Annotated in this window: 56 protein-coding genes, 2 tRNA genes, 1 other RNA gene and 2 pseudogenes (2 of these 61 only partly in view); 33 read left to right on the top strand and 28 right to left on the bottom strand. The window is 55.4% G+C overall.

Translation table 11 applies throughout. From position 1 onward, the window contains the following. A protein-coding gene (dnaX, locus tag IPM21_02570) for a DNA polymerase III subunit gamma/tau (protein MBK9162794.1) crosses the window boundary here: on the bottom strand, window positions 1–420 show its start. The gene continues 1356 nt to the left of window position 1, outside the view; only the first 420 of its 1776 coding nucleotides appear in the window; its start codon is at window positions 418–420; its stop codon lies off the left edge, out of view. Between the two features lie 322 nt (window positions 421–742). Between dnaX and IPM21_02565 the strand changes: the two genes are divergently transcribed. Beyond that, a complete protein-coding gene (locus IPM21_02565; GenBank protein MBK9162793.1) occupies window positions 743–2104 on the top strand; it encodes a hypothetical protein in 1362 nt (453 codons plus the stop codon). An 8-nt stretch (window positions 2105–2112) separates the two neighbouring features. Beyond that, the gene (locus IPM21_02560; protein MBK9162792.1) at window positions 2113–2850 is read left to right on the top strand and encodes a hypothetical protein; all 738 of its coding nucleotides are present in this window, start codon (window positions 2113–2115) and stop codon (window positions 2848–2850) included. Between the two features lie 115 nt (window positions 2851–2965). Here the strand turns inward: IPM21_02560 and ffs are convergent. The 6 genes and pseudogenes from ffs to IPM21_02530 form a co-directional block, all read right to left on the bottom strand. Beyond that, window positions 2966–3064: signal recognition particle sRNA small type (ffs, locus tag IPM21_02555), an RNA gene on the bottom strand. Window positions 3065–3141: 77 nt separating this feature from the next. Continuing rightward, on the bottom strand, window positions 3142–3489 hold the full coding sequence (locus tag IPM21_02550; protein ID MBK9162791.1) for a four helix bundle protein: 348 nt from the start codon (window positions 3487–3489) through the stop codon (window positions 3142–3144). 112 nt (window positions 3490–3601) lie between these two features. Beyond that, a tRNA-Ser gene (locus IPM21_02545) sits at window positions 3602–3692 on the bottom strand. A 40-nt stretch (window positions 3693–3732) separates the two neighbouring features. Further along, window positions 3733–4523, bottom strand: a pseudogene (gene aqpZ / locus IPM21_02540) (aquaporin Z). Between the two features lie 175 nt (window positions 4524–4698). Beyond that, window positions 4699–4788: transfer RNA gene (locus tag IPM21_02535), tRNA-Ser, on the bottom strand. A 37-nt stretch (window positions 4789–4825) separates the two neighbouring features. Beyond that, window positions 4826–5365 (bottom strand): nucleoside deaminase, encoded by a 540-nt coding sequence (locus tag IPM21_02530; protein MBK9162790.1) that lies wholly within the window; start codon window positions 5363–5365, stop codon window positions 4826–4828. Window positions 5366–5439: 74 nt separating this feature from the next. Between IPM21_02530 and IPM21_02525 the strand changes: the two genes are divergently transcribed. The 10 genes from IPM21_02525 to IPM21_02480 all read left to right on the top strand — a co-directional run bounded on the left by IPM21_02525 (window position 5440) and on the right by IPM21_02480 (window position 13079). Next, window positions 5440–6378, top strand: a complete 939-nt coding sequence (locus tag IPM21_02525) for a DUF2270 domain-containing protein (protein ID MBK9162789.1) — start codon at window positions 5440–5442, stop codon at window positions 6376–6378. 51 nt (window positions 6379–6429) lie between these two features. Next, window positions 6430–7281, top strand: coding sequence for an esterase family protein (locus IPM21_02520; GenBank protein ID MBK9162788.1), 852 nt, complete (start codon window positions 6430–6432; stop codon window positions 7279–7281). Window positions 7282–7413: 132 nt separating this feature from the next. Then, entirely contained in the window at window positions 7414–7746 is a 333-nt protein-coding gene (locus IPM21_02515; protein ID MBK9162787.1) for a hypothetical protein, read from the top strand. Between the two features lie 17 nt (window positions 7747–7763). After that, window positions 7764–8528, top strand: a complete 765-nt coding sequence (locus tag IPM21_02510) for an inositol monophosphatase (protein ID MBK9162786.1) — start codon at window positions 7764–7766, stop codon at window positions 8526–8528. A gap of 117 nt (window positions 8529–8645) precedes the next feature. Further along, the gene (locus IPM21_02505) at window positions 8646–9512 is read left to right on the top strand and encodes an acetyl-CoA carboxylase carboxyltransferase subunit beta (GenBank protein MBK9162785.1); all 867 of its coding nucleotides are present in this window, start codon (window positions 8646–8648) and stop codon (window positions 9510–9512) included. Between the two features lie 7 nt (window positions 9513–9519). Next, entirely contained in the window at window positions 9520–9969 is a 450-nt protein-coding gene (locus IPM21_02500; GenBank protein MBK9162784.1) for a DUF1572 family protein, read from the top strand. A 3-nt stretch (window positions 9970–9972) separates the two neighbouring features. Then, window positions 9973–10809, top strand: coding sequence for a hypothetical protein (locus tag IPM21_02495; GenBank protein MBK9162783.1), 837 nt, complete (start codon window positions 9973–9975; stop codon window positions 10807–10809). Then, the gene (locus tag IPM21_02490) at window positions 10748–11233 is read left to right on the top strand and encodes a hypothetical protein (protein MBK9162782.1); all 486 of its coding nucleotides are present in this window, start codon (window positions 10748–10750) and stop codon (window positions 11231–11233) included. Before IPM21_02495 ends, IPM21_02490 begins: the two co-directional genes overlap by 62 nt. Before the next feature lie 97 nt (window positions 11234–11330). Then, the gene (gene gpmA / locus IPM21_02485) at window positions 11331–12071 is read left to right on the top strand and encodes a 2,3-diphosphoglycerate-dependent phosphoglycerate mutase (protein ID MBK9162781.1); all 741 of its coding nucleotides are present in this window, start codon (window positions 11331–11333) and stop codon (window positions 12069–12071) included. Between the two features lie 75 nt (window positions 12072–12146). Next, window positions 12147–13079, top strand: coding sequence for a putative sulfate exporter family transporter (locus tag IPM21_02480; GenBank protein MBK9162780.1), 933 nt, complete (start codon window positions 12147–12149; stop codon window positions 13077–13079). Here the strand turns inward: IPM21_02480 and IPM21_02475 are convergent. Both IPM21_02475 and IPM21_02470 read right to left on the bottom strand, forming a co-directional pair. Next, entirely contained in the window at window positions 13076–13372 is a 297-nt protein-coding gene (locus IPM21_02475; GenBank protein MBK9162779.1) for a type II toxin-antitoxin system RelE/ParE family toxin, read from the bottom strand. The two genes, IPM21_02480 and IPM21_02475, sit on opposite strands and share 4 nt — an antisense overlap. Next, complete coding sequence (locus tag IPM21_02470) at window positions 13369–13635, bottom strand: type II toxin-antitoxin system ParD family antitoxin (protein ID MBK9162778.1); 267 nt, start codon at window positions 13633–13635, stop codon at window positions 13369–13371. Before IPM21_02470 ends, IPM21_02475 begins: the two co-directional genes overlap by 4 nt. 124 nt (window positions 13636–13759) lie before the next feature. Between IPM21_02470 and IPM21_02465 the strand changes: the two genes are divergently transcribed. Both IPM21_02465 and uvrA read left to right on the top strand, forming a co-directional pair. Next, on the top strand, window positions 13760–14740 hold the full coding sequence (locus IPM21_02465) for a hypothetical protein (protein ID MBK9162777.1): 981 nt from the start codon (window positions 13760–13762) through the stop codon (window positions 14738–14740). Then, on the top strand, window positions 14646–16673 hold the full coding sequence (gene uvrA, locus IPM21_02460; protein ID MBK9162776.1) for an excinuclease ABC subunit UvrA: 2028 nt from the start codon (window positions 14646–14648) through the stop codon (window positions 16671–16673). The genes IPM21_02465 and uvrA overlap by 95 nt, the downstream gene beginning before the upstream one ends. Window positions 16674–16763: 90 nt before the next feature. On the opposite strand, the gene IPM21_02455 is transcribed toward uvrA, so the two are convergent. The 5 genes and pseudogenes from IPM21_02455 to IPM21_02435 form a co-directional block, all read right to left on the bottom strand. Continuing rightward, window positions 16764–17441 carry an energy transducer TonB gene (locus tag IPM21_02455; GenBank protein MBK9162775.1) on the bottom strand — a complete coding sequence of 226 codons (678 nt, stop codon included), beginning with the start codon at window positions 17439–17441 and terminating at the stop codon, window positions 16764–16766. A gap of 241 nt (window positions 17442–17682) precedes the next feature. Beyond that, on the bottom strand, window positions 17683–17949 hold the full coding sequence (locus tag IPM21_02450; protein ID MBK9162774.1) for a type II toxin-antitoxin system RelE/ParE family toxin: 267 nt from the start codon (window positions 17947–17949) through the stop codon (window positions 17683–17685). Next, complete coding sequence (locus IPM21_02445; GenBank protein ID MBK9162773.1) at window positions 17946–18155, bottom strand: hypothetical protein; 210 nt, start codon at window positions 18153–18155, stop codon at window positions 17946–17948. Before IPM21_02445 ends, IPM21_02450 begins: the two co-directional genes overlap by 4 nt. A 28-nt stretch (window positions 18156–18183) precedes the next feature. Next, window positions 18184–18927 (bottom strand): annotated as a pseudogene (locus IPM21_02440) (pyridoxine 5'-phosphate synthase). Window positions 18928–18992: 65 nt separating this feature from the next. Further along, window positions 18993–20192, bottom strand: coding sequence for a DUF5615 family PIN-like protein (locus IPM21_02435; GenBank protein ID MBK9162772.1), 1200 nt, complete (start codon window positions 20190–20192; stop codon window positions 18993–18995). A gap of 198 nt (window positions 20193–20390) precedes the next feature. On the opposite strand from IPM21_02435, the gene IPM21_02430 reads away from it, so the two are divergent. The 8 genes from IPM21_02430 to accC all read left to right on the top strand — a co-directional run bounded on the left by IPM21_02430 (window position 20391) and on the right by accC (window position 26641). Beyond that, the gene (locus IPM21_02430; GenBank protein ID MBK9162771.1) at window positions 20391–21554 is read left to right on the top strand and encodes a S41 family peptidase; all 1164 of its coding nucleotides are present in this window, start codon (window positions 20391–20393) and stop codon (window positions 21552–21554) included. Next, window positions 21545–22018, top strand: a complete 474-nt coding sequence (locus IPM21_02425; GenBank protein ID MBK9162770.1) for a hypothetical protein — start codon at window positions 21545–21547, stop codon at window positions 22016–22018. The genes IPM21_02430 and IPM21_02425 overlap by 10 nt, the downstream gene beginning before the upstream one ends. A gap of 137 nt (window positions 22019–22155) precedes the next feature. Then, window positions 22156–23241 (top strand): 6-phosphofructokinase, encoded by a 1086-nt coding sequence (locus IPM21_02420; GenBank protein MBK9162769.1) that lies wholly within the window; start codon window positions 22156–22158, stop codon window positions 23239–23241. Window positions 23242–23258: 17 nt separating this feature from the next. Further along, window positions 23259–23726, top strand: coding sequence for a transcription elongation factor GreA (locus IPM21_02415; protein ID MBK9162768.1), 468 nt, complete (start codon window positions 23259–23261; stop codon window positions 23724–23726). 47 nt (window positions 23727–23773) lie between these two features. Then, window positions 23774–24412, top strand: a complete 639-nt coding sequence (locus IPM21_02410; GenBank protein MBK9162767.1) for a CDP-alcohol phosphatidyltransferase family protein — start codon at window positions 23774–23776, stop codon at window positions 24410–24412. A gap of 6 nt (window positions 24413–24418) precedes the next feature. Beyond that, the gene (locus tag IPM21_02405; protein MBK9162766.1) at window positions 24419–24847 is read left to right on the top strand and encodes a hypothetical protein; all 429 of its coding nucleotides are present in this window, start codon (window positions 24419–24421) and stop codon (window positions 24845–24847) included. A 6-nt stretch (window positions 24848–24853) separates the two neighbouring features. Beyond that, entirely contained in the window at window positions 24854–25135 is a 282-nt protein-coding gene (locus tag IPM21_02400) for a hypothetical protein (GenBank protein MBK9162765.1), read from the top strand. An 18-nt stretch (window positions 25136–25153) separates the two neighbouring features. After that, window positions 25154–26641, top strand: coding sequence for an acetyl-CoA carboxylase biotin carboxylase subunit (gene accC, locus IPM21_02395; GenBank protein MBK9162764.1), 1488 nt, complete (start codon window positions 25154–25156; stop codon window positions 26639–26641). 100 nt (window positions 26642–26741) lie between these two features. Here accC and IPM21_02390 read toward each other — a convergent pair whose 3' ends face one another. From IPM21_02390 to IPM21_02380, 3 genes are all read right to left on the bottom strand, one after another. Next, window positions 26742–27494 (bottom strand): carboxypeptidase regulatory-like domain-containing protein, encoded by a 753-nt coding sequence (locus IPM21_02390; protein MBK9162763.1) that lies wholly within the window; start codon window positions 27492–27494, stop codon window positions 26742–26744. A gap of 350 nt (window positions 27495–27844) precedes the next feature. Continuing rightward, window positions 27845–28663 (bottom strand): carboxypeptidase regulatory-like domain-containing protein, encoded by an 819-nt coding sequence (locus IPM21_02385; protein MBK9162762.1) that lies wholly within the window; start codon window positions 28661–28663, stop codon window positions 27845–27847. 192 nt (window positions 28664–28855) lie between these two features. Continuing rightward, entirely contained in the window at window positions 28856–30673 is a 1818-nt protein-coding gene (locus IPM21_02380) for a S8 family serine peptidase (GenBank protein MBK9162761.1), read from the bottom strand. Window positions 30674–31000: 327 nt separating this feature from the next. Between IPM21_02380 and IPM21_02375 the strand changes: the two genes are divergently transcribed. Then, window positions 31001–31210 (top strand): hypothetical protein, encoded by a 210-nt coding sequence (locus IPM21_02375; GenBank protein ID MBK9162760.1) that lies wholly within the window; start codon window positions 31001–31003, stop codon window positions 31208–31210. Window positions 31211–31285: 75 nt separating this feature from the next. On the opposite strand, the gene IPM21_02370 is transcribed toward IPM21_02375, so the two are convergent. The 4 genes from IPM21_02370 to IPM21_02355 form a co-directional block, all read right to left on the bottom strand. Continuing rightward, the gene (locus IPM21_02370) at window positions 31286–31972 is read right to left on the bottom strand and encodes a C40 family peptidase (protein ID MBK9162759.1); all 687 of its coding nucleotides are present in this window, start codon (window positions 31970–31972) and stop codon (window positions 31286–31288) included. Window positions 31973–32263: 291 nt separating this feature from the next. Continuing rightward, window positions 32264–32620 (bottom strand): iron-sulfur cluster assembly accessory protein, encoded by a 357-nt coding sequence (locus IPM21_02365; GenBank protein ID MBK9162758.1) that lies wholly within the window; start codon window positions 32618–32620, stop codon window positions 32264–32266. A gap of 118 nt (window positions 32621–32738) precedes the next feature. Continuing rightward, complete coding sequence (locus IPM21_02360; protein MBK9162757.1) at window positions 32739–33248, bottom strand: hypothetical protein; 510 nt, start codon at window positions 33246–33248, stop codon at window positions 32739–32741. Next, on the bottom strand, window positions 33245–34330 hold the full coding sequence (locus IPM21_02355; protein ID MBK9162756.1) for an Mrp/NBP35 family ATP-binding protein: 1086 nt from the start codon (window positions 34328–34330) through the stop codon (window positions 33245–33247). The genes IPM21_02360 and IPM21_02355 overlap by 4 nt, the downstream gene beginning before the upstream one ends. A 54-nt stretch (window positions 34331–34384) precedes the next feature. Here IPM21_02355 and IPM21_02350 point away from each other — a divergent pair, with 54 nt between their 5' ends. The 6 genes from IPM21_02350 (at window position 34385) to recQ (ending at window position 40928) form a co-directional block, all read left to right on the top strand. After that, on the top strand, window positions 34385–34975 hold the full coding sequence (locus IPM21_02350) for a uracil-DNA glycosylase (GenBank protein ID MBK9162755.1): 591 nt from the start codon (window positions 34385–34387) through the stop codon (window positions 34973–34975). A 9-nt stretch (window positions 34976–34984) separates the two neighbouring features. After that, entirely contained in the window at window positions 34985–35878 is an 894-nt protein-coding gene (locus IPM21_02345) for a hypothetical protein (GenBank protein ID MBK9162754.1), read from the top strand. A 12-nt stretch (window positions 35879–35890) separates the two neighbouring features. Then, window positions 35891–36847, top strand: a complete 957-nt coding sequence (locus tag IPM21_02340; GenBank protein ID MBK9162753.1) for a hypothetical protein — start codon at window positions 35891–35893, stop codon at window positions 36845–36847. Window positions 36848–36928: 81 nt separating this feature from the next. Next, complete coding sequence (locus IPM21_02335) at window positions 36929–37201, top strand: hypothetical protein (protein MBK9162752.1); 273 nt, start codon at window positions 36929–36931, stop codon at window positions 37199–37201. 496 nt (window positions 37202–37697) lie between these two features. After that, window positions 37698–38738 (top strand): NAD(P)-binding domain-containing protein, encoded by a 1041-nt coding sequence (locus IPM21_02330; protein ID MBK9162751.1) that lies wholly within the window; start codon window positions 37698–37700, stop codon window positions 38736–38738. Between the two features lie 27 nt (window positions 38739–38765). Next, complete coding sequence (gene recQ / locus IPM21_02325) at window positions 38766–40928, top strand: DNA helicase RecQ (protein ID MBK9162750.1); 2163 nt, start codon at window positions 38766–38768, stop codon at window positions 40926–40928. 56 nt (window positions 40929–40984) lie between these two features. Here recQ and IPM21_02320 read toward each other — a convergent pair whose 3' ends face one another. Beyond that, entirely contained in the window at window positions 40985–42124 is a 1140-nt protein-coding gene (locus IPM21_02320) for a hypothetical protein (GenBank protein ID MBK9162749.1), read from the bottom strand. 263 nt (window positions 42125–42387) lie between these two features. On the opposite strand from IPM21_02320, the gene IPM21_02315 reads away from it, so the two are divergent. Both IPM21_02315 and IPM21_02310 read left to right on the top strand, forming a co-directional pair. Next, entirely contained in the window at window positions 42388–44220 is a 1833-nt protein-coding gene (locus IPM21_02315; protein ID MBK9162748.1) for a HAMP domain-containing histidine kinase, read from the top strand. Then, complete coding sequence (locus IPM21_02310) at window positions 44217–44897, top strand: response regulator transcription factor (GenBank protein MBK9162747.1); 681 nt, start codon at window positions 44217–44219, stop codon at window positions 44895–44897. Before IPM21_02315 ends, IPM21_02310 begins: the two co-directional genes overlap by 4 nt. 23 nt (window positions 44898–44920) lie before the next feature. Here the strand turns inward: IPM21_02310 and IPM21_02305 are convergent, their stop codons facing one another. From IPM21_02305 to IPM21_02295, 3 genes are all read right to left on the bottom strand, one after another. Beyond that, window positions 44921–46432 carry a CSLREA domain-containing protein gene (locus IPM21_02305; GenBank protein MBK9162746.1) on the bottom strand — a complete coding sequence of 504 codons (1512 nt, stop codon included), beginning with the start codon at window positions 46430–46432 and terminating at the stop codon, window positions 44921–44923. Window positions 46433–46621: 189 nt separating this feature from the next. After that, window positions 46622–47266 carry a hemolysin III family protein gene (locus tag IPM21_02300; GenBank protein MBK9162745.1) on the bottom strand — a complete coding sequence of 215 codons (645 nt, stop codon included), beginning with the start codon at window positions 47264–47266 and terminating at the stop codon, window positions 46622–46624. A gap of 111 nt (window positions 47267–47377) precedes the next feature. Beyond that, window positions 47378–48817 (bottom strand): ACT domain-containing protein, encoded by a 1440-nt coding sequence (locus tag IPM21_02295; protein ID MBK9162744.1) that lies wholly within the window; start codon window positions 48815–48817, stop codon window positions 47378–47380. A 122-nt stretch (window positions 48818–48939) separates the two neighbouring features. On the opposite strand from IPM21_02295, the gene hflX reads away from it, so the two are divergent. After that, complete coding sequence (gene hflX, locus IPM21_02290; protein MBK9162743.1) at window positions 48940–50637, top strand: GTPase HflX; 1698 nt, start codon at window positions 48940–48942, stop codon at window positions 50635–50637. Between the two features lie 16 nt (window positions 50638–50653). Continuing rightward, window positions 50654–53119: an HDIG domain-containing protein gene (locus IPM21_02285; protein ID MBK9162742.1), complete on the top strand. Its 2466-nt coding sequence runs from the start codon at window positions 50654–50656 to the stop codon at window positions 53117–53119. 83 nt (window positions 53120–53202) lie between these two features. On the opposite strand, the gene IPM21_02280 is transcribed toward IPM21_02285, so the two are convergent. The 3 genes from IPM21_02280 to IPM21_02270 all read right to left on the bottom strand — a co-directional run. Then, window positions 53203–53478, bottom strand: a complete 276-nt coding sequence (locus IPM21_02280; protein ID MBK9162741.1) for an HU family DNA-binding protein — start codon at window positions 53476–53478, stop codon at window positions 53203–53205. A 36-nt stretch (window positions 53479–53514) separates the two neighbouring features. Then, a complete protein-coding gene (locus IPM21_02275; GenBank protein ID MBK9162740.1) occupies window positions 53515–55671 on the bottom strand; it encodes a 30S ribosomal protein S1 in 2157 nt (718 codons plus the stop codon). 360 nt (window positions 55672–56031) lie between these two features. Next, window positions 56032–56304: the final stretch of a type IV pilus twitching motility protein PilT gene (locus tag IPM21_02270; protein MBK9162739.1), read on the bottom strand. The gene runs 879 nt beyond the window's last position; 273 of the gene's 1152 nt are visible here — the last part of the coding sequence; its start codon lies beyond the right edge, outside the window; it ends in the stop codon at window positions 56032–56034.

Raw genomic sequence — 56304 nt, 5'->3', positions numbered from 1 at the left:
CGAGAGTTGATGGACCTCGTCGATAATGAAGATCTTATAGCGGTCGCGTGCCGGGTTTACGGTGATATTCTCGAGAATGGTGTCGCGAATATCGTCGATGCCGGTGTGCGAAGCGGCGTCGATCTCAAGTACGTCTATCGAGCGGCTTTCGGAGATCTCAAGACACGAAACGCATACCTCGCCCGAGTCGGCGGAGCAGGGAATCGCGGTCGGGGCATCCGTCCGCCGGCAGTTCAATGCCTTGGCAAAGATGCGGGCCGAGGTCGTTTTGCCGACGCCGCGTGCACCCGAAAACAAATAGGCATGGTGGAGCCGATCGTGCTCGATCGCATTGCTGAGCGTACGAGTGATGTGCTCCTGGCCGGTGACTTCTTTGAAGTTTCGCGGCCTCCATTTTCGGGCGATTACCTGATAAGACATCGTGAGAACTAGATTGTAATTCGGAACGGTGGATTAGTAAATCGGCCCACGTTTCTTGTGCCCTGATCCCAGAGCCGAAAAAGCTCTCAATCGGGCCCAAGGGCGGACATCTCTGCCGATCGCAAATTCGATACGGTATGAGGTTTGCGGCAAGCCATAGCGGAATCGTTTGAGGCATTGAATTCAAAGAGTTTGCGGGAATTTTCGCATGCAGTCGCGGAAAATATCCCAAAGATTCTCGAAGATGGAGTCGGGGATAAGGGGAATGACAAAGAAGCGGCATTTTTTGAAAGCTTTTACTGGTTTCTTAGTGACGGCGTTTATGCTCGTTGTGGGAGGGTCGGCCGCGGCACAAACGATAGATTGCGAAGGAACGATCCGGGCGTGGAAACTGGCGACAGGTGACAGAGAACTGCAGAACTATCTCGCGACCCACACTTGCACGTGTCCAAGCCCGAACAGCCAGCCGCGATGTGTTCCGAGGAACCAGCCTAGCAACCCGACCGGACCGCAGCCGACCGGGCCTACTGGCGGCGGAAGTACGGCAAATTCCGATGCGATTGCCGCGGCACGTGCCGAGGCCGAACGGCGGCAACGGCAGTTGGAATTCGAGGCGAAGAAGCGTGAACTGCTTGCAACGCTGAAAAGCGGCCGTACTGGCAGCACGACCAGTGCAAGCAATACCAGTAACCTTGGGCTTAAACCCGGAACGGCGACGCAAACGGTTTGTCCGGCGGGGACCACTCTGACCAACGGTAACTGCGTTGCGGATGTGCCGATCAAGGCGTCCGAGTTTCTTTATGCACTCCAAATGAGCAGGTTTGAGCCGATGAACAGCGGCGGGAAAGTGATCGATACCAGCAAGCCACCTACGGATGGCAGAGGACTGGTAGGCGGCACGACATGGACGTACGGATTCAGACGGCCGAAGGCGGATTGCGACGAGGCTTGCTTAACGGCAATGCGTCGCGAGGCGTACCTGGATCATTTGGACTACTGCAAAGACCAGAAAGATCCGGAAGCGTGTGTAAACGAGCCGATCCCCTTCACTCCCGATCTTTATTCCTTTGCGATGTCGGCAGCCCGATACAGCACGCCGCTTGAAGACCTAGTGACAAGGGTCGTCTTTGACAGTGCCACTTTCGGTGAATTCTCCCGGCAGAACCAGGAGATGTTCAGGGAGATCAAGGGCAAGAATTTTGAAGTTCTAGATTGCCACAGCAATGGAGCGATGCTATGCCTTGCCGCCTTGCGAAGCGGCGACACGAAGACAAAAGAGGTCAGGCTTTTCGGCCCGCAGATAAACGCTGAAGCTGCAGAGATGTGGTACGCGTATTCGGTAAAAAACAACGTAAAGGTAACGGTGTTCATAAATAACGGCGACCCGGTGCCGGCTGCTTCCTGGGTATTTTCATCGCCGGAGCCGGGAACAGCCGTAACAAAGGTCGGTACATGGGTTGACAATCGAATGACCGACCCGATCGCAGTTGCGAAGGTAATGGGAGCAGTCTTCGGGGCCGGCACCTCAGAAACAGTGCCGGAAGCCCTCAGAGCAAACGGTTTACAGGTTGTCCAGTTCGAGTGTTCGAAACTACCAAGCCTCGATTGCCATTCGATGCTGCAGTACGAAAAAAACCTGCAGGCATGGGAGGCGAATAAGCTCCCGCCGATCCCGAAAAAGTGAGGTGTGAAATGGGCAGGAATCTCGCAGTGTTATTTTTCATCCCGGCCGTGCTGTTGTTTTCTTTTCCTGCATTCGGGCAATCCGATGAGGCCCGCCGGCATTTCGACAGAGGAATGGCGGCCGTCGAGATGGCAAAAGCGCCTGAGGACTTTCAGGTTGCCATCAACGAATTCAAACAGGCTACCGTTCTTGCTCCGGACTGGCCGGACGCCTTTTTCAATCTGGGAAAGATGCAGGAAGCGGCCGAGAAATTTACCGATGCGATAGCAAGCTATCGAAAGTATTTACAGCTGGCGCCGAATGCTCCGGACGCCGGTGATGTAAAGAGCCTGATAAATTGGGTGCAGTTCAAAGCGGAGAATGTGATGACCGTCGAAAAGGTCGTCCGAGTTCTCGGTCAACTATCTACATGGACTGCGAAGGATGGTACAGGTTTTCACCGTCACATCCGAAGCAAGGGCCCGACCACGGTGGAGGTGCCGTCGGCCGTTTATCTTAGAGGGAAACAGCGGGAATATGAAACTTGGCGCAGGGAACTAGCTGTGACCGGCTCGAAGGTTTCCTTTCACTATACTTTTGTTTTGTTGGACGACAAGAATGTAGCCAATTATACCGTAGATGTAGATGTCGAAATGGAAGTCGTAAGTCTCACTAAGGTAAAGGTTCGGGAACTTGGTGTTTGGAAATATTGGGCGTTAGGCGGAGATGAGGTAACACGTGTCAGGGTTTATGAGCTTGTTCCGTAACCGGTGTGGCGAAGCGACGGAAGGACGGGTTGTAAAAGCCTAATTCAAAATGGCATAGAGAGTTACCGATAGAGCCAAAAAAGGCCGGAGTCTTATCACTCCGGCTTTGTAGAGATGGCCCCAGACTTAACCGCAACACAGGGTGAAAATGCTACCGTTGCTCGATTCCTCGCCTAGCGGAGTTCACACCACAGCCCTTGTGCGGAGCCTGGGACCAAAGAAAAGGATAAAGGATAAAGGATGAAGGATAAAGTCAGGAAGGGCGAATTGTTGTCTCAGACGAATTCCTGATCATCGCATCTTCACTTTCTTCGCGATAGTAACAAATATCGCGATGAGTTCCGAAGTTTCTTTCTGGAGCGGTGCTAGTTTCTGCAGATCATAGAGTTTCATCTCGACAAGTATTTCAAGCCAATAGCTGGTTTCTTCGAGCTCCTGAAGAGCCCCTTGGATTTTACTTACGAAATCGGCGTCGGACTTCGAATACTGCGCTTCGCGGTAGTGAGCTCCGACGGATGTGCCCGAACGAAGGATCTGTTTTCCGAGTACCTGTGCCTCGGTAGTTCGCGGCAGCGATGAGTAAAGCCGTATGATCCGGACTGCGTAATCCTTGGTCCTAGTTTTAAGGTTGTTTTGCATAGGGAGCAATCAGTGCCTCTGGAAATTCGAACATGAAATGCAGAAAACGAAAAAAGGACGGGGATGGGAGTATTACCTTTATCCCTCATCCTTCATCCTTTCTCCTTTTGTATGGCGGAAAGGGTGGGATTCGAACCCACGGAACCCTTTTGAGGTTCACTACATTTCCAATGTAGCCAGTTCAACCGCTCCTGCACCTTTCCGCACAAACCTAAATTTTCAAACAAGCTGAAGATGGACTACTTAATTGCTGTGGTCATCATCATCTGAACGCGACGTTCCGGCATCTCCGCTCGAATCGCCATGTTCCGCCTTCACGGCTGCTGGTTCTTCGTCCTCTCCGGCAAGCCAAAGGTAGAAGAATCCGGCGATCGTGGCTCCGAGTATCGGAGCTACCCAGAACATCCAGAGCTGCTCGACCGCCCAGCTTCCGCCCTGAAAGGCGACTATCAACGCCGGTCCGGTGCTTCGGGCCGGATTGACCGAAGTGTTGGTTACCGGGATCGTGATCAGGTGAATGAGCGTCAGGCAAAGCCCGATCGCAAGAGGGGCGAAGCCTTTCGGCGCCCATTTGCTCGTAACCCCTAGGATCACAACGACGAAAAAGAACGTCATCACCACTTCGGCTACGAATGCCGCGTGGGCAGCATATCCGCCGGGCGAGCCGAGCGATCCGGCACCAAAGCCGTTCGAGGCGAAACCGCCGGAAACGGCCGAGAATCCGTCCTTTCCGGTAGCGATCAAGAAGAGTATTCCTGCACCGGCAATTGCTCCGAGCACCTGGGCGACGATGTAAGGCAAAAGCTCATTCGCCGGAAAACGCTTTCCTATCCAAAGTCCGATCGAAACTGCCGGGTTAAAACGTGCTCCGGAGATGTGGCCGTTAGCGCAATGCTCGGTCAAAACCGTAAGGCCGAAGGCGAGCGAAACGCCGGGCAAAACCGATCCCCGAGATTAGGTAGTTGGTCGCGAGCACCGGTTTTCCGCAAACCGCCCAGAACGAGCCAAAGAGTTCCATTGAACTCGGCCGCCAACCTCTTGCTATAGGCATACCAATTTCTCCAATTGAAATGTCAGTGAAAGTGATACTGCTGGGCCGAGTTCGAATGGTAAAGCAAGTTTTCAAATAGCCTGATCCTTAAACAGCGATCCGGCGATGACGAACCCGAAAAGAACTTCTGAACGTTTAAGAACCCTGAAAAAGAACTGTGGCGGAGAGGGTGGGATTCGAACCCACGGTACCCGTTAGGGTACAACGGTTTTCGAGACCGCCCGATTCAACCACTCTCGCACCTCTCCGCGAACTTCTAATAATACGTGTCGACGGGAAAAAATATCAAGTAGCAAGCCGTTTTTTCCTGAAAAAATCCTTCATCAGCGACCGGCATTCCTCAAACCGAACTCCGGCCGCGATCTCAAGCCGATGATTGAGAAGCGGGCTGTCGCAAACTCCAAAGTGCGTTACGACCGCTCCGTAGCGTTCATCCGGTGCGCCGAATACGAGCCGCCGGACGCGGGCATTGACCAAGGTTCCGGCACACATCACACACGGTTCAATGGTCGTATAAAGCGTCGTACCGGTGAGGCGATAGTTGCCGATCCGCTCGGCGGCAGCACGAATCGCAAGCACCTCAGCGTGTGCCGTCGGGTCGCTATCGGCGATTGTTCGGTTCGAGGCAGCGGCAAGCAACTCGCCCTCGGCGGAAACGACACATGCCCCGACCGGCACCTCGTCGAGCGAGGCGGCGATGCGTGCCTGTTCAAGAGCCAAATCCATCCAATGTTCGTCGTGTTCGGCCACGAGCGTGATTTTAGCGTCTTCTTCTCGCTTACGAAAATCGGCCGCCCGAGAGGTTAAACGATGAATTCCTTGCATCGCAAACGAATTGCGAATAATCTAAAAGTTAACACAACGCCCTTGCGCGTGGTTCACCGGCCCATTTACACGGTATGAAGGACGAAATTCGGTTTGATCTACCCCAAACCGGAGAAGACATTCACACGAGTTCGCTGCCCGAATCTTTCAAGGCATTGGCCGAGGAGGTAAAGAAGCGTAACCTCAAGAAGCAGACCTCGCCGGTCCAGGTGCCGCAAAAGCTCTCGCTTTCAGAATTTAATACCGCGATGGTCCATTTCTACCGCGGTGAGGTCGCCCGGTCGAATATCTGGCGAAATCGGCTTGACGCAACGACCAACTGGGCTGTTATTACCGCCGGTGCGACGCTTTCATTCGTCTTCAGCTCGCCGGACAACCCGCATTTTGCCATTCCGATAAACACGATTCTTGTCTCGATCTTCCTATTTATGGAAGCCCGGCGGTACCGCTATTACGAAGTTTGGGCAAACCGCGTGCGGGTGCTTGAGACAGGCTATTTCGCCCCGATGCTTTCGCACCGAACGATACCGCCGGACAAAGAATGGGCCGACCATATCTCGGCCGACCTGCTTTCGCCGCACTTCACGATAAGCATCTGGGAAGCTCTCGGGCGAAGGCTGCGGGCAAACTATTTGTGGATATTTATCCTGCTTGCACTTTCATGGGCGCTGAAGGTCTATCTCCACCCTTCGCCGATCCCATCGACGTCTCCGGCCGACCGCGAGCGGTTCTGGGATCTCTTTTTCGACCGGGCAATGGTGGGACTTGCACCTGGTTGGGTAGTGATAATGTTCGGAGCGTTGTTCAATTTCCTGATATTTTTCGTCGCGTTCAGTACCTTGCGGCTTCGCGATTCATCGTCCGAGGTGCTGCCGCTTGAAAACTTTGAATGGCATCCGCTAAAGCAGGTTTCGGACTGGGCGGGCGGCCCGTTCCGAGGCCGCGGCGGAACGCTGCGCCGGTCAAAGAAGGCTCGGCAGCGGATGAGGTCGATACATCGCTCCGAGGCTTGATCGGTAGATCAGAGAATCATGGTCAAATTAATGCATCAACGGCTGTTGCTATTGTCGGTATGTCTAGTTTTTCTGATCGGGTCGGCATCGGCTCAGTCACCGGCTCCGGCTCCGCTTGCAGCGAACGTTGCCGAACATGAGCTTGAAAGCAAGCTGATGGGGCGTCAGATGCCGTATCGGGTGGTACTGCCAAAGAGCTATGCGGCCGAAAAAGACAAAAAGTATCCGGTGGTTTATCTTCTCCATGGGCTGACTGGCCGGTATAGAAACTGGACGGACCTGACGAAACTCCCGTCCTATGCCGAAGGGCACGAATTCATTATCGTCACACCGGAAGGCGGCAACGGATGGTACACGGACAGCCACACCAAGGCCGAGGAGAAATACGAAAGCTACATCATTAAGGAGCTGATACCCGAGGTCGAAAAGCGATATCGGTCAGTCGGCACACGCGGCGGCAGGGCGATAGCGGGGCTTTCGATGGGCGGCTACGGTGCGATCAAGTTTGGCTTAAAGTATCCGGACATGTTCGCTCTGGCGGGCAGCTTTAGCGGTGCTCTGGGGGCGGCTTCGTTGAGCGGAGAAGGGCGGAGCACATCCTCGATCCGTTCGATCGGCGAGGTCTTCGGGCCGGCCGACAGCGAAACGCGGGCAGCAAACGACATATTCAAGATGGTCCGCGAGAGCACTCCGGAAAAGGTGAAGGCGATGCCTTTTCTTTACGTTGACTGCGGCACGGAAGATTTTCTTTTTCAGAACAATCGCGATTTCGTTGCCCTGCTTGCGGAGAAAAAGATCCCACACGAATATCGGCAGCTTCCGGGTGCACACAACTGGCCATACTGGGACAAACAGGTTCGCGAGTTTCTTCGCGTTGCGGAAAATTTTATAGGAACGAAATAAGAATATGAGATCAAGGATCGCGTTTTTGGCATTGGCTTTAGTTCTTTTCGGTTCATCTGCGGCGATCGCCCAGCCGCAAAACTGAGGTTCAAGACCGGGCGGCCGCACGGAAGCTCGCTGGTCGGTCGGCATATGTTCGCGCTGCAGTGGATAAGCTGGGACTATTTCGGAAGGGCAAACGTCACACTGCGAAACGGACTTTATTCGATCAAAGGCGAGCAGAAGGGCCGCGGCAATACTGATTTCGTTACCATTACCGGCGAGATCGAAACGATCAAGGCCCGCGAGTTCACAATGAACGGCACCATCACGACGCAGGTCAGTCACATCAACAATGGCGAGCCGTGCGTTCGCGAAGGAACGTTCACGTTCCGAGTCACGGGCACGCGAAAATACTGGCGGCTACAGCAGATGCAGAATCCCTGCGATGGTGTGACGGACTACGTCGATATATTCTTCCGCTAGGCGGTTCAGGAATTTTTATGCTCAATTTTGCCATCGAGACCGCCCGGGACGCCGGGCGTGTTTTGCTTGAGAAGTTCGGACGTATCGAAACCGTCACGAAAAAGGGCGACATCAACCTTGTGACCGAGGCCGATCTTGCCTCGGAGGCGTTGATCGTGGAACGGATCAAATCGCATTTTCCGCGCCACGCAATTCTCGCCGAGGAAGCCGGAAATGCGGTCGTCACCGGCGTTGACGGCGGGCACAAATGGATAATCGATCCGCTCGACGGAACGACGAACTACGCCCACGGCTATCCGTGCTTTTGCGTGACCATTGCGCTTGAACACGAAGGCGAGGTCGTGCTCGGTGTGACCTACGACCCGACCCGAGATGAGCTTTTTACGGCCGAGAAAGGCCGCGGAGCCACGCTCAACGGAAAGCCGATCCGCGTTTCGGCGACGGACGAGCTTGGGAATGCTTTGCTTGTGACCGGGTTTCCCTATGACATCAAGCATCGCGAGAAATTTGCCCGGCATCTTACCGAGTTTTTGCTGACGTCACGCGGAGTTCGCCGCGACGGCTCGGCGGCGATCGACCTTGCTTACGTGGCATGCGGGCGGTTCGACGGGTTTTGGGAAGAGGGGTTGAATCCCTGGGATGTGGCCGCTGGAAAGCTTTTGATAGAAGAGGCCGGCGGCATGGTGAGCTACTACGACGGCTCGCCGTTCAGCATCTACGCGCCGCCGATCGTGGCGAGCAATGGCACGATACACGAACAGATGCTAGCTGTGCTAAGGTGACCGGCACATACGGTTGGATTTAGAATGTGTTAATCTTTAGAGCTTATTTAGCCAAAAAGAGAAAGGCCCATGCCGCAGCATTGCGGTTAGGAATGCCTGACGTGATCGTGAGAATTTATGGCCTGGTTTAGGCGAGACAAACCGAAGATCGACGCTGCACAGCCCGAGGAAGAGCGGACGGTTAACACGTCCGGGATCTTTATTAAATGCCCGGATTGCGAAAATCCGTTGTATAAGCGTGAGCTGATCGAGTCGCAGCAGGTCTGCACGCATTGCAGTCACCATTTTCGTTACTCGGCGATCGAGCGGTTGGACGCGCTCTTTGACGACGGCAAATATGAGCGGGTTGACGACGAGGTCACCTCGACCGACCCGCTCGGGTTTGTTGACACGAAGCCTTACAAGGACCGGATCGAGGCGGCCAAGGCGTCCTCGGGGCTGCCGGAAGCTATCATTTCAGGCAGCGGAAAGGTCGGCGGGCATCTTGTTTACGCAGCGGCGATGGATATGTCGTTCATTGGCGGCTCGATGGGCTCGGCGGTCGGAGAAAAGATCACGCGGCAGATCGAGCGGGCTCTCGAGAATAAAGGAGCGGTCATCATTTTCTCTGCCTCGGGCGGAGCGAGGATGCAGGAAGGCACGCTCTCGCTGATGCAGATGGGCAAGATCTCGGCGGCTCTTTCGCTGCTCGACAAAGCCGGACTGCCGTTCATCTCCGTGCTGACAGATCCGACCACCGGCGGCGTTACGGCGAGCTTTGCAATGCTCGGCGACGTGATAATCGCCGAACCAAAAGCGCTCATCGGCTTTGCCGGCCCGCGAGTCATCGAACAAACGATCCGACAAAAACTCCCAAAAGGCTTCCAACGCAGCGAATTCCTGCTAGAACACGGAATGGTCGATTTGGTAGTTGACCGCAGAGAAATGCGAACGGCGATCATTCGCCTGCTTGGTTTTATGATGCACGACCGCAAAGCGGCCTGATCCAAAGATGCTCCAAAACGTCTTGATCGAAATTTTTGAACGCGACCTCGCGAAACTCAAAGCTGAGGTCGAGGCCTACGCGAATGAAGGCGATCTATGGCGGGTCGAGGGCGAGATCGCTAACTCGGCGGGCAATCTTTGCTTGCATCTCGCGGGGAATCTGCGGCATTTTTTCGGGGCCGTGCTAGGCGGGACGGAATATGTTCGCGACCGCGATGCTGAGTTTGGTTCAAGGTTCGTCCCGAGGGCGACGCTATTAGCGGAGGTCGATGCGGCCGCAGCCGACGTCAAAGCGGTTCTAGCAAAGATCACCGACGAGGACCTTCAGAAAACGTACCCGATCGAGGTCTTCGGCCATCCGATGTCGACCGAGTTCTTCCTGGTTCACCTCGCAACGCACCTGAATTATCACCTCGGCCAGATCAATTATCATCGTCGCCTACTGGCAATCAAATAACACGTGAATTTTCAGGAGTCTGAAAAGTATCTGTACTCGCTCGGCAACGAGGTCGAGGCGATGAAGCTTGGGCTGGAGAATATCCGTACGTTATTGGCTGAGCTTGGAAATCCGCATGAAAAGTATTTGAAGGTGCAGGTCGCGGGGACGAACGGTAAGGGGTCGGTCTGCGCTTTTCTTGATTCGATCTGCGGCCAAGCGGACATTCGGCGAGGGCTCTACACTTCACCGCATCTTGTCTCGATAACCGAACGGATCAAGATCGACGGGGCCGATATTAGCGAAGGCGATTTTGCACGGCTCGCTACCCATGTGCGAGAGACTTCTGAGCGGCTTTTGTCAGATGGACGGCTTGCGTATCGTCCGACGTTCTTTGAACAGGTGACGGCGATCGCTTTGCTTGCTTTTGCTGAGGCTAAGGTTGAACTCGCAATACTCGAAACCGGTCTCGGTGGCAGGCTCGATGCAACAACCGCCGCCAATGCAGAGATAGCCGCCATCACGCAGATCGACCTCGACCATCAGGAATACCTCGGCGATACGATCGAACAGATCGCGGCGGAAAAGGCGGCGATAATCCGCCAACAGACCGAAGCCGTGGTGATCGGCCGGCAATCGCCTGCGGTGATGAACGTTCTCGAGGGCGTGATCGGAGAGGCACATAGTAGAGGTGTTTTTGTGCGTGAGACAGCCGTGGTTTTTGACGAAAGCGCACTTGGGATGCCCCTGCGATCTCTTACAAGTAACCTGAGCCTTCTCGGTGCTCACCAGGTCGCGAATGCCGAAGTCGCGATCCTCGTGGCGGATATATTGCGAAAAGCATTTTCCGATCACGGATGAAAATATTCGTAAAGGGCTCAACACTGCGATCCATCCAGGGCGGCTTGAATACATCGACAATGTTTTGCTCGACGGAGCCCACAACATAGCCGGAGCTAGAGCGCTGGTAGCCTATCTCACGTATGTTGAAAAGCGGCCGCTCGCAATGATCTTCGGCGCGATGCGGGGCAAAGACGTTGCCGAGATCGCAGAGATACTTTGGCCGCGGGCTGAACGATTGATATTGACGCAACCCGTAAATTCACGCGCGATGACCGGCGAGGAGCTTTTGGAGTTCGTGCCTGAGGGCTTTGACGCGGAAAAGATAGTCACAACGAACTCGGTTGAAGATGCCCTGGCGGCCGCGGGATCGACAGAGCTAATTTTGGTTACCGGCTCGCTCTATCTTGTGGGTGAGGTTAGAAAAATAGCTCTAAGCCGTTAGCCGTAAGCTGTAAGCCAGGAGTTCCGATATGGGCTAAGAGCTTAAGGCTAAAAGCTTACGGCTTTTAGAAAAAATGTTTTCGGCTTAAGATTTGAGAATGCATAAATTAGTTCTAATTCGTCACGGCGAGAGCCAGTGGAACAAGGAAAATCGGTTTACCGGTTGGAAGGACGTCGATCTTTCCGAGAAGGGAATTGCCGAGGCAAAGGCGGCGGGTGAATTGCTAAAGGCCGAGGGGTTTACGTTCGATGAGGCATACACATCGGTGCTGAAGCGGGCGATCAGGACGCTTTGGCTGGTGCTCAGCGAGATGGACCTGATGTGGATCCCGGAGACGAAGTCGTGGCTGCTCAATGAGCGGCACTACGGCGGTTTGCAGGGGCTTGATAAGGCAGAGACCGCGGCGAAATATGGCGATGAACAGGTGCTGATCTGGCGAAGGAGCTACGACGTTCCGCCGCCGGAGTTGGACGAATCGGATGAGCGATATCTCGGGAATGATCCTCGTTATGCGGGGATCGAGAATTTTCCGAAGGCCGAGTGTTTGAAGGACACCGTCGAGCGTGTTGTGCCCTACTGGGAAAACGAGATCGGTCCAAAGGTGAAGGCAGGGAAGCGGCTGATCGTTGCGGCACACGGCAATAGCCTGCGAGCATTGGTAAAGCATCTGGACGGCATCTCGGACGAGGAGATCGTGAACCTAAATATCCCGACCGGCGTGCCGCTTGTTTACGAACTCGATGGCGACCTGAAGCGGTTGAACAGCTATTACTTAGGCGACCAGGAAGCGATCCGGGCCGCACAAGAGGCCGTCGCCAATCAGGGAAAAGCGAAATAGAAATTCAGTCGTTCGGCTCTGACCTGAAGCGCATTATCTTTTTCACGTAAATCAACTTATACTTGTGAGCTTTGTATGACCGCTGCAAAGCTCATTTTCGTTTTAGCCGTACTATTTTTGCTCTCGCCTTACGGGTCGCCGGCGGTGGCCTTGGCTATCGGGCTCGTGCTGGCACTTACTCTCGGCAATCCATTCCCCGATCTTTCAGGCAAGCCTGCGAAATATCTTCTGCAGGGCTCGGTCGCTATGCTCGGCTTCGGGATGAATCTCGGTGCGGTCTATCAGGCCGGCAAAAACGGAATCGTTTTCATTGTCGCAGTGGTCTTCGGAACCTTGCTCCTCGGCTATCTTGTCGGGAGGTTTTTGTCCTTGCCATCGCGGATCCGGACGCTTATCTCGTGCGGGACGGCGATCTGCGGCGGAAGTGCGGTCGCCGCGGTCGGGCCGGCGATCAAGGCTGAGAACGACGAGATGTCGGTCTCGCTCGGGACTATTTTTGTTCTCAACGCCGTTGCTCTTTTCGCTTTTCCGCTTATCGGAAGTGCGATCGGGTTGACACAAATGCAGTTCGGAATGTGGGCGGCACTTGCGATACAGGATACGAGTTCGGTGGTCGGGGCGGCGACGGTTTTTGGCAGCGAATCGCTGGCAGTCGCGACCACCGTGAAGCTCGCCCGAGCGCTTTGGATAGCCCCGCTCGCGATCGCTCTGGCATTTGCTTATCGCGATGGGGATTCAAAGACCAAGGTCGCGATTCCTTGGTTCATTTTTCTTTTTGTCGGAGCCGCTGCGGTTCGAACTTACGCACCGCTCTGGGTCCAGCCAAGCCTCTTTGATGCGGCGGTAAATCTCGCAAAGGCGGGGCTCACCATCACGCTTTTTCTAATCGGCCTCAGCCTTTCAAAAGAGATGCTCAAACGTGTCGGCTGGCGGCCCTTCGCCCTCGGGCTTGTGCTCTGGGTCGTGCTCGCCGCTGCGGTGCTCTGGGCCGTGCTTCATTTCATTTAGATGAACCTCGTGTAGTCGCGGGCGGAATGTATCACTCGCAGTATGCGGATCTCATCGGGATGATCTTCGTAAAGGATCAATACTTTCTCGAATCCATTGACGAACCAAAGCCGATAATTTACGCCCGAGAGCGACCTTCGCGGAGCTCCGATCTTTGGAGTTTTAGCGATCGCCGTTAACGTTGATTCGTAGTGATCAAAAAAGCGGGACGCGATCGCTTCATCCTCGGCACCGAGCCAGGCGGCGATCTCGACAATGTCTTCGTAAGTCTGGGAAGAGCGGAAGATCTTCATTTGCCGCTCTTTCGCTGTTTGATCCGTTTGATCGCTTCAGCCTTAGCCGCTTCGATGTCTTGTTTCGTGTGCTCAATAAATGGCCCGCTTGCGTAGGCTTCTGCGATCAGGCGGTCGTAGTATTCAGCCTCGCGTCGTTCATCGGCTCGGATCAGGTCGCGGAGATACTCGCTGATGGTCCCGTAACCATCGCGTTTGATCTTTTCTTCGATGAATGTTCGCATTGTGTCGGGCAACGAAATGCTCAGGTTGGTGACTGCCATAATATTAATCCTTGTTAAAAAATAGCATAAAATGTGATCGATTTGAAGGCTGTGAACCGTTCGCATGGCCCCATCGAATTTGCTAACATACTCGTTTCGGTTATACACGCAGTTTTACACCGTAATGAGCATTAAGCAGATCTCCGTTCGCGGGGCACGCCAGCACAATCTTCGAAACATAAACGTTGACATCCCTCGCGACAAGCTCACGGTCATAACCGGGCTTTCGGGTTCGGGGAAATCATCGTTGGCCTTCGATACCATTTATGCCGAAGGGCAGCGGCGGTATGTCGAATCGCTTTCTGCCTACGCCCGCCAGTTTTTGGATCAGCTTGAGAAGCCGGATGTTGACTCGATCGAGGGCCTTTCGCCTGCAATTTCTATCGAACAGAAGACCGTCTCTCGATCGCCGCGGTCGACCGTTGGGACGGTGACCGAGATCTACGATTACCTTCGCCTGCTTTTTTCCTCGATCGGGCAGCCGCATTGTCATCAGTGTGGCGAGCCGATAACGCGCCAGTCGGTCGATCAGATCGTGGCGGGTATTCACGACCTGCCCGTCGGCGAGCGGGTGATGATACTTGCTCCGGTCGTCCGGGGCCGCAAGGGCGAATTTAAGAAAGAGCTCGAGCGATTTCACAAGGACGGCTACGTGCGGACGAGGATCGACGGCGAGATACGGCAGCTTGATGAGGAGATCGTTCTCGACAAGCGGCGAAACCATACGATAGAGGTCGTCGTTGACCGCCTGCTGATCAAAGAAGGCGTCCGCGAGCGGCTGACGGAATCGGTGCAGACGGCGCTTAAGCTGACCAACGGCGGCGTTTTGGTTTCGGTGATCGACGGCGAAGAGAAGCTTTATTCAGAGCGAATGGCTTGCGTGAATTGCGGGATAAATATCGCCACGCTTGAGCCGCGGTCGTTCTCGTTCAACTCGGCATACGGAGCCTGCAAGCGGTGCCAGGGCATCGGCACGGTGATGGAGATCGACGTCAATAAGATCGTTCCCGATGAAAGCGTTGCCGCCGGCCGGATCGAATTTCTCGGCGGAGCGGACCGCTCCGGGTGCGGCGTTTCTTCGCTCGGCATTGCTCGCGATCATTGAACGTTTTGTTGAAGGCGACAAGCTCGAAGCGCCGAAAGCGACTACCGCAAAGGCCCGCAAGGCCCCGGCCAAAAAGAGGCGCCGAAAGAACGATGCTCCTGACGAGACGAGCGACCAAAAGGCCCTGATCGAAACGCCATTTCGCGAGCTGCCGGACGAGATCCGGAAAGCTTTTCTCTTCGGGACAAAGAAACGGCTCACTTTTCGCCAGGGCGATTATAAGTACGAGAGCGAATGGAAAGGAGCACTGACGGCGATGAAGGAGCGGCTTGAAACGCCGCCTTCCGAAAAGACTCGCGAGGCCCTGCTCGAGCTCGTCGCTCCTGTGCCGTGCCCCGGCTGCGGCGGTGCGAGGCTCCAGCCCGAAAGCCTTGCGGTAAGGGTAAATGGAATGGGCATCGGTGAATATACGGCACTCCCGATCGCCGATTCGCTGAAGCGTTTTGCCGAGGTGCGGCTGACCGAAAGGGAAGAGAAGATCGCCGGGCTTGTGCTGAAAGAGATCAACAGCCGGCTGCGTTTTCTCGACGCCGTCGGGCTCGGCTATCTTACGCTCAATCGGCCATCGGCCTCGCTTTCGGGCGGGGAAGGTCAGCGAATTCGGCTCGCGACGCAGATCGGATCGCAGCTCCGCGGCGTGCTTTACGTGCTCGATGAACCGAGCATCGGCCTTCATCCGCGGGACAACATGCGTTTGCTCCAAACGCTCCGCGAGCTTCGCGACCTCGGCAACACGGTGCTCGTCGTTGAGCACGACGAGGAGACGATCGAGCACGCCGACTATGTTGTTGACCTCGGGCCGCTGGCGGGCACGCATGGCGGCGAGGTCGTTGCCTCGGGCACGCCGAAGGAGATCGCCAAGTCCGGGACTTCGCTGACGGCAAAATACCTAAAGGGCGAGATAAAGATCGAGATCCCCGAGTTTCGCCGGCTGCCGAACGGCAATCGCATCAAGGTGCGCGGAGCCAATGCTCACAACCTAAAGAACATCGACGTCGAGTTTCCGCTCGGGCTGCTGACGGTGGTGACCGGCGTTTCGGGCTCGGGCAAATCGACGCTGGTCGAGGACATTCTCTACCCCGCACTTTATCGCCACGTTTACGGTTCGAATGTGACGCCTCTCGAGCATGGATCGATCGAAGGGCTTGATCTTGTTGACAAGATAATCGAGATCGACCAATCGCCGATCGGCCGCACGCCGCGGTCAAATCCCGCGACCTACACCGGGCTTTTCACGCCGATTCGCGAGCTTTACGCAATGCTGCCCGAATCGCGGCAGCGGGGCTACAAGGTCGGCCGTTTTTCGTTCAACGTAAAGGGTGGCCGGTGCGAGGGGTGCGAGGGCGACGGGATGAAGCGGATCGAGATGAACTTTCTGCCCGATGTTTACGTCACCTGCGACGTTTGCCGCGGACACCGCTATAACCGCGAGACTCTCGCCGTAAAATACAAGGGGCTTTCGATCGCCGACCTTCTTGAGACGACCATCGAGGACGCTCTGCCGCTGCTTGAGAACATCCCGCAGATCAGGCAAAAGCTTGAGACGCTGATCGATGTCGGCCTCGGCTATATCCAGATCGGGCAGTCCTCGACGACGCTCTCCGGCGGCGAGGCCCAACGCATAAAGCTCGCCAAGGAACTATCGAAACGAGCGACAGGAAAGACCATCTACATCCTCGACGAACCCACGACCGGGCTGCACTTTGCCGATGTCCACAAGTTGCTCGATGTGCTTCAGAAGCTGGTCGATACCGGCAATACGGTGATCGTCATTGAGCACCACCTCGACGTCATCAAATCCGCCGACTACATCATCGACCTCGGCCCCGAAGGCGGCTCCGGCGGCGGCCGCGTCGTAGCGACCGGAACCCCCGAAGAGGTCGCCCGTGTCCGCAAAAGCCACACCGGCCAGGCACTTAAGGCCGTGCTTTAGCGACCGCGATTGCTACAGGTTCAAGCCCGTTAAAGATTGGTGCCTTTGATTTTACGCATTAGGATGGCCGCGAATGCAAAGTAGCTCGAGCTATAGGCCGAGGTTATACATGCGGTTTTCAATTCTGCTCAGTCCTTCGCGGAACTCTTTCGAATCCGCAGTTTCAGCCAAAGGTGTGAGAAGTTTCATGAGTGGCGGTGAGATATCGTATGGAGAGCTTCCTATCAGTTCGAGCAATCGGTTTCTGTGTGAAAGCGAATTATCGCGTGAGAGTTCCTTTAGTGCTCTACCGGTATCAAAAAGCCAAAGGCTTCTTTGATCGGCTGAGAGCTTGTTGCGGATCAGTTCGATCACTATAGGGTTCACGCTCAGGAAAGCATTTTCCCCCTCCATATCCCCGAGTTCGGTTCGTGCCCTTTCAAAGCCTGCCGGCAGATATGAGTCCAGCATTTTCGCCGAATCGGACATGAAACCGATCTGAAGCCAGTTGGCCCTCAGTGGCTGAAAATTGTAAACGATTATTCCTTGAACCCAGATCGGTTTTCCACTGAGCGTTACGGGCGAGAAACTTGATCGAAGTGCGGCAATGACCGAACTGCTTACGAGAAACGGATGTCCGGATACCGTTTTTGCTTCGTGAACGCGTCCGCAGGGATCGATAACGATACCGATCGTCACTTTGCCGCTAACATTCATGGCCTTTCCTGCGGCCGGATAATCGGGCTTGACCAATTCGATGGCTCGGGCATTCAGAACTCCGAAAGACACAATGCTGTTTCCATTTTTCGGTTTTTGTAATTTTGAGCCTGACGGGCAATCGACCGGTCGATTCTCAGGTTGTCCTGAAACCCTATTGAGATCGCCCAGGCCGACCAATACGAACGAAATGCCGAGCAAAAGATGCAGAAATCTGTTCACAAACATTTAGACACCGATTCAACGAAAGTGTTCCCTATACCTTCTAGTTTCCTGACATCAGTCACTACTTTGAGGGCAAAAGACGGTGCGGTTAGGGGAAAAATCGATAGATCTCCTTGCGGTTCAGGATGCGGACTAGAACGATCGACTCTTCCTCGACGGCGAATCCGATTCGGTGGTCGCCTAGGCGAATACGATAAAAGTTCCTACCCCTGCGAAGCTTTTTCACGTTTCTTAGTTCGAGAATTCCTTCTGCTGCCTCAAGTTCTTCGATCGCGATGCGTACCTTCGAAAGAAGCTTCTTATCTTCAATGGAGCGAAGGTCCTTCAAAAAACTGTCGCGGAATTCGACCTTCAATTCGCGGGCTCCAGAATCTCAAATATCTGTTCGCGAGTGACGCTTGGTGAAGCTAAACCTTGCTCGATGCCTCGCACAAGGGCGGCATCTTCGATGATATCTTCGATGATGTCGCGGATAAGGTCTTTTCGCTCTTGCAGGACCTCAACTATCGCGGCCTTGAAAGCATCCTTGAGCTGATCATCATTTTCGAGAGCAGTTGCCATACGCTAACCTCGTCAAAATATTATCATACTAACGAAGAGCGGTGATCATTTCTCGGACGGCTTCGCTGAGGCCGACGAAGACGGAGCGGGAGATGATGTTGTGGCCGATGTTGAATTCGGTGATCTCGGGGATGGCGGCGAGGGCGGCGATGTTGCGATAGGTTAGGCCGTGGCCGGCGGCGACGATGAGGCCTAGCGAGCGGGCGTGGACGGCGGCGTTGCGGATGCGTTCGACCTCGGCGGCGGCTCGGCGTTCACCTCGCCATGCATAGCCCGCGAGCCGAGGGTAAGTTCGGCATATTCGCCGGTGCAGAGTTCGACCTGCTGTGCCCCGGCGTTCTTTGCTGCCTCGATCTGGTCGGCGGCCGGGTCAATGAAAATACTAACAAAAACGCCCGCCGCCTTTAGCCGCTCGACGGCGTTCTTGATCACGTCAAAGTTGCCGATAACGTCGAGCCCGCCTTCGGTCGTCACCTCGTTCGGCTTTTTCGGGTACAAGCGAGACGGCGTCCGGCCGAGTGCGTTCGGCGATGGCAAGCATCTCGTCGGTCGCGGCCATCTCGACATTAAGGTAGGTCGTGACGACGTCGCGGAGCAGCTCAATATCGCGGTCCTGTATGTGCCGGCGGTCGCCGCGGAGGTGGACCGTAATGCCGTTGGCACCGGCCTGTTCGCAGATGACGGCGGCGGTTATGATGCTCGGCTCGATGGTCTTGCGGGCCTCGCGGATCGTGGCGACGTGGTCGATGTTTACGTTAAGGCGTGCGGTCATTATAGATAGAATTTATCACAGAGAGCACAGTGGTCACAGAGGGAATTCAAAGCAGACGAGTGAAATCATTCGCCCGCAATTAAGATTGCAACCAAGTTCCTGGGAGAACTAACGTTACAAAGGTCGCTGTCGGAACTTTGTTCGGGAAATGACACTGAACGTACGAAAGTCCGACGTCCGGAAGAGGCCATTCGCCAAAGCAAGACCCCACAACTCAATCTTTCCAAGAAGGCCCCGAAATCGCTGTCATTGGTAATGACGACCAAATTTCTCTCGTTGGCTATCCGAAGAAGCTCAATATCTTTGTATGCGGCATATTCTTCGCTTACCGAAACTACGGTGAAACCGGCGTCCCTGAGTGCTCGGATCGTCGCGAACGGAATATGCTCATCGGCTAAAAATGCGATCATTGCTGGGGACTGCAGTCGTCGATGTTCCGATCCGCGGATAGTTGTCCAAAATATCCTTCTCGGTCCAACCCTCGGCAAATCGGTCAAGTATGAACTCAACCCCCGCAGGTCCCTGTGCCGGCCCTTTTCCGACCCCCGAGGTAATGCGTTTCCCAGTTCATATCTATTATACGCTCGAGGGCCTATTTTCATAGATTCCATTCGGCACTGGCGGACCTCGCAAACGCGCGCGGGACAGCCTTCCTTTAACCGGAGGCCGCGGAGACGTGCGACGTAGAGAAACTCGACGTCAAAGCCGAAGCGTTCGATCTGCATCACGTCGAGCAGCGGACGAAATTTATCGAGGTCGAACGCCTTGAATCCGCACTGTGTGTCCCAGAAGGGCATCCCGGTCATTACGCGGACGACGAGATTGAAGACCTTGCCGCCCTGCTCGCGACGCCAGGGTTGATGGGTGCCGATCAGCGAACGGTCGAGTGCCCGCGAGCCGAAGGTAACGTCAAATTCGCCGGCCTTGATCGGATCGATGAGCTTAGGCATTTCCTCGATCGGCGTGGAAAGATCGGCGTCCGAGAAAAGTGCGATCCGACCCTCAGCGGCAAGCAGGCCGGTCTTGACCGCGTAGCCTTTCCCGCGGTTCTTTTCATAACGGATTACGCGGCCGGGAACTTCGGGCAGTTCGCCGAACGCATCTTCCGCGACCTTTGCAGTGTCGTCTGAAGAGCCGTCATCGACTACTATCACCTCGGCCGAGCGGCCGGTCGAGGCAATGTACCTCAAGACCTCGCGGACGGTCGCTCCGAGCCGCTCTTCTTCGTTGTACGCCGGTATTACGATCGAGACCTCAATGCCCATAAAAAGCTCAAATAGTACCCACAGATTAACAGTTTGTAAACTGCTATCGCACGCCCGGATTCAGAACTTTCCCGTCCCGCGGGCGTATTTATCTTTGGCCGCAGCCCGCCGGGCCGCTGAGGATGGCTTTCGCGGCAACCATTGCTCGGCTTAGAGCGACTAAGTTATGCTATATTCGAGCATTACGGGACGGTATTAATGACCAGAAGTTATTTTCTTTATGCAGTACTGATCATTGCCCTTGGGGCCGTTGTCGGCGGGGTTTTTGGCAAGTTCCCGTCCGCGACGCAGGCCGATACGAGCGTAACGCCTGGCAAGGTCGCCGCAGATTTTCGCGAAGCCCTCGAGGTGATCGAGAACAATTACGTCAGCAAACCGGACAGTGAAAAGACGCTGCAGTCGGCAATTCAGGGCATGCTCTGGACGCTAGACCCGCACTCGCAGTTCTTTACCCGCGACGAATTCAGAAAGCTTTATGAGGAGCAGTCCTCGCAGTTTTACGGCATCGGCGTTTCTATTTTGCAGCACCGCGACGGTGTTTACGTCCAGTCGGTTATCCCGGGAACGCCGGCAGATAAGGCTGGCATCAGGTATGGCGACCGGTTCATAGACGTTGACGGCAAGGATGCCCGCGAATGGACAAGTGCACAGGTTTCAAACAACGTTCGCGGCGAACGCGGGACCAAAGTAAAGGTGAAGGTCGAGCGGGCCGCGTCGGCAGCTCCGGTCGAATTTGAGATAACCCGCGGCGGCGTCCCGTTGCCCTCGATCCGCAATTACTTTTTGCTATCAGATGGTGTCGGCTATATCGGCCTGACCGGAGGCTTTCAGGAAACGACCTCGGCTGAGCTGAAGGACGCCATCGAAGACCTGCAGAAACGCGGGATGACGAGCCTTGTGCTCGACGTCCGCGGAAATCCGGGCGGGCTTTTGCCGCAGGCGATCGACGTTGTAAGCAAGTTCATTCCGTCTGGGCAAACGGTCGTTTCGGTCAAGGGCCGCTCGCGTTATGCGATCAGCCAGGAGCAAAGGTCGCGCGGCGACGAGCCGAATCGGTTGCCGCTGATTGTGTTGGTCAATGGCGGATCCGCTTCTGCTTCGGAGATCGTTGCCGGTGCTGTGCAGGACTATCGCCGAGGGCTGGTTGTCGGCAGCGATAGCTTTGGGAAGGGGCTCGTCCAGCGTGTTTTCCCGCTGCCTTATGGGACGGGATTGACGCTGACTACCGCAAGGTTTTATACGCCGTTCGGCCGATCGCTCCAGCGAGATTACTCGACCGGTTCGATCTATGAGTATTTTACCAATGGCGGCCAAGCGAGGATGAGGATGCTCCGCGGCCGAAGCCGGCGGGCGTGCCGGTGACGCTTCCGGATGGCCGCGTACTGATGGGTGGCCGAGGCATCGAGCCGGACGTCGCCGTTAAGGGCCAGGCGTTCAATCAAATGCGTTTCCGCATCAATGATGCCGCGTTCTTTTTCGTCCGGCAGTTGGTTGCGGGCAAGATCAATGGCCTTGAAAGCTATAAGGTGGACAAGCAGAATCAGCAATGGTCGATCGCCAAGGACGCCTTCCCGATCACTGATAAGCTTTTCGATGCCTTCCGGGCGTATACGCTAGCGAACAAGGAAAACGCTCTGACGGCCGAGAACATTGCCGCCGAGGCCGATTATGCCCGGATGAGGCTGCGAATGGAGATCGCGACGGCGAACTATTCGAATGAGGCTGGAATCCAGGTGCTTCTCGAGAATGATCCTCAGGTGCTCAAGGCGGTCGAGGTGATGCCCGAAGCACGGCAGTACGTTGGGAACAATTTCGCCTCTAAGTAGAGTGGCCATAAAATAACGACATAGCGGACGGGCTTGGCATTCAGGTTCGTCCGTTTTCTTTGAAGGGCACGATTTCGGCTCGGCCGAATTCAGCCTTTGCGGTCCGATAGAGTAAAATATTCGAAGTTCAGCTCTTTATGTATAAAACGATCGGAGTTTTAACCGGCGGCGGAGACGCCCCGGGACTAAATGCTGTTATTCGGGCGGTCGTGCGAACGGCCGTCAATGAATACAGGATGAAGGTCATCGGCATCGAGGATAGCTTTGAAGGCATTCTCGGCGAGACGCGCACACTTCAGCTTACGCCGAAGACGGTCAGCGGCATCCTGCCCAAGGGCGGGACGATACTCGGCACCCGCAACCGCGGCAGCTTTGTGAAGATGGAGGACGGCGTTCCGGTCTTTCCGGAGATGCCGATCTCGGAAGCTCTTGCGAATCTCGACATTCTCGGGATCGAGGCGTTGATCGTCCTCGGCGGCGAAGGAACGCTGGCGATAGCAGAGCAGTTCGATAAACGCGGCTTTCCGGTCATCGGCGTCCCGAAGACCATCGATAATGACCTCGCCGCTACCGAGTTGACCTTCGGCTTCATGACGGCGATCGATATCGCGACCGAGGCGCTCGATCGGCTTCATACGACGGCCGCCTCGCATGACCGCGTGATGATCCTCGAGGTGATGGGCCGCCATACGGGATGGATCGCTTTGCACGCCGGGCTTGCCGGAAGCGCGGATATCATTTTGATACCCGAGATACCTTTCTCCTTCGACTCGGTCGTCAAGAAAGTGAAAGAGCGGGAAGCGAACGGCTCGAAATTCACAAACATCGTCGTTGCCGAAGGGGCGATGGAGGTCGGCGGCGGCGAGATGTATCTAGACGCCAAGCACACGCGGCTCGGCGGCGTCGGCGATTATGTCCGCCGCAAGGTCGAGGAACTAACGGGTAAAGAAACGCGGTGCGTCGTGCTGGGTCATCTGCAGCGGGGCGGAAGTCCGAATGCATTCGACCGAATGCTCGGGACAAACTTCGGAGCCTGTGCCGTGCGGGCACTGGCCGAGGGCGAAACCGGAAAGATGGTGGCTTTTCAGGCTTCGACCATCGTGACCGTGCCGATCTCGGAAGCGGTCGCGAACCTGAAGACGGTGCCGATCGATGGCCAGCTTGTCCGGACGGCCCGCGACATTGGCATTTCGTTCGCTTCGCCGGCCGAATCAGATAGTTAACGGAAAGATCTATTTAAATGCAAGAAATAAGAAAAAAGCTAAAGGACGAACTCGACATACTCGAGGAAGAGCTTCACTTCAAGCTTCCGAAGGAGATACAGAAGGCACGTGAGTTCGGCGATCTGCGTGAGAATGCAGAGTACAAAGCGGCCCTCGAGCGGCAGTCGTTCGTTCAGGCGCGGATCGCGCAGGTACTCACCCGGATCAACGAGGTCGATTCGATCGATCTTTCAAAGATCCCGACCGACCGGATCGCGTACGGCTCGGAGGTCGTTCTTTTTGAGATCGAGACCGAGGAGAAGATCACCTATCGGCTTGTCACCTCCGAAGAGAGCGACCCCGAGAACGGGAAGATCTCGACCGTCTCGCCGATCGGGCAGGCGTTGATCGGCCGCGAAGAGGGCGATGAGGTTCGCGTAAAGACCCCGAACGGCTGGCGCACCTTTGAGGTAACACGGCTGACGACCATTCACGAGATAGACTAGAACTGAAACGCCGGGTCTTTTCGTACCGGAATTGGGCGCATAGAGAGATGCTTGGTGCGAGCATAGGAAAGATTCCGATCCAGATATTGAACGCGATGGTCCGCGGACTCGCGTCGCTTGGCGTATCGCCAAACTTACTGACGACCGTTGGCGTGATGATCAACATCGCGTGCGGCGTTTTGTTCGGTATGGGCGAGTTCTTTTGGGCGGGCATCGTCCTCATAGTCGCAAATGTTTTTGACATGCTTGATGGCAACGTCGCCCGGCTGACCGGCAATGTCACGAAATTCGGCGGGTTTCTCGATTCGACACTCGATCGGCTTTCGGATATGGTCGCGATCCTCGGAATAATGGTCTTTTACGCCGGGAACACGCCGCAGCATTCGATCGTTAACGTGATACTCGCGGGCGTGGCGATGATCGCGTCGGTGCTTGTCAGCTACGCGACGGCGCGTTCGGAGGCTCTTGGCGTTAAGGCAAATGTCGGCTTTCTGCAGCGGCCGGAGCGGATCGTGCTATTGATAATCGGGGCACTTTCGACCTGGGACTGGAATTCGGACGTCTGGTGGTTCAACCGAATGCCGCAGGTGCTCTGGGTGCTCGCGATCGGCTCGATCTGGACGCTTGTGCATCGGATGTATTTCATTTGGAAGGAATTTAGAAAGCTAGAGGGCAGGCCGGTTTAACGTTGTATGGTCGAGTGGTTTTGGTCATTCATTGAATCGCTGACGCTGATGAATGTGCTGACCGGTGTGGGCATCTTTTTGCTCTCGCTAATGTTCAGCTTCGCCGCTATCTGTGTGGTGATGGTCAAGATACCGGCGAATTATTTCAGCACGCATTATCAGGATGATTTCATGGTCGGGAGCCCGTGGCTGGTTCGTTGGGGCGCGGTCATTGCAAAGAACGTCTTTGGCGTGTTTTTGATATTGCTCGGCTTAGCCTTGTCTTTGCCGGGCGTTCCGGGACAGGGAGTTCTGACGATACTGCTTGGGCTGATAATGCTCGATATTCCGGGAAAGCGGCCGCTGGAAGCAAGGATAATCAAACGCCCGGCCGTGCTCGCTGCGATAAATAAGATCAGAGCAAGGTGGAAAAAGCCGCCGCTGATCGTAGATTAAGGAATAATGTTCGGATTTCTAAGGAAAAAAAAGAATACGGACCTTGAGGCAGAACGGCGTCGCTTCTTGAGCGAGCACGGCCGGATCACCGATGGGCGAATACTTGACAGCGAGCAGACCGCGGCCGGCGAGGTCGTCATCTACATGTACACGCTTAACGGCGTGGATTTTGAATCCTCCGAACTACTTACGGAGGAACAACAGGCCGACCCGCTTAAATATGCCCCCGGTGCCAAGATCGGCGTCCGCTACGACCCGAGAAACCAGGGAAATTCGATGCTCGATTAGCGACGTTCCCCATCACATATGTTCAAAAAGATCCTGATCGCAAACCGCGGAGAGATCGCCTGCCGGGTGATGCGTGCCTGTCGTGAGATGGGCATCCGCACGGTGGCGGTCTATTCCGAGCCCGACCGCGACGCGCTCCATGTGAGGATGGCGGACGAGGCGTACCACATCGGCCCGGCCGCTTCGGCGGAGAGCTATCTTCGCGGCGACAAGATCATTGATGCGGCCCGGCGTTCCGGGGCGGAGGCGATACATCCCGGCTACGGTTTTCTTTCTGAAAATGCCGAGTTCGTCCGGCAGGTGACGGCCGCCGGGCTGACCTTCATCGGGCCGCCGCCGGAGGCGATGGAAGCGATGGGCGGCAAGATCTCTGCCCGGATAATTGCGACCGAGGCGGGAGTGCCCGTCGTGCCGGGGACGAATGAGCCGGTGGCGAGCCACGAACGGGCGATAGAGATAGCCAAGGCGATCGGCTTTCCGGTAATGCTCAAGGCCTCGGCCGGCGGCGGCGGAAAGGGAATGCGGCTGGTTGCGGATGAGGGCGAGCTTGGCTCGGCGCTCGATGCGGCCCGAAGCGAGGCGATGGCGAGCTTTGGCGATGAATCGGTGTTTGTCGAGAAAGCGGTCTTGCGGCCGCGGCACATCGAGATACAGGTCTTTTCGGACACGCACGGGAATCACATTTACCTTGGCGAACGCGAGTGCTCGATTCAGCGGCGGCACCAAAAGGTGATCGAAGAGGCTCCGTCGCCGATAAATTCGGCCGAGCTGAGGCAGCAGATGGGCGAATGTGCCGTTATGGTCGCCCGGGCGGTGAACTACGTCGGGGCCGGGACGGTCGAGTTTCTTGTTTCGGACGTGGACCGTTCGTTCTATTTCCTTGAGATGAACACGCGGCTGCAGGTGGAACACCCCGTAACGGAGCTTGTGACGGGCATAGACCTCGTTCGCGAGCAGATACGGGTTTCGGCAGGGTATCCGCTTTCGATCGAGCAGAAGGACGTCCAGCTTCGCGGGCACGCCATCGAGTGCCGCATTTATGCCGAGGACCCGGAGACGAACTTTATGCCCTCGCCGGGTGTGATCAAGCGGCTGAGAGTGCCGAGCGGGCCGGGCATCCGCGATGACGGCGGAGTTTACGAGGGCGGCGAGGTCTCGATCCACTACGACCCGATGATCTCGAAGTTTTGTGCATACGGCCGCGACCGCAATGAGGCGATCGACCGGATGCGGCGGGCATTGCGGGAATATGAGGTGGCGGGGATAAAGACGACGCTGCCGTTTTTCAGAGAGGTGATGGAGGACGAGGAGTTTATCAGCGGAGAGCTCGACACAGGCTTCATCGGCCGCTTTAATGAACGCCGGAAGCATCCCGAACCGGATCAGGCCGAGACCGACCTTGCCGCACTTGCCGCCGCTCTCTCTTACGCATCGACAAACACTGTACCCAAACACGCCGCTGCCCAAACGGGCATCAGCCGCTGGCGGCAAGCGATTGATTCTTAAATTGTGAACAAGATACAACGTGAAAGGCGGCCGCTTGGAAGCGGGCCGCCTTTCTTCTCCCCAGATAAGATCTTCGATGGGAGTTCTTTTCTGCTGTTTTCTACGGAGCTACGAAATCGACGCCCGCAATCTCCTCACTCACCGTTATCGTTCTCTGATTATTGAGGAAAGTGTGCCTCTTGTGTGTTGCGGTCACCATGTAGATAGCTTCGGAGACGAGTCCTTCGACCGAGTAGTACCCGAAAGGATTGGTGATGGCCGAGTGGGATTCGCCAGTCGAAATGTTCACGGCAGTTATTCTCGTTCCAGAAATTCCCATACCTTCCGCGGTCAATGCACGACCCGAGATCGCAACCGGAGCCGAGGAAGGCCCCGAGAAAGGTTCAAAGCAGAACCGAACCTCAGTGATCGGGGCCCCGCCCGGTGCCGTGAATGTGCCGTTGTCACTGGCCGCCAAATTGGGGTACGAATAGACATTCATAGCGGTTCCGCCTTGTCCCCGAACCGCAACGATCGATACAAGTCTGTCGAGATCTGCGGACGTCGTCCACGATAAATTCCAGCCTGTTATTACGGAATTACCGCTGTCGGAGATGGACACGAAAAGGTTCGGATTTTCATCCATGAAAAACACTTGCCTTTGCGGATTCGTAGCATTAACCAAGGCATTCAGTGCCGGATACGATGGACCAGAATTGATGAAAAATTCCCAGGCAGTCGATACCTGCGGAAACCGAGGATCACCAACATCTAAAATGAATTTGCACGGCTCATACGCAAACGAGATCTCGATCGGTGTTGGGGCGATCTGATCGGTGCCCATCGCTGCTTTAGTATCTTCACGTGTCAACAAGGGTTTTCCTTCCGGAGCTTGCCTTGCGAATTGTGCGAAAGACGCCTGCGATAGCAAAACCAAGCAGACGGTAAGAGCCAAGTAACGGGATAGCTGAAATCTTGCGAAACTTATCTTGGGGAAACTCATAACTCCTTAACTCCTCTTTAATGCAAAAGGGCACTCGGACCCAAATTACCGGACCGAAAGGCCGGTCCGGGGCTCTGCCAATATGTTAAACAATATGGAATGTTTAACAGATAAATTCAGACATGTCAACAAATATCAAGCTTGAGCGAGCGACATTTGTCGTCGATCAGAGCTACTACGCGTCTTATTCCGCACCCCGACTGGCTTCAAAACTCGATTGACTATGGAGCGACGAAGTCCACCCCGGCGACATCCTCGCTAGGCGTCACGGTCCTTTGATTATTGATAAACGTATGTCGCTTATGCATTGCTGTCACCATATATATCGCCTCGGCCTCGAGCCGCGGGACGGTGTAATAGCCGAAATGGTTCGTCATCGCTGATACTACCTCACCGGTCGAAAGGTTCATTACCTCAATACGGGTATAGGCGATACCAGACCCATCGGAAGTCAGAGCTCGGCCTGAGATCGAAACCGGAGCCGACGACGGCCCGCTAAATGCGTCAAAGCAAAACGAGATATGGCTAATACCGAAACGAGCACCTTGTGTGGTGAACGGCCCGGTATCACCGATCGATCCGGAAGGATATGAATATCCATTTGCGCTCGGGCCGCCCTTTACGATCACGTACACGATCAAACGGTCGATCTGGTTGACCGGACTTAGCGACCATTGGCTCATTGTTGCTCCGGACGATGACACGTTCATAAAAAGGTTCGGGTTCTGCGCCAAACCGGTTGATCCTCCAGAATACGTTCGGCCAGACCCGGCGGTGAACGGAAACGTGCCGTTCGGCGAGGAAAAATCCAGTTTGAACTCGCCCCACGCAGGGTTGATCGAGGCACAATTCGGATTGCCATCCAATGGTGTTGGGGTTGGAGCTAATTCGTTTGCCTCAATGCGTTGATCCTTGTAACTATCTTCAGTCTGCTTAAATTGAGCTGTGATACCGACAGTCATTGAAAAAACCATCGCAAGAACAGCAAAGGCCGACGTAAGTGCTGTCGGAAGATCTCTTTTTTTGGGGGTTGTAATCATTTTCTCTATTTACTCCAAAATCGAACGTGGACAAACAAACGGGGATAGCCACGTGTTTGTTTAGTTGACGAAGTTTCCTTTCGCGTTTGCTGTTCGAATACGTCCAATGCCATCGAACTTCCAGAAAATGCAAAAAACAAAAAAAGGGCCGCCAAAGTTGGCAGCCCTTTAATCTATGGCCCGAAGTTAGAACTACTCAATGCGATGGTTCGCTGTGAAATTCACCTCGGACAGGTCCTCGTTCGGTGTGATCTGAATTATCGATGGAGAAAACGTGTGGCGTTTCGATTCAGCGGCCATTATGAAATACGTTTCGCCCGCCGAAAGCCCTTCGAATACGAAGTATCCGAATGAATTTACCGTTACGATCTGGGTCTCGCCGGTAAAGGCATTTTGGGCGATCACTCTTTCGAGCCGAACTGCCATTCCCTGCGTGTCGAGAATACGGCCGCTTACGGTCACCGGTGCGGATGTAGGTGCTATCTGGCTGCCGGTGAAGGTGCAGGTAACGTTCTCGCCCTCTTCGACGATCAGGGTAGCAGTTTTTGAAGAAAGGTCCGTGGTCGAATTTTGTTGATTAGGCTGTCCGCCGCCTGCGGTCTCAGTACACTCGATGCCGGTCAGCATCCAGCCGAGTTTCGTATCTTCGGTAACCGTGATCACGCTCGAAACGTTCTGCACATAAATAGAGGGATTTACGTAGCGGTCGGCGGGCGGAGCGTCGTTATCGATAAGGGCAAACGAGTCCGAGCCGATATTGCTGGCGGAATAGATGAATTCCTCGCTTGAAGCTGTTCCGCCGTCTGCGGTAACGACCTGCTTGATGATCGTGACCGATCCGGGCGTCGGCGGTTGCGAGTCGCCGAGCCATGAGTAAAGCATCTTGTTCGGCGTAACGGTATCAAGTCCGCTAACGGTACCGGTTGTCGAGTCAGCAAGAATGCGATTCTTTACGGTCGTCGGGCTTGCGGTCGGATTTGCCTGAAGATAAAGTGCTGCGGCACCGGCGACCATCGGCGAGGACATCGATGTGCCGCTCATGCCACGAATTGCTGTGTCGCTCGAATGCCCGAGCGATGTGATGCCGGAGCCTGGAGCGAAGAGATCCACACACGTCCCCCAGTTCGAATAGGAAGCCTTCGCGTCGTCACTGCCGGTAGCGGCGACGACAAGTGCAGACGACGCGCTTGAGGGCGAATAGTTGCAAGCATCAAGGTTTCGGTTGCCGGCGGCAACAACGTGCGTTACGCCCGAAGCGACCGAACTGTTGATCGCACTGTCGAGCGTGCTCGAAACTGCGCTGACCCAGAGGCTCATGTTGACGACTGCCGGGTTTACGCGATTGTTCTTAACCCAATTGACGCCGGTGATGATGTTTGACACCAGACCCGAACCGTTGCAGGCGAGTACGCGAACGCCATAGACATTCGCATTCTTTGCCACGCCGTAGGTCGAGCTTGCGACCGTACCGGCTACGTGTGTGCCGTGGCCGTGGCAGTCAATGCCATTCTGGCCATCATTGACCGCATCAAAAGCGACTGCAGCTCGCCCGCCAAAATCAACATGGGTCGGGCGGATGCCACTGTCTATTACATATACGTTAACACCCTGCCCGGTCTCAGCATAAGAAAATGCTCCATTGAGCGGTAGTCCACGTTGGTCAATGCGGTCAAGGCCCCAGTCAGCAGAGCCCTGCACGTTGCCGGCATAGGCGATCATATCCTCTTCGACCAGCTTGACGCGCGGGTCGCGGCTGAGCATTTCGGCGTCTTTTGCGGACATTTCGGCCGAGAAGCCCTGAACGGCGCTTTCCCACACTTTATCGACAGCCGCGTTATATTCGGCGGCGATATTGTGTGCGACGGCGCTCATTTCCGCTTCGGTAGAAAACCCCTGAACCGAATCAGGATCAAAAACAACGATGTACCGCCCGGGGACGGAATTTTCGTGTTTGATCAGTTTTTCAGACTTACCCGAGGTCTGTGGTGAGAGAACCAGGAGAGCCGACATGGCGGCTATGCCTACGACAAGGACAAGAGAGAGTCTTTTCATCTTGGTTTGATCAGCTCCTAAAACTGAGATGGGGTACTGCGAGGCCTTTTTGAGAGGGGCGATAGGATCGACTCACGAACCGTGAGTCAGTTAACAATTTACAACACTGACAAACATAAGGCAACACTAATTTTTCAAAATGATCGACTGTGACGCGAAATGAGCGAAAATCGGTCAATCTGAACATTAAGGTGCAAGATTCGCATTCGATCGGCGGTGGTTTGGCGCTAAACAGAGAAGGGAATAGAATGAAACGGCAAACTATTCTGTTATCTAATTATATTTATGGAAGAGCTTTTAGCCGGAATGGAAGGAAAAGAGGTCGATCTGGTCATCGGACCGGGCGTGACACTACGCGGTAAGGTAAAGTTTGTTGGCAACGGGATCGTTGTGATAGCTGACGAGGACGGGAAGACGTTCAATGTTTCTATCGCTCATGTCGCCGCCTTCGGCGAATCGACCCATTCGAATAGCCGGCCGGGCTTTATTGCCTGACGGCTACGTTACCCAAAATCAGAAAAGCCGGAGAAGTAAATTTCCCCGGCTTTAGAAATGTTTTGTTCGTGATGGCTATTTGGCCAGAGTATCGGCGACCGGCAGATCCAGCCTGCGGAAACCGTCAATTCGTTTTTCCCAATATCCTTTGAAAGGCGAGTACGTAATGCCCTTACTGCGCGAGGCGTGGTAGAAACCGTTCTCATCGGCGACGATGCCGATGTGGCCGAGTTTGTTCAGGAATACGAGAGTGCCGAAAACGTATCGCTCGTCGCCGGTCACCGGTGTTGACATCGCCCAAAGCGAACGAGCACTCGTCCTTTCGAATTCGATGCCCGAGTCGCGGAAGACGGCCCAGACGAATCCGGAGCAATCATAGGTGTAAGGGCCCTGTGAGCCGTAGCGATAGGGGATGCCAAGACGGCTGTTGATACCCTGAAGAATTAGGCTCGAAGCGGAACCGCCATAAACCGTCCGACGGGCGGCGGCCTTGTTCATTGCTTTGACCGGGCTAGATTCGCCGGTCTTTTTTACAAGCGGCTCTGCGGGGACGACATTTATATCACTGGTAAGTGCGGGGCGTTGTGAGGTTGAGCGGGTGACTACTGGCTGGGTTTGCGGTTGGGCGGGCGGCTGATTGATCGGCCGGCTCGAGACCGGCTTTACCACCCTTGGGCGGTCTTGAGCTACAACCGTAGCAGACGCAAAAACACCCAAACATAAAACGGACAACGCTATACGAACCAATGAATTAAACTTCAAACCTTATTTCTCCTGATGATCTTTTTTGCAGAACGCGGTTGCAAATGGCTCGTTGCCAAGAAGGGGTCGCAAAGCGAAGTTGGAATCAAGATCGGTAACGATCAAATAATGCGTTCTAATTTTTTTCTTGTTTCTTTTGACGGCCGGCATGAAAGCAGGAAATGCGGGTCCCACGTTGCTAGCCAAACAATACCCTAGCATTTTCCATAGTTCGATTGCAAGAGAGCCGGCAAAAGCAAAGAAAAGCCCCGACGAAATGCCGAGGCTTCTATGTGAAAACTGTAACTTCTATTAGGCAGAGAACGACGTTCCGCAGCCGCAGCCGCCAGTGGCGTTCGGGTTCTCAAAGGTGAAGCCCGAGCCCATCATGTTCGATGTGTAGTCGACCACGACGCCATTCAAATACTGGGCCGAGAACATATCGACAAAAAGCTTGATGCCAAACTTGTCGAGGATGAAATCGCCGGCCTTCGATTCTTCTTCAATATTCAGACTGTATTGAAATCCGGAGCATCCGCCCGGTACAACGCGTACGCGAAGCCCGGCCGTTTCCGGCAGGTCGTCTTCGCCGGCCAAAAACTTTTTGATTTCGACCGAAGCTGCTTCAGTTACGCCTAAGTCAATATTTGGTGCTGCTACTGCTGACATTCGTGTTCTTCTCCTTTTGTTGAAAAGGACCCGCCCTGCGAATCCTTACTTAATTGTAATCTTAAACATTTCTTGGACAATTTACAAGCTTTGCAACCACCTCTTGAGGCAAGGCCCGCTATCCGCCATTTGACCAGACGAAGGTGACGGCGAGAAGGATGGCGTTTACGCCGCCGATGGCGGTTGAGGCGACCCAGAGCTTCCAGGTGAGCAAGGAATCGACACCCTGCTCATAGCTCGACATTACTCCGCCATCATCGCTGCTTTTCGGAACTGGCGGGAACCATGAGCGGAGAACTGAGAACGATGCCAGCATAGTGAACCCGAACGCTGGAGCGAGGAGCAATGCCGACCCCTTGGCCAGAAGAAGCTCGAGCCCCATCGCAACCGTTGAGACGACGTCGGGGATCAAGAAGATCGACAGCCAAGAAACAGCATTGACGCCGATACAAATCATCAATACTCGCCGTTTCGATCGCGAGTCTTGGAGCGTATCCTCAAGCGAATCCGGTGCTTCGAGCCGGTCTTCATCGAGAACGGCCGCGGAAAAGCGGGCCGCTTTGGTCTTGCCATACCGCGACTCGGCGATTGCCTTTGCGGCTTTCTTTTCTATGACCTCACGGATCATGCGTTACTGCGTGAAAAGATCTTGAGTTCGGGCTTCATTGCTTCGATCGAGACGTAGCGGGCGACCTCTTCGGCGACCTTTCGGATGGCGGCGGCTTGCGGCGAATCGGGTGCCGAGGCAACGACCGGCCGGCCGGTATCGCCGCCCTCGCGGACTTCGAGCCCGATCGGGATCTGCCCCAGGAAATTGAGCCCGTATTCGCCGGCGATCTTTTCGCCGCCGCCCTTGCCGAAGATCTCGTATTTCGTGCCCGTATCCGGAGCAATGAAGTACGACATATTTTCGATAACGCCGAGAACCGGAACGGCGACCTGCTCAAACATCTTGACCGCACGGCGGACGTCGGACAGCGAGACCTCCTGCGGTGTCGTGACGAGAACAGCACCTTGGACTGGAACTAACTGAGCCAGACTTAACTGAACATCGCCCGTGCCCGGCGGCATATCGACGATCAGGTAATCGAGCTCGCCCCAATTCACGTCCGTCAGAAACTGCCGCACAACACCGTGGAGCATCGGGCCGCGGAGGATCATCGGTTTATCAGGCGGAACAAGCACCGCCATCGAGATCATCTTTACGCCATATGCCTCGATAGGCTTAAGCTGGCCGCCGACGACCTCGGGTTGGTCGTAACCGGTGCCGAGCATCATCGGAACATTCGGCCCGTAAACGTCGGCGTCCATGATGCCGACCTTTGCGCCGTTCTGTGCGAGAGCGACGGCAAGGTTGACGGCCACGGTCGATTTGCCGACGCCGCCCTTGCCGGACGAGATGGCAATGATGTTCTTGACGCCGGGAATTGCGACGTTGTTTGCAATGCCGCGGCCCTGCGGAACTTCGGCATCCATCGTTACCTTAACGGAGGTTACGCCCTCAAGCCCCGAGACGATCGTGTGTGCATCGGTTTCCATCTGCTCTTTGACCGGGCAGGCCGGCGTAGTCAGCACGACACGGAACGAGACGTCTCCGCCTTCGATGGCAACATCGCGGACAAAGCCGAGCGTTACGATGTCTTTTCTGAGATCGGGGTCGATGATCTGCTTTAGCGAATCCAAAACTTGCTGTTCGGTAATTTGACTCATTGTTTATTTGGTTTCTGATACTTTTCGTAAAAAGCTATTCTATCAAATTCGGATATGGGATTGTCCAAGCGAAAACTCTTTGCATCGCTTTGCCGTGAGGCGGCGGCGTGTCGCATCTGCCCGGAGCTTGCGGATAAGACGGCGGTGCTGAGCGAATTGAACGGCACGCTCGGGCCGCGGGTAATGTTCATTGCCGAGGCTCCCGGTCGGCAAGGAGCCGACCGGACCCGGCGGCCTTTCTACGGCGACAAATCGGGCGAGAACTTTCAGAGGCTGCTCGATTCGATCGGGCTGACGCGGGAAGAAATATTTATCACCAATGCCGTTATGTGCAGTCCGCGGACCGCGACGGACGCAAACCGAAAGCCGATGCGGGCCGAGATCAAGAACTGCTCGGTATTTCTGCGGCGGACGGTCGAGTTGATCGATCCGCCAGTCATCGCAACGCTTGGCGGTGTCGCACTTGATGCGATAAAGGCAATCGAGCCGCACGGCCTAAAGCTTGCGGCCGAAGCCGGAAGGCCCGTTGATTGGTTTGGCCGCGTGCTTGTTCCGCTTTATCACCCGAGCCCGCAGGTCATTGCCGCCCAACGCGGGTTAGGTCTGCAGCTTGAGCATTTCGGACGGCTCGGCGAACTTATATAATCGAATCAAATGGACATAAATATCTACAACCACATCCGCTCTGGCGGGACAGGATTTTACGAACAGCAGCGGGGGCTGCTCGCGGTTTGGGGCAAGGAGGCCATTCCGTTTTTGGACGGGATGATCACCAACGACATGAAAACGCTCGAGGACGGGATGCAGATGCTGGCCGCGTTTGCGAATGCGCAGGGGCGGCTGCTTGCGGTGGTCCGCGTGCTGCGGCAGGGCGAGCGGTTCCTGATCGAGACCGAGGAGGCGACGCGGGAGAAGGTCTTTCAGAATCTGTTTCGGTTCACATTTGCCGGCGATTTTTTTGTCGAGGACCTGACGGCTCAGTATCGCTATTTCGAGTTTTTTGGCTACGTGCCGCCGATCGAGCTCGGCGAAGGTGGCGTTCGGTACGAAGGCGGAAGAAGTGTCGGATGTTTTGTCGGTAGCGATGCTGCAGGAGCGTTTCTAGAGACTTTAAATCAACTTGAGGTCGGGTCGATCTCGGCCGAGATGTATGAAACGCTTCGCATAGAAAACGGCATTCCGCTCTATGGCGTTGATATGGACGAGACGACGATCGTGCCGGAACTTGGGCTTGACGGCCTCATCTCTTACAACAAAGGCTGCTATATCGGGCAGGAGATCATCGCCCGCATCCACTTCCGCGGCCACGTAGCGAAGCAGCTTACCGGGCTTCTGCTCTCCGGCGAGGCCGATCCCGGTGCCGAACTTTTATCTCCCGAAGGCAAGAACGCCGGACGGATAACCTCCGTCACATTCTCGCCGAAGCTCGAAAAGCACATCGCTCTCGCATATGTCCGACACGAGTTTCTCGAGGAGGGCACCCAACTTCACCATCTGGGCGGTAACGCAATGGTGAAAAATCTTCCATTTATCGTGGGTTCGGTGTAACATGTGAGGATTATGGCGGATCGTCGTTCAAAAGGTGAACTTGCGTCCCAGCCCGCCGCGTTTGCGTTTGCGGTGTTGACGGCAGTTCTGTTCATCTCGTCAGGTTCGGCATTTGGGCAACGTTCCGATGATTCCACGAAGGCCCCGCAAGCAACTTTGGTCGATGAATTTGGAACATTGGGCGATTGCGATCTTCGGGCACGAATTGACGCATTAATGGTTGAACTTCAGAACAACTCCGGGTCGACGGGTTATGTGATCCTGTACAATGGCGTGGATGTTTTGCCGGCCTTTTACGAGTCGCCTCAGTACGAGCGGGTGATCCTAAATCACCTTTTGTTTCGAAGGTTCGACCGTTCCAGGATGACTTTTGTTCGCGGCGGTTTTATGGAAAGTGCCCAGACGCAATTCTGGCTTGTCCCGGAGGGTGCGACACCTCCAGAAACAAAGCGATCGTCCCTCGCGGCCCCGTCGATTCCGCAGGACCGGGCAGTCAAGTTCGACCATAAGTATATCGGCGATTTCGATGGGGGCGACGACGGGCGTTTCGTTTTGGATTCAGTCCTGGAGCGTGAACGAATTGAATTTGCAGAGGACCTTGATGAAGACGGGGAGGCATTTGTAATAATTGACGAATTGGTCGAGGAGATTCCGGAAATAGCAGAAGATCAGCTTGACCATTATTGGTTGAGTTCGGCGTTTGGCGGATTTCTTTCGCTGCGGCCGGAATGGAGCGGGGTCATATTCTTTTATGCTGACGATCAGCGGTATGATATTGCCAAACTCACCAATCGTATCTACTCGGCGGTCAATCGATATGAGCAAGATGGCGACCGCATCGCAGGTCGGGTCAAAGTAATGTTCGGCGGGTATCGTGATTCAATCGAGGCTGACTTTTTTGCGGTTCCGCCCGGCGTTGGCGATCCGCTGCCGTCGCCCAAGGAAAGGCAAGCTGAAGTTGATTACTAAAGGAAGTCGGCATGATTTGTTTAGAGAGAGGGGGTTCGCGTCGTGGCGAACCCTTTCTAGTTTCAGATACAATCAGACCAAATGAATGTTGCACAGATGAACAAAGGTGAGCTTGATATCGACCGGCCGAATGCGAAGTTGGCTTATACGATCATTCAGTCGCTGCTCGAGGCGAATGAGGCTTTGAGCGATCTGCTCGTGGCAGCGGCACATGCTCTGGATGAGGACGTGACGAAAGCACTGACCATGACCAGCGAATGGGAGAGGTACATGGAATCAAAACGGACGATGGAAAACACGAAGCTGCAGATTGAGAAATTTACCGAGGTGCTTCGTCAAATGGATAATGGATAGTGGACAGTGGACAATGGTTAGTGGATAGCGGACAGGGAGGGAGTCGGTAGTGAGGCGTCGGTAGCCGACGAATGCAGATATCATGGAAAATCCATTGGCGGTAAAAACCTACGCATTTGCTCGGCGATCGGTTACAGGATGTGGGAGCGATGCTTTGCCTCTGCGGATCAAACAGATTTCAGGAGAGAACAGGTGGTAAAGAACTCGAAATTGTGGGTGATCGCGGTTCTGTTTCTACTTATCCTAGTCGCAGTTGAACTGGTTCATCACTATCTTTTCAGTCAAGCTTACAGAAGCAAGTTGTTGGAATGCATAAATTCTTCACCGGAACTCGCGCAGGCGTGCGTTGATAGTGTCAGTAATGCTGGCAATGTGTTCCATTACGCTACCATTTCCCATTTTTTAACGTATTTCGCAATATTCGGAATTTTCCTGATCCTCTCGTCAAGGTTGAGCTCTCTTGATAAAAAGATCGTTAACCAACAACAAAGAAGCAATGATTGATCTGGTTATCATCGGTGCGGGACCGGCGGGGATCTCGGCGGCGTTTGAGGCTAAGAAGGCGGGGCTTGATTATGTCGTGATCGAAAAGGGCCTGATCGGCAATACGATCTACAACTACCCGGTCGGGCTGACGGTTTTTTCGACGGTGAATGAGCTTGAGTTCGGTGAGGGCGATCTGAAGCCCGCGAGGGAGAAGCCGACGCGGGAAGAGTTGCTCTCGTATTACGTGCGGTTTGTTTTGGATAATGAACTGGAGGTTCGGTCGGAGGAGACTGTTCTCGAAGTGCAACCAGGAGAGAACCACCCCGCCGACGAAGCGTCGGCACCCCTCCTTTGTAAGGAGGGGAGCTTTCTCGTCGTGACGGATAAGGGCGAGTACCTGGCTCGGAATGTGCTTTTTGCGATCGGGGCGATGGACCATCCGCGGCGGTTGAACGTGCCGGGTGAGGATCTGCCGAAGGTCCGCGATCTTTTTCGCGAGACTTATCCGTGGGTAAAGAAGAAAGCGTTGGTCGTCGGCGGGGGAAATTCGGCGGGCGAGGCGGCACTTTTTCTTGCACAGGAAGGTGCGGAGACGACGCTCGCCATCTTTCGCGACGACTGGGAAAACACCGACCCAAAGCAGGGCTGCATAAAATATTGGGTCAGGCAGCCGCTTGAAGAAGAGCTAAAACAGCATTGCCTCAGCCTCTTTTTTCTGGGCAAGGTTAATGAGATCCGCGAAAACGAGGTCGAGCTCGAAAGCGAATCCGGCGAACGTGTCGTGCTGGAGAACGATGTCGTCTTCGTGCTAATCGGGTCGGATGCGGACCTGACGATGCTCCGGTCGCTCGGCGTTGAGATCGAAACGGGAAAATACGGCGATGTCCCTGTCTATGACCCAAAGACCAACGAAACGAATGTCCCGGGGATCTACGTCGCCGGGCATTTCACCAATAAGCGGCACATCAAAGCCGCGATCGAAGCACCGCGAAAGATCATACCGGCGATCGCGGAAAAGCTTCGCGTAAGTCAGCAGGCGTCCGGTTCGTAACACTTTTCCGCCGACTCCTATTCAGCGATGACCATTGCCCAAGCTCAAGAGATACTGAAGACCCGTTTCGGTTACGACGACTTTCGGATGCATCAGCAACCGGCGATCGAGGCCGTGCTCGAGCGGCGCGATTGCTTGCTCCTGATGCCGACGGGCGGCGGCAAGTCGGTTTGTTATCAGATACCGGCGATGCTCTTTGACGGGCTTACGCTCGTCATCTCTCCGCTGATCGCATTGATGAAAGACCAGGTCGATGCCTTGCGGAGCTATGGCATCAATGCCGGGTATTTGAACTCGATGCAGACAGCCGCCGAGCAGGTCGAGGTCTTTCGAACGGTTCGGTCCGGCGAATTGAAACTGCTCTATGTCGCTCCGGAACGGTTGCTACAAAGCGGCGACCGGTTTCTCGATTTTCTTTCCTCAATAAATGTCTCGCTCTTCGCGATCGACGAGGCACATTGCATCTCAAGCTGGGGCCACGATTTTCGACCGGAGTATCAGCGGCTCTCGGTGCTGAAACTCGAGTTTCCCGGCGTGCCGTTGATCGCTCTGACGGCGACCGCCGATGACCTTGTTCGGGAGGACATTCTTCGCCATCTCTCGATACCTGATGCCAATGTGTTTGTCTCGAGCTTTAACCGGCCGAACATCAAATACACGGTCGAGCCGAAGCGGGATTCGTTTTACCGGCTGCTGGAATTTCTGCAGACGCGAAAGGACGAGAGCGGCATCGTGTATTGCCTGAGCCGTGCGTCGGTCGAACGGGTAGCCGAGGACCTTCGTGCCGAAGGCTACGCCGCATTGCCGTATCACGCGGGGCTCGAACGGAGCGTCCGCGAGCACAACCAAAATGCTTTTCTGAATGACGAAGCAAAGATCGTCGTCGCGACTATCGCGTTCGGGATGGGTATCGACAAATCGAACGTTCGGTTCGTTGTCCACATGGACCTGCCGAAAAATATTGAGAGCTACTATCAGGAAACCGGCCGAGCCGGGCGAGACGGGCTTCCGAGCGATGCGCTGCTGTTTTATTCGATCGCGGACGTGCTGAAACTGAAGGGATTCGCGGAGGTCGAAGGCGACGCGAAGCAGAGCGAAGTGATGCTCAGAAAACTCGACCAGATGGCCGAGTTTGGCGAGTTGCGGACGTGCCGGCGGCGGTTTCTTTTAGCGTATTTTTCCGAGGCGTTCGAAGGCGACTGCGGGAACTGCGATAACTGCAATACCGAGTTTGAAACGTTTGACGGGACCGTCATTGCACAGAAAGCATTGAGCGCCGCTGTAAGGACCGGTCAGGTCTTCGGAGCGGGTTATTTGGTTGATCTGCTACGCGGGTCGAAGTCGCAAAAGATGCGGCTCGAACATATGAACCTCAAGACCTACGGAGTCGGTGCCGACATTTCGAAAGACGATTGGTTTTCGTATTTCAAGGACCTGACGGAGCAGGGATTCCTGCTTAAGTCTTCGGGGCAATATCCGACGCTCTCGGTCACCGACGCGGGCATGGAGGTATTGGCCGGCTCGCGAAAGGTTGACCTGCACAAACTGACGCACGTCGATCTTCGCCGAACGGCGAGCGACGCGATGGATTTTGAGAAAGACCTTTTCGAGGAACTCCGCCGCGTTCGGATGCGGCTCGCAGACGGCGAAGGCGTTCCGCCTTATGTTATTTTCTCCGACGCAACGCTGATCGAGATGGCGGCATTTCTTCCGCAGGACATGAGCGAGATGCAAAAGCTCTCGGGGATCGGCGCATTTAAGCTTGATAAATACTGCCCGGCGTTTCTCGATGTGATCAACAGCTACTCTGAAAAGAACGGGCTCGGGTCAAAGATCAGCGAGCGACGAGGGCCTGTTCGCTCTGCGGCGAAGGCGAAGCGAAAGCCGACGGAGGGCGACACCTTTTCGACAACTTTCAATATGTTTCGCGAGGGGAAATCGATCGCCGAAATCGCAAAGGGCCGCGGCCTTGCCGTGAGCACGATCGAAAATCATTTGTGCCGATTCATTGCCGATGGGAGGGTCAAGGTCGAAGAGATCGTCGAGCCCGCGAAGATCGAGGTGATACGGCAGGCACTCATTAAACTTAAGGTCGAGAATCAGATCTCGCCGGTCAAAGAACACCTGGGTGAAGATTATAGCTACGGCGAGATCAGGGCAGTGATGGAAGACCTTATAAAGGAAGTGTAAAATCCCCGACAAAGCATTAGCGATGCCGGGGACTTTTGTTCTTAAGAGACGAACAACTAGTTCTTCCCTGCGGGCTTTGCCATTCTGAGGACCATCTTTTGGTCCTTGAAGCGCTCGGCAATGTTAGCCGGATTCACGTCAAAGGATGTGACGTCGAAGACCTCGGTCGTGCGTCCGCCGATCGTCGTCCAGCGATAGGGAAGCTGAACGCCGCCGGTCGAGCGGAAATCAGAAAGCTTGACGAGCGTTTCGGCCGTCGCGGCTACTGCCCCTTCCATTTTTTCGGCAAACACAACGATGTCCTTTTCAGTTTCGACCGCCTCGCCCTTGTTGAGGCGGACAACGTGCGGCATCGGGCCGCCTGTGTAGCCGATGGCGACCGGCAGGTTGGTGAACTTGTCGATGTGCAGGCGATAGACCGAGCCGGCAAACGAAGCGGAGACGATATTGACCTGCGTGCCGTCAACATTGCCTTCGCCCTCGAACGTGTATGAAACGTCGATGCCCTGCGGTGCACTGACGAGCAGCATCAGGCCGATGCGGAGCAGTTCATTGTTACGAACTTCGCCGGCACGGTGCAGTACATGATTCTCAGCGCCTTCGCGGGCCTTCCATTCGAAGTCGCCTGACGGCACGGCTCTAACGATCACCTTCTTGCCGTCCTCGGTGGTGAATTCGGCATTACCTTCCTCGCCTTTCTTGAAAACGAAGGTCTTGCCGTCCGGCCCCGTTACCTCGCCCGTTCCGGGTTCGGCACGGCGAACGATGATCTTCTTGCCGTCAGAGGTCGTGAATTCGCCGTTGCCACCATTGACCTTAAACTCCGCGCCTTCGCCCTTGCGGATCACGACAACGCTTTCCTCCTTCACAACATTGGCATCGCCTGTTGCGGTGGAAGGATCGCCGATCTTGATGCTCTTCTGAAGCTTATCCGGGAACTGCATTGCGATCTCGGTCTCGCCCTGCTCGGTGCGTTCCGTGTCGCCGATCTTGATGGTGTGTGTTGAGCGGCCGACGATGACCATGCTCTGGACCTGCGCGATGGCCGCCTCGCCGCCGATCGCCTGACGAGCCTTTGCGACGATCTCAAGAGCCTTTTGGTCGGACTTGAAGCTTGCCCCGGCCTTTTCAACTATCGCACCGAGCCCGGTGAAAAAGAGCGATGCGAAAGCGATGGTTGTTATGAATTTTTTCATTCGTGCCTCCAAATAATTTTGATCTTTTACGCAGGCGGCGGTTTTTCCTATAAGCATCAGGTCAGGAGGACTCAAGCTAGTATTGCCAACCGCCGCCTACGATAGAAGCTAGTCTGACACCGGCCGAGAGCGAAGTGGTTAAGACGACGCAAAGAAATTGTAAAGGATGTAAAATCTGCCGAAAACGTATTGTCCGGCCTCGCCGTATAATTGCATAATGAACTCGAAACGCGAGATCGTGCAACATCCCGCGTTCGATGGGAATGAAACGAAGCTGGCTGCCATATCTGATCTTGACCGCGGTGATCGCCGTGCTGACGCTCTTTTTCGGGCTGCAGTATCGCTGGATGCGCGAGGCGAGCGAGGCCGAACGCGAGCGGATGCAGCGGCGTGTCGCGGCGGACACGAAGGCCTTTGCTGATGATTTCAACCGTGAGATACAGTCCGTCTATTTCAACCTTCAGCTAAACGCCGAAGTTCTCAAGAGCGGAGACCTGGCGGAGTTCAATGACAGGTATGACTTTTGGCGAGGGAAAACGGCCTATCCGGAGTTGCTCCGCGACATTGTCTATCTTCCACCGGCCGCCGATGAAAGTCCGCAGCGATATGACCGTTCGGCCGGGAGTTTCGCTCCGTTTGAGGCTGATTCCGGGTTCGGTACGATAAAGGATCGTATCGCGTCCGGAGCCCCGCGGCCAGTGCCGGTTCTTGATGACCTCGATGCGTTGATAATGCCGATCGTTTCGGGCGAGCGGCATTTTCAGCGGATCGTGGTCGATCGCGTGCCGCGTGTTGCCGTTACCGGCAAAACGATCGAGGTTCCCGAGCAGCCGTTGAATAATGAAGGGCATATCGTTATTCGGCTGAACCGCAAAGTGATGACCGAGCGGATGCTTCCGGAGCTTGCGGCAAAACATTTCTCCTCGGGCGAATATAGGCTTTCGGTCGCGGGCAAAGGCGGGTCTATCGTGTACGGAGAGAATGGCGGCGAGCCGGACGGTTCGGCGGGGCTCTACGACCTGCGGCCGAACACGATGATCTTTTTCGCCAATCGTGAGATGGATCTTCCAAGCCGGTCCGCGGCACCTGCAAACGTCATCGTCGATCAGCGGATCGAGAGCACAACCGTGACGAACTCGCCCTCGCCGGCACGCGAACGCGACAACACATTTACATTCGAGATGCGAAGTACTGATGGCGTGCGGCAGCGGAGTGCGGTGATCGCAACGCCGGCGGACGAACAGCCCTGGACGCTGAAGGTCACGCATGCATCCGGCTCGATCGGCGATTACATCCGCAGCGAGGAGCGAAAGAATCTTGCGATCGGTGCCGGCATCTATTCACTGCTCGTAGGGAGCATTCTTGCCATTACGATCTCGGCAAATCGGGCACGGACCTTCGCACAGAAGCAGGTCGATTTTGTCTCGAGCGTTTCGCATGAGTTCCGGACGCCGCTTGCCGTGATCTATTCCGCGGGAGAGAACCTTGCCGACGGAATTGCACGAAGCGACGACCAGGTTGCACGGTACGGCGAGCTGATAAAAGGCGAGGGCCGAAAGCTAACCGGAATGGTCGAACAGATACTTGAATTCGCCGGAGCCCGTTCTGGCAAGCGGCGGTACAATTTTGTGCCGGCCGATGCCGGCGAGATCGTCAGAGAGGTGGTGAACGAATGCCGCGGAGCGATCGAGGGATCGCCTGCTGAGATAGAAATAGACATCGCAGGGAACCTGCCGAAAATCAACGCGGATAGTGCCGCTTTGAGCCTTGCGATCCAGAACCTTGTCAACAATGCGGTCAAGTATTCGAGCGGGACTCCGCGGCTTGAGATCCGTGGGACGAATGGCAATGGACGAGTGAGCATCGCGGTCAAGGATCACGGCATTGGCATCGCAGAAAAGGACGTCAAAAAGATATTCGAGCCTTTTTTTCGATCGCGTGAGGTTGTCGATTCACAGATTAGCGGGAACGGGCTCGGGCTTTCGCTCGTAAAGGAGATTGTGGCGGCACACGGCGGTTCGGTCGAGGTCGAGAGCGTGCCTGGAAAGGGCAGCACGTTCACCATCTCACTACCGGCCGAGGCCCGGAAGCAATGAAGATCCTGCTTGTCGAAGATGAAAAGGGGCTGATCCTGACGTTGACCGACCGGTTAACGGCCGAAGGCTATGAGGTCGTCTCGGCCGCCGATGGCGAGGCCGGGTTCCGCTCGGCTACTTCGGACAACTTCGACCTGATCATCCTCGACATAATGCTCCCGAAAAAGAACGGCTATGACGTTTGCCGCGACCTTCGCCGCCGCGGGGTCGAAACGCCCGTGCTGATGCTGACGGCAAAGGGCGAAACGATCGACAAGGTGCTCGGGCTCAAGCTCGGAGCTGACGATTACCTGACAAAGCCTTTTGAGGTCGCAGAACTGCTGGCCCGGATCGAGGCCTTGATGCGGCGGTCGCGTAACGTAAAGGACCCGATAAACGGTGCCGCGGCGTTTGGCAATGTGACCATCGATCTAGCTCGTGCCGAGGTCCGGCGGAGCGGCGAACCGGTCGAGCTTTCGGCGATGGAGTTCAAGCTCTTGCGATTTTTGGTCGAGAACCGAGGCGTGGTCCATTCTCGGGACGAACTGCTTGACCACGTTTGGGGCTACGACGCGATGCCCTCGACGCGGACGGTCGATGTTCACATTGCCTGGCTTCGGCAAAAGCTCGAGGAAAATCCGAAACGGCCTGCACATATACAGACCGTTCACGGGATGGGATATAAGTTTTGCGAATGAAGAGCGGGTGGGAGCCCGCCTTTTTATTTTCCGACCGCCTTCAGCATCATAGCCGGCAGGAAATCAAGGTCCGATATGTCGTTCGCGGGAGTGACAACCTGCGGAGTGTACGACGCGGCCTTGCTGCTGACAGAGATCGTGTACTCGGTTCCGGCCGTCAACCCTTCAAAGCTGTAATACCCGAAGCTATTGGTGATGAAGTACCGGGTCTCATTGCCGTCCGTGACCGAGACAAGTGCAAGCGGGAGTGCAACACCCGCACTCGAAAATACCCGTCCACCAACGCTGACCGGAACAGCGGCGGCAACTTCGACCGCTCCGATATCGACATTGCCGTTCGTCAAACGCGAGATTCCGCGCTGATCCTCGGTGACGGCCGCCGGCGGATTGTTGGCGGAACACGTCAGGTCGCGGACGCAGTTTTGCCCGGCGTCGATCGCAGGTGAGCCCGCCTGCGGGAGGAAGGTCTGTCCGAAGCCGCCGTTATCGGCGAGCGGGCCAAGCACGGGTGCGGTGTTCAAAAGATCCGAAGCCACCCAGCCGGTGCTCGTGCCGACGTTGCCGATAATATTGTTTCCTTCGGACTGGATGCCTCCGGTCGAGTTCGTTACATCGGGCGAGGCCGCTGTGCCGTTGTTTCCAGCGACGATGGAGTTGCGAATGAAGAAGTTTGCGTTTGTCGTAGCGCGATGAATGCCGCCGCCGTTGTTCAGCGAGGAGTTGTTGACCACTGTCACATTGGTGATGATCGTACCCAGCGATCCGTTCGATTGAAATCCGCCGCCGGAACCGGAAGGGGCGCTATTGTTCGCAAAAGTGACGTTCGTGAAGTTAACTCGACCGTTGTATTGGCCGCCTCCACCGCCCGTCGTTCCATTGCTGACGTTACCCGATATCGTCGTGTTGGTGATCGTCACCGTGCTCGTTGAGAAATTCTGCATTGCGCCGCCGGAACCCGTTGCCGTGTTGTTCGAGATGACACTGTTTGAGATGATGAGCGTTCCGGGAACGGCCGGGCTTCCTGAGGAGGCATTATTCAGTCCGCCGCCATTTGCTCCATTATTATTCGTGATCACGGAGTTCGTGATCGTTAGGGTGCCGCCCGCATTGTAGATCGCTCCGCCCCGACCGTTGTTGAGGGCTCCGACGCCGTTCCCGGCGGTAAACGTGATCCCATCAATTGTTGCTACAACATTTGGTCCGGTAACGAGTATGCGGCTCGCATTGTTACCGCTGATGGTCAAAAGATCAGCGCCCGGGCCGCCAATTGTAATTGAGCCGTTGGCCTCGAGTATTAGTTCAGTTCCCGAAAGCGTTATCGTCTGCTGAGAATCGAAAAGGCTAGAGAATTGAATAATGTCATCGCCGCTTGCGGCGTTGGCGGCTGCTATCGCCTCCCGGAGCGAGCAGTCCGCGTCACAGGTGCCGTCGTTCGTGTCTTCGACCTTGGTTACGGTAAAGGTGGCTGCAAAGGCCGCGACGCTCAGGAAAGTGAGCAAAAGAAAAGCGGATAAACCGGTCTTGATAGATCTCATTTTTGTCCTCCAAATGAAAAGCCAAGGGTAGGCCCAGGCGAAAGCGAGGTGCCCGAGCGGATCCCGCACAGATAGCCCTGTGGGAAAAGGGCCGCAAGATACGAGTAATACAAAAGTACCCGCATAGTAGCCCAAAAATAAAAACTTTACAAAGTGTTGGGATTCCAGGATCAGGGGGTCGAGCAGAGACTATCGAAACACAAACATAACAATGGCGAGGTAATGCAAAACGCTACCGCCAAGGACAAAGCCGTGCCAAATGGCGTGGTGGTGGCGTAATTTGTGCCAGCCGTAGAAGATGACACCGAGCGTGTAGCTGGCCCCGCCGGCTATCACAAGAGCAAGTGGCTCCCAGCCCAAGATCAAATAAAGCGGATGGACGACGAGGACGCCGATCCAACCCATCGCGAGGTACGAGACAACGCCGACCGCATTGAAACGCCCGCGGAAAATGACCTTCATCGCGATGCCGAAGAGAGCGAATGCCCAAACGAAGGCGAGCAGCCCGAAGCCGAAGGAGTTACGCATCAGCAGCAAAAGAAAAGGAGTGTAGCTGCCTGCGATCAGGAGGTAAATGCAGCAGTGATCGACGAGTTGGAGCAGGTGCTTGCGGCCGGGTTCGACCTCTGAATGGTAGAGCGTCGATGCGGCGTAGAGAATAACCAGCGAGAGGCCGTAAACCACCGCACTCGCGATGTGCCAGCCGTCGCCTTTAATTACTGCAAGAGCGAGAAGAAAAACAAACCCCGCGAAGCTAAGCAAAAGCCCGAAGCCATGGGTGAGCGAATTTGCCACCTCATCAACGGAAAGTGCTTTTAAGCGAGCCGAGATCATCTTGATGCAATACTGCTCCGAAACATAACGTTCAATCGCTACTATACACAGAAACGGCCCCGAGATGTAAGTTCGGGGCCGCACTTAAGGTGTAATAGTTTTGTATCCGGATCAGAACTCCGTTTCGGACGTCGAACGGCTTCGGCGGGCGACTCCTGAGGCGTATGCTGCTTCTTCGACCTCGGCCGCAACAGCCTCACCGACGCGCCGGTCGAATACCGACGGAATGATGTAATCGGGATGGAGTTCGTCGTCGCCGATAATTCCTGCAATTGCATTTGCGGCGGCTAGTTTCATCTGTTCATTGATCCGCGATGCCCGGCAGTTGAGTGCCCCGCGGAAGATTCCGGGAAAGCAGAGCACGTTGTTGATCTGGTTCGGATAATCAGAACGCCCGGTCGCCATAACCGCAACGTGTCCCTCGGCCTCTTCCGGCATGATCTCCGGCACAGGGTTCGCCATCGCGAAGACGATCGGGTCAGTGTTCATCTTCTTGAGGTCGTCGACCGTGATCGTCCCAGGAGCGGAAAGGCCGAAGAATACGTCGGCACCGGCGATCACATCGTGCACCGATCCGGTTTCTTTGTTGGGATTCGTGTTCCGGGCGTACCAGTCCTTTACCCAATTCATGTGTTCCTTTCGGCCGTCATAGATCGCTCCGACGGTGTCGCAGCCGACGATGTTCTTCACGCCGGCGGCCATTACGATCTTCGAACACGCTACGCCAGCCGCTCCGATGCCATTGACGACGACCTTTATGTCTTCCATCCGCTTGCCGACGATCTTCAAGGCATTGATCAAGGCAGCGAGCACAACAACTGCGGTCCCGTGCTGATCGTCGTGAAAGACGGGGATGTCGAGCTCTTCTTTCAGCCGCTCCTCTATCTCAAAGCATCGAGGTGCGGATATGTCCTCGAGATTGATGCCGCCGAACGCAACGGCGATATTCTTGATGGTCTGGACGATCTCATGCGGGTCTTTGGTGTTGAGACAAATGGGAAATGCATCGACACCGCCGAATTCTTTAAAGAGCTGTGCCTTGCCCTCCATAACGGGCATTGCCGCCGCCGGGCCGATGTCGCCGAGCCCGAGCACCGCAGTTCCATCCGAGATGACCGCAACGGTATTCTTCTTTATCGTGAGATTAAAGACCTTCTCCGGGTCCTTATGGATGGCCTGACAAACGCGGGCGACGCCGGGCGTGTATGCCATCGAAAGATCGGAACGAGTTTTCAGCGGAGCTTTGGAGACCACCTCGATCTTTCCGCCGAGGTGCATCAGGAACGTTCGGTCGCTGACGTGGATGACCTCGACCCCATCTATGTCTTTCAGACATTCGATGATCTCTTTATCGTGGTTCTCGCTTGAGGCGTTGACGGTGATGTCGCGGATCAGGAAATCGCGGCCGACGCTTGCGATGTCGATGCCCTCGATGTCGCCGCCGGTTTTGCCGATGGCGGTAGTGACCTCGCCGAGCTTTCCGGGTTTGTTGTGGATCTTTACGCGAAGTGTGAGGCTGTAACTTGCGTTAGGTGATAAGTTGCTGAACATTGTGTGTGTGTAAAAGGTGATTATGGCGAATTCAATACTGCTTATCAAACGGGTTGCGGCAACCCTTCGGTCGGAATGGCACGGGGCGAATCTGCTATAATGGAATCTTCGGAGGTAGTGATATCAGTACTGTCAATGGCTTCGTAAAGGGGCTCAAGCACAATCAGCTCAAGCGGATCGAAAAGCTCGTGTCGCGGCGGGTGCCGCAGAATACAATCATCTCAAATGAATTGGCGCGTCAGATGTCTGAGATCTCGAACGAGACCGGAAGGCAGATCGGTGTGCTGATCAACCGCAAGGGCCAGGTCGAATATGTAATGGTTGGCGATGCGAAGAGCATCGAGATGCCCGACTTCGGCCGTTCGCGTGCGGGTTCGGGCCGCTTCCGTGGCCTTCGGTGCGTTCATACGCATCTGCAGAATGAAAAGCTGACGCAGGACGACCTTACTGACCTCGCGCTGCTCAGGCTCGACCTGATGGCGATAATTCAGGTCGATCGCAACACCGGGCTTCCGGGACTTGTCCACGCTGCCCATCTTTTGCCGGGGAATGCCGAAGCGATCGCGAGCAACGGCGACGCCGAGCCTTTCGCACTTCTTTCGCCGGCGATACCGGCAAATCTCGATACTGATTTTACCGAGCTCATCACGTCGCTTGAGAGCGAGATGGTTCGCGTTCGTAAAACTGCCCGCAGCGGCCAGGGCGCTCGCGAACGGGCGATCCTTGTCGGCATCTCGACCGGAGCGGCGATGGACGCCGAGGAATCGATGGCCGAGCTTCGCGAGCTGGCACTTTCGGCGGATGTGATGGTCGTCGACACAATAATTCAGCGGCGTCCGCAGGTCGACCCAAAGACCGTGCTTGGCCGCGGTAAGCTACAGGAATTGCTGATCCGCTCGATGCAGCTCGGGGCTGACCTGATCGTCTTCGATCAGGAGCTCTCGCCGGCACAGGTCCGCGAGATATCGAAGGTGACGGACCTGAAGGTCATCGACCGGCCGCAGCTTATTCTTGACATCTTTGCCCAGCGTGCTCAATCGCGGGAAGGTAAGCTGCAGGTCGAACTCGCCCAGCTTCGCTATATGCTTCCGCGTCTGATCGCCGGGCAGGACTCGGCATTCTCGCGGCTCGCCGGCGGCATTGGCGGCCGCGGCCCGGGTGAAACAAAGCTCGAGACCGATCGCCGGCGTGTCCGCGACCGGATCTCCCAGTTAGAGAAGCAGGTCGAAGGGCTCGCCCGTCAGCGACAGGAGCGGCGAAAGGCCCGCGTTCAGCGCGATCTTCCGGTCATCTCGCTGATCGGCTATACGAACGCAGGAAAGTCGACGCTGCTCAATATACTGACGCGTTCCGAAGTTTATGCCGAGCGAAAGATGTTTGCGACACTCGACCCGACCTCGCGACGGCTGCGGCTGCCCGAAGAGCGGGAAGTGATCATTAACGATACGGTCGGGTTCATCCGCGATCTTCCGAAAGACCTGGTCGCCGCATTCCGTGCTACGCTCGAAGAAATACAAGAAAGCGATCTGCTGCTTCATGTGGTCGATTCGGCAAACCCGCGGGCCCTTCAGCAGATCGATTCGGTTGAAAAGATCATCGGCGAATTGGGCTACAGTGAGCTTCGCGAGATCGTTGTGCTGAACAAGTCAGATGCCGCGTCGCCGGAGACGCTCGAGGAACTTCGCCGGCAAGTAACGCTTGACAGCAACCGCGATTGCGTGGCAATTTCAGCTATTCGCGGTGAGGGGCTCGGGGAGATGCTCTCCAAGATCGGAATGGCGATCGGCTCCTCGGAACTTGCGGCAACGCATTCGGTCTAAAAATAGGGGCGGAACTATGAAGCAAAAGATGGAGGACCTGCGATCTCCCGTTGGCCGCTACCTGACGAAGGCGGGCGACGAGATCCGTCAGCGCTTTGAGAAACTTTCGTCCGCTCAGCGGTTTTGGATCGGGTTTGCCATACTCGCGTTCGCTACAACTTTGCTGATCGAGAATCCTTTTTCGCGCCCGATCGGTGGATCCGGCTATAAGGCCGGCGACGTCTCCCGCGATACGATCATTTCTCCCGCTGATATTTATTTTGTCGATGAGGCCGAAACCGAGCGGATCAAGCAGGTTGCCCGCGATGCCGAACGCCCGATCTTTGTCTATGAACCCCGGCGGGCCGACGAGGCAGTGCAGAGCTTCCGCTCCGCCTGGGAAGACCTGCAAACGAAAGTAGCCGCGGCCCCTCCGGCCAACCGAGCGAATGCCAATGTTAACGCCGCTCCGGCGAGCGTTGCTTGGAGTGGGCCGGGCGGAACCGAACTCGGGCGAATTTTTGCCGCAAGGCGTTTCAGCTCAAATGAGATAGATGCGGTAACGCGGTTATTGCGTGAGAATTCGGGCGGCGATATTTTCGGCGACCAGGACCGTCAGTTTCTTCAGGGCGAGATAATTATCGTTGACCGCCAGCGGCCGACGGATACCCGTTCCTCTACTCGGCCAATGACGACGATGACATCGCTTTCAGATGCGCGAGCCAAGCTGAAAGAGGGTATCGGCGAGATCCGCAGCCTATCCGAAGAAGAGCGCGAAGCATTTTATGCGGCGACCGCTCCGCTTCTGCAACCGAGCGTTGTTTACGATAGCTCCGCGACCGAAGCCGCAAAGCAGGCCGTGGCCGATGGCGTCGCCCCGGTTGCGGTCTCGCTAAATCGCGGCGACCGAGTCGTTACGCAGGGCGAGACGATCTCGCCAGCCGTGCTTACGCAGATCTCTGCGGTCGAGAATTACTACGCGAACACTCGCGTTTGGAACCGCTTCTTCGGCTTGCTGCTGCTTATTTCGGCGCTTTATTGGATCGCCTGGAAGTTCATCGAGCACCGCGGGATCGTGCCGCGGCTTGCCCTTTCGCAGTTTAAGACGTTCGCACTTTTTGGCTCGCTAACACTTACCCAAGTGCTCCTGATGGCGATATTCTTCCGGCTTGCCGAGTTCACGGCAACACAGAACATCAGGCCGCCGATGAATGACCCGAGCATCTGGGCATTTGCGATCCCTTTCGCTTTCGGCAGCCTTGTTATGACGCTGCTTGCCGACCGGAGAACGGCGCTCTTTACCGGGCTTTTCTCGGCAGTGCTTGCCGGCTTTCTGGCACCCCGCGGATTTGAGTTTACGGTCTATGCGATCATTGCATCATCGGTCGCGACCTATGGCATCGGACGTTACCGTAGCCGGCAAACGGTAACGCTCGCCGGTGCGTTGGTCGGTGCGGCGAGTGCCGGAGTTGCGGTTGCTCTTATCGCATTTACCCAGCAGCCGCTGATTCTCAACACGATCGTGCTCTCGATCGCCTGCGGGCTCGCGAGCGGCGTGTTGACCGCTGCTTTCACGGCGGTTCTGCTACCCGTATTCGAGAACGTCTTCGGCATTCTGACGGACGTCAAACTGCTCGAGCTTTCGAACGCCGACCTTCCGGCACTCGGCCAGTTGGCTCTGCGGGCTCCGGGCACCAATCAACACTCGCACGCCGTCGGCCAGCTCGCCGAAGAGGCGTGCCGCGTTGTTGGCGGAAACGCCCTTCTTTCGCGGATCGGAGCTCTTTATCACGACATCGGAAAATCAGCGGCGCCGGAACACTTCGTCGAAAATCAGCTCGGCAAGAACCCGCACGACCGGCTGAAACCGGCGCAAAGCGCGAAGATCATCATCAGCCACGTAACCTACGGTGTTAAGCTCGCGAAGGAAATGGGCTTGCCGCAGCGGATCATCGACTTTATTCCGCAGCACCACGGCACACGAACCCTCCATTATTTCCTCAAGAAGGCGCAGGCCGAGGCCCGCGATGAGAACGAGATAAGCGAAAATGACTTCCGCTATCCGGGGCCGAAGCCGCAGTTTCGCGAGGCGGCGATAATGATGATCGCCGATAGCTGCGAGGCGGCTGCCCGCTCGTTGGCTGAGCCGACACCGGAGAATATTCGCTTTATCGTAACGAAGATCATCGACGCCATCGTCAGCGACGACCAACTCGACGAATGTGACCTAACGCTCCGTGAACTGACGCAGATCAGGGAAGCGATGATCCGTTCGCTCGTCGCGATCTATCATTCGCGAATCGATTATCCGGGCTACACGCCGCCGCAATCGGGGCAATACAAGATAACTCCGGAAGCCCTCGATAGCGAAGAACGCGGTGTGAGATATATGGATCCTGATGACATTCCCGTCTCGCCGGGCGGCGAGATCGAGGACGAAGCGATCGACCGCTCGCATAAACCAGACCGCGCGGAAAATAAGGCAGACGGTTCATCAGCTTGAACCGTAGAGCAGATCGAGAATAAAGAAAATGGGCTGAAGGTAAGTTACCCTCAGCCCATTTAACTTTGTTCTTAGCGAAGCGATCAGGTGTTGATCAGTTCCTTGAGTTCTTTACCGGGTTTGAAATAGGCGACCCGTTTTGCAGGGATATCGACGGCCGCACCGGTCTTCGGGTTCCGGCCCTTTCGCGAATTGCGTTCGCGAATACGAAAACTCCCAAATCCACGAAGCTCGATCTTTTCACCCTCATTCAGCGAGTGGATGATACTGTCAAGTACGATCTCTACCAGCTGCTCCGCATCTTTTTTCGTGAGTTCCGCTTCAACCGCGACACGCTCGACCAGGTCTGCTTTTGTCATTGCAAAGTCTCCCGTACTGTTTGAAAGCGACCGGAACTACGCAGTCGTTTCCTCTGCTGCTTCCTCATTGGATGATTCAGCTTCGATGGGAGTTTCGGCTTCGGCGGCCGGTTCTACGGTTTCTTCAGCGGCCGCTTCCGCAACCTCGGCCGTTTCTTCGGCGGCGGTCGCTTCGGCAACTGCCTCGTCAGCCTTTACTTCAGAGGTCGCTTCTTCGGTTTGCGTTTCAGAAACCTCTTCGGCCGGAGCTTCTACCGTTTCTGCTGTTTCAGCCACCGGCTCTTCAGCTGCTTCTTCTGCTGAAGGCTCAGGAGCGGGCTGTTCAACCTTTTCTTCTGCTGCAGGCTCGGCCTTTTTATCTGCTTTCTTATCGGCTTTCTTTTCCTCAGCCGGCTGCTGAGCGGCCGATCCGAACTTCAGATTGGCCAGTTCGCCAAGCGAAGCCATTCCGCCCTTCGCCACGCTTGTGTACTGGCGGGTATCAACGATCGGTTCGTCGTCCTTGCCGACCGAACGATGCGATAGGCCGATCTTCTGTTCTTCGTTCTCGATGCGGAGGATCTTAAAGTCCATTTCCTGGCCGATCTGAACGACGTCCTCGGCCTTTTCGACACGCTCATCGGAAATCTCCGAGATGTGGCAAAGCCCCTCAAGCCCTTCGCCGAGTTCGACGAAAATACCAAAGTTGGTGAACCGCGAAACTTTTCCGCGGATAGTATCACCCGGTTTGTGGGTTGCGATGAACGACTCCCATGAACTTGGCGTGAGGTCCTTCATCGAAAGCGAGAGACGCTGTCCGGCGATGTCGATATTGGTTACGATCGCATCAACTTCCTGATCTTTCTTGAGAAGTTCTTTCGGGTGCTGGAGCTTGCGGCCCCAGGTGATGTCCGAGATATGAACGAGCCCATCGATGCCGTCCTCGACCTCAACAAATGCACCGAAGTCTGTAAGATTGCGAACCTTGCCGCGGATCTTTGTGCCGACCGGGAAGCGGGCAGCGACGGAATCCCAAGGGTTATCCTGCATCTGCTTCATGCCGAGGCTGATGCGGCGTTCGTCTGTATCAACACCCAGAACCTGCACCTCGACCTCATCACCACGGCGGAACAGCTTTTTCGGGCTTCCCGGACGCTTTGACCACGAGATCTCAGAAACGTGGACGAGTCCTTCGACTCCCGGCTGCAGTTCGACAAAAATGCCGTAATCGGCAACCGACGAGACCTTGCCGGTAAGCTTCGTGTTGACCGGATAGAACTCCACGACCGTTGACCAGGGGTCAGGATGAAGCTGTTTGTAGCCGAGCGAGATCTTTTCCTTTTCGCGGTCGAGTTTGATGACCTTTACCTGAATATTGTCGCCGGGCTTGAACATCTCGCCGGGGTTCTGGATCCTTCCCCACGACATATCTGTTACGTGGAGAAGCCCATCGATGCCGCCGATATCGACAAACGCACCATATTCGGTAAGGTTCTTGACCGTGCCTTCAATGACGTGGCCGACCTCGATCACACCGAGCGTCTCGGCCTTCTGTTCATTGATTACTTGATCGGTAATGACCTTTCGCGAGAGAACGATGTTGTTCCGCTTGCGGCTGAACTTGATTATCTGTGCTTCGATGTCCTGGCCAATGTAAGCATCGAGATTGCCGACCGGACGCGAATCGATCTGCGAACCCGGGAGAAATGCCTCAACACCACCGAGGTCAACATTTAAGCCGCCCTTGGTCTTGCTGACGATCTTGCCGACTATCGGCTGCTCGTTCTTGTAAGCTTCCTCGATATCGGCCCAAACCTTTCGGTTAGCCGCATCGTCGCGGGAAAGTAGCGGCGGAGCATCTCCGGTCGAGATGTTCCTGATCATCACTTCGACAACGTCGCCGACCTTTACGGAGTCAGGGCCATCGGGAAATTCATCACCCGGGATGATCCCTTCGCTTTTGTAGCCGAAATCGACGAGCACGCCATGGTCGGAGACACCGACGACCTTTCCTTCGACGATGTCGCCGGAGTGGTACGTCACCTGGTCCTGCTCAAACTGCTCGAGAATCGCGCCAAAGTCGATGTCATTCGAGCCCAACGCCTCATCAGCGGTCTCCATTGCCGCTTCAGCTTTTGCCGTTTCTGCTACTTCTTTTGCCGCGGCGGTGCCGTTCTCGGTCTCTTCCGCTGCTTTGTTAACCTCAGTTGCCATTAAGTGTGTTTAAACGTTCCTGTAAATATTGATTGCCGCAATTCTTTACCTGAATCCGACTTTGCCAGCGGCTAGGGCAGGGCGGATAACGAACCTTGATCGTATGAGTTACCGCAAGAGCGAAGGCTCTGTTCCAAACCTGCCCATTTTTTGTTCTATCAAGGCTTCGAACATGCGGAGTGCAGGCGTGTTCAGGTAAAACTAAAATTTACACGCGGGTAGTCCTAAGTGTCAAGGTTTAGAACCCGAAAAGTGTTAAAAAATCGGCACTTCCGGCTCTGTTCTAGCGACTTGTCGCTGCCCTAAAAGCACGAAATGGCCGGTCGGTCCGGCCATCTCGTTTAGTATCGGGCTAAGGCGTTACCGGATAATAAGGTCTTGAATGGTCCCGACGCCGCTTGCTTTCTCCATCGATTCCTTCGCCATGGCGGTCGTATTCTGGATGCCGGCGAGCCTGAGCCGAAACTCGTCCGGATTGGTCGAGCCACGAAGTGCTTCTTCGAGCGTGATAAGCCCCGAAGAATAAAGGTAAAAAAGCGATTGGTCGAAGGTCTGCATACCGTATTGCGACGTGCCAGCGGCTATCGCATCCCGGATCGAGACGGTCTTTTCCTCATGCAGGATGTAGTCGCG

The organism is Acidobacteriota bacterium, assembly GCA_016716435.1.
In the GTDB taxonomy this organism is placed as follows: Bacteria; Acidobacteriota; Blastocatellia; order Pyrinomonadales; family Pyrinomonadaceae; genus OLB17.
Note: the sequence above shows the minus strand (reverse complement) of the source record. Positions and strands in the feature narration are given on the sequence as shown.

Bases quoted from the DNA above. Each gene is read 5' to 3' on its own strand.
- IPM21_02300 (MBK9162745.1), bottom strand. From the start codon at position 47,266: ATGATCTCGGCTCGCTTAAAAGCACTTTCCGTTGATGAGGTGGCAAAT.
- IPM21_02305 (MBK9162746.1), bottom strand. From the start codon at position 46,432: ATGAGATCTATCAAGACCGGTTTATCCGCTTTTCTTTTGCTCACTTTC.
- IPM21_02380 (MBK9162761.1), bottom strand. From the start codon at position 30,673: ATGTCGGCTCTCCTGGTTCTCTCACCACAGACCTCGGGTAAGTCTGAA.
- IPM21_02420 (MBK9162769.1), top strand. From the start codon at position 22,156: ATGTATAAAACGATCGGAGTTTTAACCGGCGGCGGAGACGCCCCGGGA.
- IPM21_02295 (MBK9162744.1), bottom strand. From the start codon at position 48,817: ATGTTCAGCAACTTATCACCTAACGCAAGTTACAGCCTCACACTTCGC.
- IPM21_02275 (MBK9162740.1), bottom strand. From the start codon at position 55,671: ATGGCAACTGAGGTTAACAAAGCAGCGGAAGAGACCGAGAACGGCACC.
- gpmA (MBK9162781.1), top strand. From the start codon at position 11,331: ATGCATAAATTAGTTCTAATTCGTCACGGCGAGAGCCAGTGGAACAAG.
- IPM21_02375 (MBK9162760.1), top strand. From the start codon at position 31,001: ATGGAAGAGCTTTTAGCCGGAATGGAAGGAAAAGAGGTCGATCTGGTC.
- IPM21_02410 (MBK9162767.1), top strand. From the start codon at position 23,774: ATGCTTGGTGCGAGCATAGGAAAGATTCCGATCCAGATATTGAACGCG.
- IPM21_02385 (MBK9162762.1), bottom strand. From the start codon at position 28,663: ATGATTACAACCCCCAAAAAAAGAGATCTTCCGACAGCACTTACGTCG.
- IPM21_02550 (MBK9162791.1), bottom strand. From the start codon at position 3,489: ATGCAAAACAACCTTAAAACTAGGACCAAGGATTACGCAGTCCGGATC.
- IPM21_02465 (MBK9162777.1), top strand. From the start codon at position 13,760: ATGAGCATTAAGCAGATCTCCGTTCGCGGGGCACGCCAGCACAATCTT.
- IPM21_02285 (MBK9162742.1), top strand. From the start codon at position 50,654: ATGAAGCAAAAGATGGAGGACCTGCGATCTCCCGTTGGCCGCTACCTG.
- IPM21_02500 (MBK9162784.1), top strand. From the start codon at position 9,520: ATGCTCCAAAACGTCTTGATCGAAATTTTTGAACGCGACCTCGCGAAA.
- IPM21_02335 (MBK9162752.1), top strand. From the start codon at position 36,929: ATGAATGTTGCACAGATGAACAAAGGTGAGCTTGATATCGACCGGCCG.
- IPM21_02565 (MBK9162793.1), top strand. From the start codon at position 743: ATGCTCGTTGTGGGAGGGTCGGCCGCGGCACAAACGATAGATTGCGAA.
- IPM21_02350 (MBK9162755.1), top strand. From the start codon at position 34,385: ATGGGATTGTCCAAGCGAAAACTCTTTGCATCGCTTTGCCGTGAGGCG.
- IPM21_02345 (MBK9162754.1), top strand. From the start codon at position 34,985: ATGGACATAAATATCTACAACCACATCCGCTCTGGCGGGACAGGATTT.
- IPM21_02480 (MBK9162780.1), top strand. From the start codon at position 12,147: ATGACCGCTGCAAAGCTCATTTTCGTTTTAGCCGTACTATTTTTGCTC.
- accC (MBK9162764.1), top strand. From the start codon at position 25,154: ATGTTCAAAAAGATCCTGATCGCAAACCGCGGAGAGATCGCCTGCCGG.
- IPM21_02310 (MBK9162747.1), top strand. From the start codon at position 44,217: ATGAAGATCCTGCTTGTCGAAGATGAAAAGGGGCTGATCCTGACGTTG.
- IPM21_02560 (MBK9162792.1), top strand. From the start codon at position 2,113: ATGGGCAGGAATCTCGCAGTGTTATTTTTCATCCCGGCCGTGCTGTTG.
- IPM21_02320 (MBK9162749.1), bottom strand. From the start codon at position 42,124: ATGAAAAAATTCATAACAACCATCGCTTTCGCATCGCTCTTTTTCACC.
- IPM21_02340 (MBK9162753.1), top strand. From the start codon at position 35,891: ATGGCGGATCGTCGTTCAAAAGGTGAACTTGCGTCCCAGCCCGCCGCG.
- IPM21_02530 (MBK9162790.1), bottom strand. From the start codon at position 5,365: ATGCAAGGAATTCATCGTTTAACCTCTCGGGCGGCCGATTTTCGTAAG.
- IPM21_02415 (MBK9162768.1), top strand. From the start codon at position 23,259: ATGCAAGAAATAAGAAAAAAGCTAAAGGACGAACTCGACATACTCGAG.
- IPM21_02515 (MBK9162787.1), top strand. From the start codon at position 7,414: ATGTTCGCGCTGCAGTGGATAAGCTGGGACTATTTCGGAAGGGCAAAC.
- uvrA (MBK9162776.1), top strand. From the start codon at position 14,646: ATGAAAGCGTTGCCGCCGGCCGGATCGAATTTCTCGGCGGAGCGGACC.
- recQ (MBK9162750.1), top strand. From the start codon at position 38,766: ATGACCATTGCCCAAGCTCAAGAGATACTGAAGACCCGTTTCGGTTAC.
- IPM21_02505 (MBK9162785.1), top strand. From the start codon at position 8,646: ATGGCCTGGTTTAGGCGAGACAAACCGAAGATCGACGCTGCACAGCCC.
- IPM21_02525 (MBK9162789.1), top strand. From the start codon at position 5,440: ATGAAGGACGAAATTCGGTTTGATCTACCCCAAACCGGAGAAGACATT.
- IPM21_02315 (MBK9162748.1), top strand. From the start codon at position 42,388: ATGAAACGAAGCTGGCTGCCATATCTGATCTTGACCGCGGTGATCGCC.
- IPM21_02355 (MBK9162756.1), bottom strand. From the start codon at position 34,330: ATGAGTCAAATTACCGAACAGCAAGTTTTGGATTCGCTAAAGCAGATC.
- IPM21_02405 (MBK9162766.1), top strand. From the start codon at position 24,419: ATGGTCGAGTGGTTTTGGTCATTCATTGAATCGCTGACGCTGATGAAT.
- IPM21_02400 (MBK9162765.1), top strand. From the start codon at position 24,854: ATGTTCGGATTTCTAAGGAAAAAAAAGAATACGGACCTTGAGGCAGAA.
- IPM21_02435 (MBK9162772.1), bottom strand. From the start codon at position 20,192: ATGGGCATTGAGGTCTCGATCGTAATACCGGCGTACAACGAAGAAGAG.
- IPM21_02475 (MBK9162779.1), bottom strand. From the start codon at position 13,372: ATGAAGATCTTCCGCTCTTCCCAGACTTACGAAGACATTGTCGAGATC.
- IPM21_02330 (MBK9162751.1), top strand. From the start codon at position 37,698: ATGATTGATCTGGTTATCATCGGTGCGGGACCGGCGGGGATCTCGGCG.
- IPM21_02280 (MBK9162741.1), bottom strand. From the start codon at position 53,478: ATGACAAAAGCAGACCTGGTCGAGCGTGTCGCGGTTGAAGCGGAACTC.
- IPM21_02470 (MBK9162778.1), bottom strand. From the start codon at position 13,635: ATGGCAGTCACCAACCTGAGCATTTCGTTGCCCGACACAATGCGAACA.
- IPM21_02445 (MBK9162773.1), bottom strand. From the start codon at position 18,155: ATGGCAACTGCTCTCGAAAATGATGATCAGCTCAAGGATGCTTTCAAG.
- IPM21_02360 (MBK9162757.1), bottom strand. From the start codon at position 33,248: ATGATCCGTGAGGTCATAGAAAAGAAAGCCGCAAAGGCAATCGCCGAG.
- IPM21_02430 (MBK9162771.1), top strand. From the start codon at position 20,391: ATGACCAGAAGTTATTTTCTTTATGCAGTACTGATCATTGCCCTTGGG.
- IPM21_02510 (MBK9162786.1), top strand. From the start codon at position 7,764: ATGCTCAATTTTGCCATCGAGACCGCCCGGGACGCCGGGCGTGTTTTG.
- IPM21_02490 (MBK9162782.1), top strand. From the start codon at position 10,748: ATGCCGAAGTCGCGATCCTCGTGGCGGATATATTGCGAAAAGCATTTT.
- IPM21_02365 (MBK9162758.1), bottom strand. From the start codon at position 32,620: ATGTCAGCAGTAGCAGCACCAAATATTGACTTAGGCGTAACTGAAGCA.